The 56,292-nt window shown below is 70.7% G+C and carries 52 protein-coding genes and 2 pseudogenes (2 of these 54 cut by a window edge); 18 read left to right on the forward strand and 36 right to left on the reverse strand.

Features of this window, described 5'->3' with window-relative positions:
• Window positions 1-1,190: the 3' portion of a chromosome segregation ATPase gene (locus ACH35V_RS37055; RefSeq protein ID WP_395979545.1), read on the forward strand. 466 nt of this gene lie to the left of the window's left edge; only the last 1,190 of its 1,656 coding nucleotides appear in the window; the start codon falls outside the window, past its left edge; its stop codon occupies window positions 1,188-1,190.
• A 54-nt stretch (window positions 1,191-1,244) separates the two neighbouring features.
• On the opposite strand, the gene ACH35V_RS37060 is transcribed toward ACH35V_RS37055, so the two are convergent.
• The 11 genes from ACH35V_RS37060 to ACH35V_RS37110 form a co-directional block, all read right to left on the reverse strand.
• Window positions 1,245-1,460 carry a hypothetical protein gene (locus ACH35V_RS37060; protein WP_395979546.1) on the reverse strand — a complete coding sequence of 72 codons (216 nt, stop codon included), beginning with the start codon at window positions 1,458-1,460 and terminating at the stop codon, window positions 1,245-1,247.
• 141 nt (window positions 1,461-1,601) lie between these two features.
• Window positions 1,602-2,291 carry a hypothetical protein gene (locus ACH35V_RS37065; protein WP_395979547.1) on the reverse strand — a complete coding sequence of 230 codons (690 nt, stop codon included), beginning with the start codon at window positions 2,289-2,291 and terminating at the stop codon, window positions 1,602-1,604.
• A gap of 161 nt (window positions 2,292-2,452) precedes the next feature.
• Window positions 2,453-2,971, reverse strand: coding sequence for a hypothetical protein (locus ACH35V_RS37070; RefSeq protein ID WP_395979548.1), 519 nt, complete (start codon window positions 2,969-2,971; stop codon window positions 2,453-2,455).
• Window positions 2,972-3,098: 127 nt separating this feature from the next.
• Entirely contained in the window at window positions 3,099-4,460 is a 1,362-nt protein-coding gene (locus tag ACH35V_RS37075) for an AAA family ATPase (protein WP_395979549.1), read from the reverse strand.
• Window positions 4,457-5,929 (reverse strand): hypothetical protein, encoded by a 1,473-nt coding sequence (locus tag ACH35V_RS37080; protein ID WP_395979550.1) that lies wholly within the window; start codon window positions 5,927-5,929, stop codon window positions 4,457-4,459. Before ACH35V_RS37080 ends, ACH35V_RS37075 begins: the two co-directional genes overlap by 4 nt.
• Window positions 5,930-5,936: 7 nt before the next feature.
• Window positions 5,937-7,103: a hypothetical protein gene (locus ACH35V_RS37085; protein WP_395979551.1), complete on the reverse strand. Its 1,167-nt coding sequence runs from the start codon at window positions 7,101-7,103 to the stop codon at window positions 5,937-5,939.
• Window positions 7,100-7,984 carry a hypothetical protein gene (locus tag ACH35V_RS37090; protein WP_395979552.1) on the reverse strand — a complete coding sequence of 295 codons (885 nt, stop codon included), beginning with the start codon at window positions 7,982-7,984 and terminating at the stop codon, window positions 7,100-7,102. The genes ACH35V_RS37085 and ACH35V_RS37090 overlap by 4 nt, the downstream gene beginning before the upstream one ends.
• A gap of 122 nt (window positions 7,985-8,106) precedes the next feature.
• A complete protein-coding gene (locus tag ACH35V_RS37095; protein WP_395979553.1) occupies window positions 8,107-8,496 on the reverse strand; it encodes a VOC family protein in 390 nt (129 codons plus the stop codon).
• A gap of 73 nt (window positions 8,497-8,569) precedes the next feature.
• Entirely contained in the window at window positions 8,570-9,436 is an 867-nt protein-coding gene (locus ACH35V_RS37100; RefSeq protein ID WP_395979554.1) for an NAD(P)-dependent oxidoreductase, read from the reverse strand.
• 86 nt (window positions 9,437-9,522) lie between these two features.
• On the reverse strand, window positions 9,523-10,719 hold the full coding sequence (locus ACH35V_RS37105) for a phosphotransferase enzyme family protein (RefSeq protein ID WP_395979555.1): 1,197 nt from the start codon (window positions 10,717-10,719) through the stop codon (window positions 9,523-9,525).
• A gap of 177 nt (window positions 10,720-10,896) precedes the next feature.
• Window positions 10,897-11,298: a nitroreductase family deazaflavin-dependent oxidoreductase gene (locus ACH35V_RS37110; RefSeq protein WP_395979556.1), complete on the reverse strand. Its 402-nt coding sequence runs from the start codon at window positions 11,296-11,298 to the stop codon at window positions 10,897-10,899.
• 136 nt (window positions 11,299-11,434) lie between these two features.
• Between ACH35V_RS37110 and paaI the strand changes: the two genes are divergently transcribed.
• Entirely contained in the window at window positions 11,435-11,872 is a 438-nt protein-coding gene (gene paaI, locus ACH35V_RS37115; RefSeq protein ID WP_395979557.1) for a hydroxyphenylacetyl-CoA thioesterase PaaI, read from the forward strand.
• A 20-nt stretch (window positions 11,873-11,892) separates the two neighbouring features.
• Here paaI and ACH35V_RS37120 read toward each other — a convergent pair.
• Window positions 11,893-12,688 (reverse strand): annotated as a pseudogene (locus ACH35V_RS37120) (helix-turn-helix domain-containing protein).
• Between the two features lie 697 nt (window positions 12,689-13,385).
• Here ACH35V_RS37120 and ACH35V_RS37125 point away from each other — a divergent pair.
• Window positions 13,386-13,694 (forward strand): hypothetical protein, encoded by a 309-nt coding sequence (locus ACH35V_RS37125; protein ID WP_395979558.1) that lies wholly within the window; start codon window positions 13,386-13,388, stop codon window positions 13,692-13,694.
• Window positions 13,695-14,581: 887 nt separating this feature from the next.
• Here ACH35V_RS37125 and ACH35V_RS37130 read toward each other — a convergent pair.
• On the reverse strand, window positions 14,582-15,478 hold the full coding sequence (locus tag ACH35V_RS37130; protein ID WP_395979559.1) for a TIGR03620 family F420-dependent LLM class oxidoreductase: 897 nt from the start codon (window positions 15,476-15,478) through the stop codon (window positions 14,582-14,584).
• A gap of 91 nt (window positions 15,479-15,569) precedes the next feature.
• Here ACH35V_RS37130 and ACH35V_RS37135 point away from each other — a divergent pair, with 91 nt between their 5' ends.
• Window positions 15,570-16,271, forward strand: coding sequence for a TetR/AcrR family transcriptional regulator (locus tag ACH35V_RS37135; RefSeq protein ID WP_395979560.1), 702 nt, complete (start codon window positions 15,570-15,572; stop codon window positions 16,269-16,271).
• A 1-nt stretch (window position 16,272) separates the two neighbouring features.
• Here the strand turns inward: ACH35V_RS37135 and ACH35V_RS37140 are convergent, their stop codons facing one another.
• Window positions 16,273-16,962: an alpha/beta fold hydrolase gene (locus ACH35V_RS37140; protein WP_395979561.1), complete on the reverse strand. Its 690-nt coding sequence runs from the start codon at window positions 16,960-16,962 to the stop codon at window positions 16,273-16,275.
• Window positions 16,963-17,498: 536 nt separating this feature from the next.
• Window positions 17,499-18,152, reverse strand: a complete 654-nt coding sequence (locus ACH35V_RS37145) for a hypothetical protein (protein WP_395979562.1) — start codon at window positions 18,150-18,152, stop codon at window positions 17,499-17,501.
• Between the two features lie 421 nt (window positions 18,153-18,573).
• Between ACH35V_RS37145 and ACH35V_RS37150 the strand changes: the two genes are divergently transcribed.
• Window positions 18,574-19,110 (forward strand): glycosyltransferase, encoded by a 537-nt coding sequence (locus ACH35V_RS37150; RefSeq protein WP_395979563.1) that lies wholly within the window; start codon window positions 18,574-18,576, stop codon window positions 19,108-19,110.
• A gap of 490 nt (window positions 19,111-19,600) precedes the next feature.
• On the opposite strand, the gene ACH35V_RS37155 is transcribed toward ACH35V_RS37150, so the two are convergent.
• The 5 genes from ACH35V_RS37155 to ACH35V_RS37175 form a co-directional block, all read right to left on the reverse strand.
• Complete coding sequence (locus ACH35V_RS37155) at window positions 19,601-22,045, reverse strand: M28 family peptidase (RefSeq protein ID WP_395979564.1); 2,445 nt, start codon at window positions 22,043-22,045, stop codon at window positions 19,601-19,603.
• A 257-nt stretch (window positions 22,046-22,302) separates the two neighbouring features.
• Window positions 22,303-22,584 (reverse strand): hypothetical protein, encoded by a 282-nt coding sequence (locus tag ACH35V_RS37160; protein WP_395979565.1) that lies wholly within the window; start codon window positions 22,582-22,584, stop codon window positions 22,303-22,305.
• 238 nt (window positions 22,585-22,822) lie between these two features.
• The gene (locus ACH35V_RS37165; protein WP_395979566.1) at window positions 22,823-23,725 is read right to left on the reverse strand and encodes a hypothetical protein; all 903 of its coding nucleotides are present in this window, start codon (window positions 23,723-23,725) and stop codon (window positions 22,823-22,825) included.
• A gap of 129 nt (window positions 23,726-23,854) precedes the next feature.
• Window positions 23,855-25,078, reverse strand: coding sequence for a cytochrome P450 (locus ACH35V_RS37170; RefSeq protein WP_395979567.1), 1,224 nt, complete (start codon window positions 25,076-25,078; stop codon window positions 23,855-23,857).
• Window positions 25,079-25,234: 156 nt separating this feature from the next.
• Window positions 25,235-26,518: a citrate synthase gene (locus tag ACH35V_RS37175; RefSeq protein WP_131964662.1), complete on the reverse strand. Its 1,284-nt coding sequence runs from the start codon at window positions 26,516-26,518 to the stop codon at window positions 25,235-25,237.
• A 130-nt stretch (window positions 26,519-26,648) separates the two neighbouring features.
• Between ACH35V_RS37175 and ACH35V_RS37180 the strand changes: the two genes are divergently transcribed.
• Complete coding sequence (locus ACH35V_RS37180) at window positions 26,649-27,311, forward strand: hypothetical protein (protein ID WP_395979568.1); 663 nt, start codon at window positions 26,649-26,651, stop codon at window positions 27,309-27,311.
• Between the two features lie 4 nt (window positions 27,312-27,315).
• Here ACH35V_RS37180 and ACH35V_RS37185 read toward each other — a convergent pair whose 3' ends face one another.
• Both ACH35V_RS37185 and ACH35V_RS37190 read right to left on the reverse strand, forming a co-directional pair.
• Entirely contained in the window at window positions 27,316-28,218 is a 903-nt protein-coding gene (locus ACH35V_RS37185; protein WP_395979569.1) for a serine/threonine-protein kinase, read from the reverse strand.
• 70 nt (window positions 28,219-28,288) lie between these two features.
• Window positions 28,289-29,227, reverse strand: coding sequence for an aldo/keto reductase (locus ACH35V_RS37190; protein ID WP_395979570.1), 939 nt, complete (start codon window positions 29,225-29,227; stop codon window positions 28,289-28,291).
• Window positions 29,228-29,396: 169 nt separating this feature from the next.
• On the opposite strand from ACH35V_RS37190, the gene ACH35V_RS37195 reads away from it, so the two are divergent.
• A complete protein-coding gene (locus tag ACH35V_RS37195; protein ID WP_395979571.1) occupies window positions 29,397-30,182 on the forward strand; it encodes a hypothetical protein in 786 nt (261 codons plus the stop codon).
• A gap of 1,022 nt (window positions 30,183-31,204) precedes the next feature.
• Here ACH35V_RS37195 and ACH35V_RS37200 read toward each other — a convergent pair.
• From ACH35V_RS37200 to ACH35V_RS37210, 3 genes are all read right to left on the reverse strand, one after another.
• A complete protein-coding gene (locus ACH35V_RS37200) occupies window positions 31,205-32,407 on the reverse strand; it encodes a hypothetical protein (protein ID WP_395979572.1) in 1,203 nt (400 codons plus the stop codon).
• A gap of 1,729 nt (window positions 32,408-34,136) precedes the next feature.
• A complete protein-coding gene (locus ACH35V_RS37205) occupies window positions 34,137-35,096 on the reverse strand; it encodes a hypothetical protein (RefSeq protein WP_395979573.1) in 960 nt (319 codons plus the stop codon).
• A 433-nt stretch (window positions 35,097-35,529) separates the two neighbouring features.
• Window positions 35,530-36,078: a 2,4'-dihydroxyacetophenone dioxygenase family protein gene (locus tag ACH35V_RS37210; RefSeq protein WP_395979574.1), complete on the reverse strand. Its 549-nt coding sequence runs from the start codon at window positions 36,076-36,078 to the stop codon at window positions 35,530-35,532.
• A gap of 467 nt (window positions 36,079-36,545) precedes the next feature.
• Between ACH35V_RS37210 and ACH35V_RS37215 the strand changes: the two genes are divergently transcribed.
• Entirely contained in the window at window positions 36,546-36,758 is a 213-nt protein-coding gene (locus ACH35V_RS37215) for a helix-turn-helix domain-containing protein (protein ID WP_395979575.1), read from the forward strand.
• 76 nt (window positions 36,759-36,834) lie between these two features.
• On the opposite strand, the gene ACH35V_RS37220 is transcribed toward ACH35V_RS37215, so the two are convergent.
• The 3 genes from ACH35V_RS37220 to ACH35V_RS37230 all read right to left on the reverse strand — a co-directional run bounded on the left by ACH35V_RS37220 (window position 36,835) and on the right by ACH35V_RS37230 (window position 39,951).
• On the reverse strand, window positions 36,835-37,803 hold the full coding sequence (locus tag ACH35V_RS37220; RefSeq protein ID WP_395979576.1) for a DUF2786 domain-containing protein: 969 nt from the start codon (window positions 37,801-37,803) through the stop codon (window positions 36,835-36,837).
• Window positions 37,804-38,323: 520 nt separating this feature from the next.
• On the reverse strand, window positions 38,324-38,590 hold the full coding sequence (locus ACH35V_RS37225; RefSeq protein ID WP_131970568.1) for a hypothetical protein: 267 nt from the start codon (window positions 38,588-38,590) through the stop codon (window positions 38,324-38,326).
• Window positions 38,591-38,850: 260 nt separating this feature from the next.
• Window positions 38,851-39,951: a winged helix DNA-binding domain-containing protein gene (locus tag ACH35V_RS37230; RefSeq protein ID WP_395979577.1), complete on the reverse strand. Its 1,101-nt coding sequence runs from the start codon at window positions 39,949-39,951 to the stop codon at window positions 38,851-38,853.
• Window positions 39,952-39,960: 9 nt separating this feature from the next.
• Here ACH35V_RS37230 and ACH35V_RS37235 point away from each other — a divergent pair.
• The 4 genes and pseudogenes from ACH35V_RS37235 to ACH35V_RS37250 form a co-directional block, all read left to right on the forward strand.
• Window positions 39,961-40,215: pseudogene (locus ACH35V_RS37235) on the forward strand (siderophore-interacting protein); the annotation flags it as partial.
• 112 nt (window positions 40,216-40,327) lie between these two features.
• Window positions 40,328-40,615 (forward strand): siderophore-interacting protein, encoded by a 288-nt coding sequence (locus ACH35V_RS37240; protein WP_395979578.1) that lies wholly within the window; start codon window positions 40,328-40,330, stop codon window positions 40,613-40,615.
• Window positions 40,616-40,708: 93 nt separating this feature from the next.
• The gene (locus ACH35V_RS37245) at window positions 40,709-41,206 is read left to right on the forward strand and encodes a hypothetical protein (protein WP_395979579.1); all 498 of its coding nucleotides are present in this window, start codon (window positions 40,709-40,711) and stop codon (window positions 41,204-41,206) included.
• 824 nt (window positions 41,207-42,030) lie between these two features.
• Window positions 42,031-42,657, forward strand: coding sequence for a hypothetical protein (locus tag ACH35V_RS37250; RefSeq protein ID WP_395979580.1), 627 nt, complete (start codon window positions 42,031-42,033; stop codon window positions 42,655-42,657).
• A 117-nt stretch (window positions 42,658-42,774) separates the two neighbouring features.
• On the opposite strand, the gene ACH35V_RS37255 is transcribed toward ACH35V_RS37250, so the two are convergent.
• The 5 genes from ACH35V_RS37255 to ACH35V_RS37275 all read right to left on the reverse strand — a co-directional run bounded on the left by ACH35V_RS37255 (window position 42,775) and on the right by ACH35V_RS37275 (window position 48,742).
• Complete coding sequence (locus ACH35V_RS37255; RefSeq protein ID WP_131970560.1) at window positions 42,775-43,569, reverse strand: IclR family transcriptional regulator; 795 nt, start codon at window positions 43,567-43,569, stop codon at window positions 42,775-42,777.
• Between the two features lie 83 nt (window positions 43,570-43,652).
• Entirely contained in the window at window positions 43,653-45,296 is a 1,644-nt protein-coding gene (locus tag ACH35V_RS37260) for a thiamine pyrophosphate-binding protein (protein WP_395979581.1), read from the reverse strand.
• A 129-nt stretch (window positions 45,297-45,425) separates the two neighbouring features.
• Window positions 45,426-46,178: an SDR family NAD(P)-dependent oxidoreductase gene (locus ACH35V_RS37265; protein ID WP_395979582.1), complete on the reverse strand. Its 753-nt coding sequence runs from the start codon at window positions 46,176-46,178 to the stop codon at window positions 45,426-45,428.
• A 291-nt stretch (window positions 46,179-46,469) separates the two neighbouring features.
• Window positions 46,470-47,435: a TIGR03621 family F420-dependent LLM class oxidoreductase gene (locus ACH35V_RS37270; protein ID WP_395979583.1), complete on the reverse strand. Its 966-nt coding sequence runs from the start codon at window positions 47,433-47,435 to the stop codon at window positions 46,470-46,472.
• Between the two features lie 239 nt (window positions 47,436-47,674).
• The gene (locus ACH35V_RS37275) at window positions 47,675-48,742 is read right to left on the reverse strand and encodes a phosphotransferase family protein (protein ID WP_395979584.1); all 1,068 of its coding nucleotides are present in this window, start codon (window positions 48,740-48,742) and stop codon (window positions 47,675-47,677) included.
• A 165-nt stretch (window positions 48,743-48,907) separates the two neighbouring features.
• Between ACH35V_RS37275 and ACH35V_RS37280 the strand changes: the two genes are divergently transcribed.
• The 4 genes from ACH35V_RS37280 (at window position 48,908) to ACH35V_RS37295 (ending at window position 52,679) form a co-directional block, all read left to right on the forward strand.
• Window positions 48,908-49,270, forward strand: coding sequence for a VOC family protein (locus tag ACH35V_RS37280; RefSeq protein ID WP_395979585.1), 363 nt, complete (start codon window positions 48,908-48,910; stop codon window positions 49,268-49,270).
• A 53-nt stretch (window positions 49,271-49,323) separates the two neighbouring features.
• The gene (locus ACH35V_RS37285) at window positions 49,324-49,869 is read left to right on the forward strand and encodes a GNAT family N-acetyltransferase (protein WP_395979586.1); all 546 of its coding nucleotides are present in this window, start codon (window positions 49,324-49,326) and stop codon (window positions 49,867-49,869) included.
• 210 nt (window positions 49,870-50,079) lie between these two features.
• On the forward strand, window positions 50,080-51,525 hold the full coding sequence (locus ACH35V_RS37290) for a hypothetical protein (RefSeq protein WP_395979587.1): 1,446 nt from the start codon (window positions 50,080-50,082) through the stop codon (window positions 51,523-51,525).
• Window positions 51,522-52,679: an ARPP-2 domain-containing protein gene (locus tag ACH35V_RS37295; protein ID WP_395979588.1), complete on the forward strand. Its 1,158-nt coding sequence runs from the start codon at window positions 51,522-51,524 to the stop codon at window positions 52,677-52,679. The genes ACH35V_RS37290 and ACH35V_RS37295 overlap by 4 nt, the downstream gene beginning before the upstream one ends.
• Here the strand turns inward: ACH35V_RS37295 and ACH35V_RS37300 are convergent.
• Together ACH35V_RS37300 and ACH35V_RS37305 are read right to left on the reverse strand one after the other, a co-directional pair.
• Window positions 52,672-53,484: a PIG-L family deacetylase gene (locus ACH35V_RS37300; protein ID WP_395979589.1), complete on the reverse strand. Its 813-nt coding sequence runs from the start codon at window positions 53,482-53,484 to the stop codon at window positions 52,672-52,674. The genes ACH35V_RS37295 and ACH35V_RS37300 overlap by 8 nt on opposite strands.
• Before the next feature lie 54 nt (window positions 53,485-53,538).
• On the reverse strand, window positions 53,539-54,393 hold the full coding sequence (locus ACH35V_RS37305; RefSeq protein WP_395979590.1) for a class II glutamine amidotransferase: 855 nt from the start codon (window positions 54,391-54,393) through the stop codon (window positions 53,539-53,541).
• Window positions 54,394-54,506: 113 nt separating this feature from the next.
• On the opposite strand from ACH35V_RS37305, the gene ACH35V_RS37310 reads away from it, so the two are divergent.
• Window positions 54,507-55,007 (forward strand): HAD domain-containing protein, encoded by a 501-nt coding sequence (locus ACH35V_RS37310; protein ID WP_395979591.1) that lies wholly within the window; start codon window positions 54,507-54,509, stop codon window positions 55,005-55,007.
• A 129-nt stretch (window positions 55,008-55,136) separates the two neighbouring features.
• On the opposite strand, the gene ACH35V_RS37315 is transcribed toward ACH35V_RS37310, so the two are convergent.
• The gene (locus ACH35V_RS37315; protein ID WP_395979592.1) at window positions 55,137-55,778 is read right to left on the reverse strand and encodes an HNH endonuclease family protein; all 642 of its coding nucleotides are present in this window, start codon (window positions 55,776-55,778) and stop codon (window positions 55,137-55,139) included.
• Window positions 55,779-56,018: 240 nt separating this feature from the next.
• Between ACH35V_RS37315 and ACH35V_RS37320 the strand changes: the two genes are divergently transcribed.
• Window positions 56,019-56,292, forward strand: partial view of a methyltransferase gene (locus tag ACH35V_RS37320; protein WP_395979593.1) — the beginning only. 740 nt of this gene lie beyond the right edge of the window; the window shows 274 of its 1,014 coding nt (coding positions 1-274); the start codon lies at window positions 56,019-56,021; the stop codon falls past the right edge of the window.

The following is a 56,292-nucleotide window of genomic DNA, read 5'->3' on the forward strand; positions in this document are numbered from 1 at the left end:
AGCGGCTGGAGAAGGCCGCCGACGTGCTCGCCGACTCGCTGACGTCCGAGCTGAGCGTCGCCGGGGTGGAGCGGCGCGTCGCCGAGGTGCGGGCCGAGGCCGCCCGCGAGCTCGCCATCGCGCAGAGCGAGCGCGACGCGTCCCAGCGCAAGGCCGAGGAGGCGTGGCACGAGGCGTCGTCCGCCCGGCAGCGCGCCGAGTCCGCGGAGCAGGACGCCGCCCGCTTCCGCGAGGAGGCCAAGGTCGCGACCGCCAAGCGCGACGCCGCGCAGCAGGCGTGGGAGGAGGCGCACCAGGTCGCGCAGCAGTCGACGACCGCGAAGCTGGCCGCCGAGAGCGAGCGCGACCGCGTCGCCGCCCGCGAGACCGAGCTGCTCGCCGCGCTGGAGAGCACCCGCGCCGAGCTCGTCGGACTGCACTCCAAGCTCGCCGAGGCGGAGGGCGCCGTCGAGGCGCAGCGCGTCGAGGCCGCCGTCGCCAAGCAGGGCGCCGAGGACCTGCGCAACGCCATGCGCGACACCGAGGCGCAGCGGCAGCGCGCCATGCAGACCGCCAGCAAGGCCGAGGCCGAGCGCACCGCCGCGATGCGGGCGCAGTCCGAGGCGGAGGCGGAGACCGTCCGCGCGATCGCCCGCGCCGACGACGCCGTCAAGGACCGCGACGCCGCGCAGGCCCACGCCCAGGCCGTGACGGCCGAGCGCGAGGACCTCACCGCCAAGATCAACGATCAGGCCGTCCAGCTGCGGCAGCTGTCGCAGTCGGTCGCCGAGCAGCAGGCCGCGCTCACCGCCCTCGCCGAGGAGCGCGACGCCGCCCGCGCCGAGGCCGACCGCGCTCGCCGCCAGATCGACCAGTTCACCCACAACACGCTGTCGTCCAACGTCCCGCCTGGCGGCCGGATGCTCGGCGGCGGCACGCCGGCGCCGCCCGCGGGCCACGCCGGACCGCCGCCGCCCGCCGGCATGCCGCCCGGCCCGCCCCCGATCGGCGGCCCGGCCCCGGCCGGACCGCCCCCGCAGCAGCCGCAGCATGCCGCCCCGGCGCCGCTCGGCGCGCCCGTTCCGGACGGCCCGCACGGACCCGGCATCGGGAACCGCCCGCCGCACGGCGCCAACCCGCCCGGCCCGCCGAACCGCGGCCGGCCGGTGAACGGCGCCGACCGGGAGGACCCGCTCTTCACCGGCCCCTGACGCACCGGCGGCAGCGACCTTTCAGACGGCACGGGCCCGGCGCCGCCGCCGGGCTCAGCCGTACCTCGTCACCACATAGAGCGTCAGCACCACCACGATGGTGATGATCGCCACGTGGCCGCGCTCCCGTGCCACCGCCTGCCGCAGGCCGCTGACCCGCCTGCGGCCGTTCCGCAGGTCCGTCACGGCGCGGCGGGCGCGTTCCCAGTGGACGCCCGTGTAGATGGCCAGGGCGGCGACCCCGACCAAGAGCAAAGCGTCTCCGCTCATCAGGACCCGCCTCCGTTGTCGCGGCAGTCCAGATTGAACACCCGGGGCGGGCCGGCTGGCCATGTCCGGCGACACATTTCAAGATTTCAGGCGGAACCGCACATGGTTCACGGCCGACGGATCATCGGCCGCGAAGGCCGTTCACTGCCCGAACCGCTCGGGGTCGATCTCGATCCAGATCTGCTCGGCGCGGCCCAGCAGCCGCCCGTCCGCCCCGTACAGCGCCGTCGCCGCGTGCAGCTTGCGGCCCTCGCTGCTGCGCGCGAACCCCACCACGACGCACCGCTCGCCGGCGTCCGGGACGTCCATGACCTGCCCGGTCATCGTGCCGAGCACGGCCGGACGGCCCCCGACGGCGAACGACCATCCGCCGGGGCAGTCCAGCGCCGCCCACACCAGCTCCCGCTCGGGCACCCGCTCCGGCACCCAGGGCGTCGCGACCGTGCCGTCGGCCACGGGGCCCGGTTCGAGCCCGAGCCCGACCTCCGGCTCCTGGTCCGGCCCGCAGACGAAGCAGCGCGGGAACGGATGGTGCTCCGCCGCCCGGTACTTCTCCGCCCCGCCGAGCGCCTCCTCGAACGGGACGGGCGCGATGGGCGGCACCACGATCGCCCCGGCGAGCGCCTCGGCGACGAGGACGTCCCCGTCCCAGAGCCGCATGCTGTGCCCGCGCTCGTTCTCCTTCGTGACGGTCAGCTCGGTGTCGAGCGGCGGCGGCCGCCGCAGCGTCACCGTCACCGTGTCGACCGGCACCCGCCCGGCGAGCCGCCCCGCCACGTACCCGCCGTTCCCCGACTCGTCCGGCCCGCGAAAACGTCCATCGATGATCATCTGTCGGTTCCCCCGTGTTCGCCACCACACCCCAAAACGGCATCGATCATAATCCGGACCACCGACACCGTTCATCCCGACCCGCGCCCACGCAGGTCACCCACCCGGACGGGACGGTTCGTCGCCCGTGACGGGGGTTCCAGGGGGTCGTCCCCCTGGGCTTACACAGCTCGGGACGGTTGGGGGCGGCCTGGGCGGGTGGTGAAGAAGACGGAGAGGGAGCCCTGGAGGCGGGCGCGGACGGTCTCCTCGTCGACGGGGCCGTCCGCGGGGACGGGGGTGCGGTCGAGGGCGCGGTCGATGAGGACGTCGATGTTGCGGTCGGCGACGAGGACGGAGCACGTGTCGCACCCGTACCACGGGTAGAGCATGTTCAGGACGGCGACGGCGGTGTCGTCGTCCGACAGGTGCGTGGTGTCGAGCTCGACCTCGAACATGTCGGTGTCCTCGGGGTCGAGCGTGGGGTAGTAGAGCCAGCTCGGCCCGGGCGCGCCGCAGAAGTCGCAGGCCTGGTCGTGCTGGGCGGGTTCGCCGACGGCCAGCTCCAGCTCGTGGTCCCAGGGCTCCACGCGCCGGTTGTGGCGGTAGCCGACCCCGTCGAGCGACCCTTCGCGGTTGTGGGTGACGTCGTGCACCTCGCCGCCGCAACGGGCGCACATGAAGCCGATGTCCTCCTCCATGTCCCTCCCCCTGATCGCTGAGGCACCCCGGAACTCACAGTATCCGTCCGGGCGGTCGGCTCGTACCCGTCGGCGCGATCTTCGACACGAAGAAGATCTTCGTCCCGCGACGGCCGGGCCCGCGCGGCTAGTCTCCCGGAATGCGGTGCCGGGCCAGGTGCGCGAGGACGGACTGGTTGGCCTCCCAGCCGTCCGGGAACTTCACCGGCACGCCGAGGTGCACCGGCTCGGCGGAAGGGTGCGCGTCCAGCAGCTCGGGGATCCCCGCCCGCGCCACGACCACGCAGGCGTGCCGGTGCCGTGACGTCAGGACGCACAGCCGCCCCGACTCCAGGTGGAACGCGGTGGCGTCGCGGCGTCCCGACAGCGGGTGCAGGACGACCGTCGCGTCGTATTCGCGGCCCTGGAGCCGGTTCGCGGTGTCGACGGTGATGCCGTCGCCGTGCGGGCCGAGCGCGGCGCGGATCGCGGTGACCTGGTCGCGGTGGGCCGCGCCGACCGCGATGCGCGCGGCGTCCACCGGCCTCGATCCCAGCTCGGAGTGCGCGACGGGGCCGCGCTGCAGCAGCCGGACGGCCAGCGCCGCCGTCGCGCGGACGGCCTCCGCGTCGGTGCGGAGCGTGTGCCGCGCGGGCAGCTCGTAGAGCGACCAGCCGGTGGCGGCGGCCTCTTCGAGCGCCCGGTCATAGGTGGTGCCCATGCCGCGCGCCCCGAACTCCAGCCGCCGGTCGCCGGGGCCCGTCCCGGCGCGGAAGCCGGTGAAGGGGTAGAACGCGTCCGACACGACGGGCGCGGCCGACGCGGGCAGCCGCCACGACACCGGCAGCCGGTGGACGGGCAGGTCCGGGTTGTGCGCCAGCAGGACGGACACGGCGCTGCGCATCGGGTCCCAGGTCAGGCCCGCCCAGCGTTCGACCTCGACCGTGGAGAACGGGTCGAGCTGGCCCGGGTCGCCGACGAACAGGGCGCGCTCGAAGCGTCCGGCGATGCGCAGCAGCATGTCGGAGCGCATCTGATACGCCTCGTCCACGATCGCCCACGGCCAGGACCCCTCGGACAGCGTCGCCCATTTCGCGGCGGTGGCGATCACGACGGTGTGCTCGGCGAGGTCTCCGGCCTTCTGCGCGACCCGAACCGCCGGATGCGCCAGGACCCGCTCGGACGGCACGTACCCCGACGCCGAGAGGCGGCCCAGCGTGATGCCGGGGTGCTTGCCGGCGATCCGCTCGATGAGGTCGTCGACCTGCTCGTTCGTCTGCGCGACGATCATCAGCCGCTCGCCGGCCTCGGCCAGGTGCGCGGCGGCGCGGACCACGAGCGTCGACTTGCCCGCGCCGGGCGGGGAGTCGACCACCACGCCGCGATGTCCGCCACCCAGGTCGGCGAGGACGTCGCCGACGACCTGCGCCGCGGCCTCCGACGGGTTCAGCTCGTCCGCCGGCGCTGGTGCCGGAGCCGGTGCGAGGTGGCGGGTTGCGTGTTCGGTCACGACCAGTCCTCTTTGGCGTCCTCGTTGGTCGGCACGTACTCCTCGGGCGGTCCGCCGTGCGTCCACGGCGTGTCCTCGCGGTCGGGGAACTTCGCCGCGCCGAACGAGCCGTCCGTGAGGGAGGTGAAGCACACCCGGTCGCCGACCTGGGGGACGGCGCCCGGCTCGGGCGTGAGCTTGCGCCCCATCCCGCCCGTCAGTTCCAGCAGGATCGCGCCGTCGTCAATCTCCATGATCTTTCCCTTGAGGGCAGGACGTGCCGCGTTGCACACGGTCGTCCCGGCGTCGAGGCGCACCGGGTCCTGCGTGCTGACGCGCAGGTGCGGGCGGAGCTTGGGGCGCTTGCCCGTCTCGTCCAGGCGGGTCGGGTCGCATTCGGCGACGACGCCGCCGAACGCCTGGCCCGACAGCCGGTGCTCGGCCATGACCAGCGGATCGTCGAAGGCGCGCTGCGCGTCGTAGGCGTCCTGGGCGCGTTCGAGGTCGTGCAGCCGCCGCGCCGCCCGGACGGGAGGATCGCGGCGCGCCTGCGGATACGCCTCGCCGAACGTCTGGTGGTAGTAGGTGAAGGCGTCCCGGTCGCGCTCCCAGCGCTGTGGCACGCTCGCGCCTTCCGGCAGGGCGCGCAGGAGTTCGACGGCGCGCCACATCAGGTCCCAGGTCGGGGTGAGCTGGCCGGCCAGGGCCGTGCGCAGGCGTTCTTCGGCGGCGGAGCCGGGGCCCGCTCGGTCGTAGGCGGCGACCGCAGGGGCGAGGACCTCGTTGTCGAACGTGGGGTCGGTCGCGGGGCCCGCCGGGGGGCTGACCACCGGGTCTTCAGCGCGGGCCGCGGCGGACGGGCCGTCCAGGCCGTCCGGCGGGTCGATCCAGCCCATCAGGGCGGCGAGGTTGCCGTCCTCCAGAGAGCTCTGGCCCGTCGCCCAGTGCAGCCTCAGCATTTCCGTCATGGCGCCTAGCAGCGACGACCCGGGATGGTCGTGCCGGTCGGCGAACCACGTCAGCCATCGTCCGAGCACCGGGACCGCTGGGTCTACCGCGTACGGGCCCTCAGTGCTGCGAAACCGCGTCGAGCGTCCCATCAGCCGCAGGAACGCGACGCCGCCCCGGTTCGGGACGAGGAACTGCGGCGCGTTCCCGTACCGGATACGTTCCTCGCCGTCCTTGGCAGGCGGCAGCTCCTCCACCGCGCCGTGGCTCGTCTCGACGTGGTTCAGGACGAGCCTGGCGAAGCCGGCGGCGAACGCGAACCGCAGATCGCGGTTGCGCGGCTGCGGCACGACCAGCAGCGACGGGTCGTCCGGCCTGCTTCCGGCCATGACCGCCAGCGGCGCGGCGGCTTCCCCGGCGAGCTTCAGCGGGACGAGCACCAGCGGCGCGTCCGACACATGGCAGTGCCGCACCGTCGCGAGCGGCCGCGCGACCCCGGCGGCCGTCGCCTCCAGCCGGGCGAGCGAGGTCAGCGCGCTCATCGTCGGATCACGCGACCCCGTGCAGAGCGACGTGCGCGCCTTCGCGCACCGCACCGTGCGCGCCTTCGTGCGGTGCGCCGTGCGCGCCTTCGTGCAGGGCCTCGGCGCGCAGCCGGGCCGCCGCGCGGAGCTGCCCGGCCGTCTCCGCCAGGTCGTCGGACGGCGTCAGCGACCCGTCCGCCAGCCCGAGCGCCGTCCCGATCGTGTCGACCCCGCCGAGGTCGTCGCGGACGGACCGGCCGAGCGCCCCCGTCTCGCCGCACGCCCGCGCCTCGTCCCGGCAGAACAGCGCCATCTCGCAGCCCGCCATGCATTCGGGCGCGTACCGCGCGTCCACCGCCCGGACGGACGCGGCGAGCGCCTCCCCGGGCTCGAACGTCAGGTCGGCGGGCAGCTTCGCCAGGATCTCGTCGACGCGGGTGAGGCGCGCGAGCTGCCGTTCCAGGACGGCGAGCTGCGGCCGCACGTCCAGCGGCGTCGCGGTCGGACGGTTGGAGAAGTTCTCCGGGCAGACGAGGAACACGTCGTGCGAGACGTGTCCCGGATCGTGTCCCAGCTCGGTCACGAGGCGGCGCAGCGCCAGCACGTACACGGCCGACTGGCGCGCCGCCGCGGCGACCTGCTCCGCCTCGGCCTGCCCGTCCACGACGGCGAACGACTTGATCTCGATGACGTGCAGCCGGCCCGCGAGCTGGAACGCGATGACGTCCGGCTCCAGGTATGCGGGACGCCCGGCGATCTCCAGCCGCAGCAGCGGATGGTCGAACAGCGTGCCCTCGCCGGTCTCCAGCGCACGGGCGAGGAGCCGGCGGGTGCGCGAATGCCGCAGCTCGCGGCCCTCGTTCCCGGCGACCACCTCCAGGTCGTCGTAGGCGACCTCCGGGACGTCGAGGCCGAGCCGGTCGCGCAGCAGCGTGAGCAGCTCCGCGCAGCCGTCCGCCTTCACCTGCGCCTCGAACACGTTCCCGCGCGTGATCGCGAACTGCGACTGCCCGAACGGCGCGGGAAAGCCCAGCTCCCGCGCGACGGCGTCCTTGTCGACGCCGGCCGCGTCCATCACGCCGCGGCGGGCGCAGCCGGGGTTGGACGTCAGCGCGGCGATCGTGCGGGCGTCGTGGTTGCGCGGGGGCGTCCCGCCGCGCAGCCGGTCCAGGTCAGGCGCGGTATCGGTCATCGGTCCGTCTCTCCACTTATTGCGGGGCTGGCGGCGGAGCTTGGGCGTCGGCCGGGGCTCCGTCCGGAACCCCGCACGGCCCGGAGCCGGCTGCCGAAGAGCCGTTCCGCGTCGTCGAGCCGGTCCCGGGCGCGGCGCGCGGCGGACTCGCGCCGCCGCCGGTCGGGCTCCCGGTGCACGTCCAGCTCGGCCCGGGCGGCCTCGGCGAGCACGGCCGGATCGGCTGTACCGACCGTACCGGTCGCGGCACCGGGAATGTTGGACGCGAAACGCCACAGGAGCCTCTGCACTTCGGGGGACGGCGTCGTCCCGCGTCCGGCGGAGCGCTCGGCGTGCTCGGCGAGCCGGGCGGCGGCGGTCAGGAAGTCGGTGCGCGGGCTCAGCGGGCCGACGATCCGCTGCTCCAACGGCCACGTGCTCACAGTGAGCAGCCCGCGGGCGGGCGCGAGCAGGTCGGCGGTCAGCGCGGCGCACAGATAGTAGGGCCGCGCGTAGGGGGCGGTGCGGAACGAGCGCTCCTCGTCGCGCCGCAGGCTCGTCAACCGGGTGGACGAGATCTCGCCAGGGAAGAACACCGAGTACACCGCCCCGATCAGCTTCGGCGCGGCGGGCGCGCCGAGAAGGGTCAGCGCTTGGTGGACCTGCTCGCGGACTGGCAGGAGCCCACGCTCCGCGTCGCCGCGTCCGTCGGCTCCGGGGTCGTCGGTGGCGTCGCCGAGGACGGCGTCGTCCCAAGCCCGCTCCGCCTTCCGCAGCTCGGCGCGCAGCTCGCGGGCCTTCCGCCGGTCGCCCGCCGCCACGGCCCGCCGGACGGCGGCGCGCAGCTCGGTGATGCGCGCTTCCAGCTCGTCGGGGGTCGGAACGCCGGGGGGCCTGGACATGCGGCCGACAGTACAGCCGCCGCCCGACACTTCCAGCCTTTTCCAGCTTTCGTCCGCGGTCGCGGCGGTCGCGGCGGTCGTCGCGGTCGCCGTGGTCGCCGTGGTCGCCGTGGTCGCCGTGGTCAGGAGCGGGGGTCGCGGCGGAGGGGATGGGCGTCCGAGACCTCCACGATGACGATCTTGACGCCGTCGGGGTCCTCGATCCACATCTCGACCAGGCCCCACGGCTCCTCGCGCGGCTCCCGCGTGACGCGCGCCCCGGCCGCCGCGAGCCGCTCGTGCTCCGCCCGGACGTCCCGCACCTGGAGCCAGATCATGGGGGACGAGCCCGTCCCGCCCGCGCCGTGGCCCGACACCTCCAGGAACCCGGGACCGAGGAAGAACACGACGCCGGGCGAGTCGGCCGGGCCGAACTCGCGGTACACGGCGAGCCCGAGCACGTCACGGTAGAAGCGCTGGGCGCGGGCCGGATCGGCCGGTCGCAGCAGGATGCGGCTGCTCAGAACGTCCATGCCCCTCATCCTCGGCCCCTGCCGGCCGCCCGTCCGGCACCGCCACGCGCTCCGGCGGCTTCTGGTGCTCGGATCAGGCCGGGAAGCTCGCGCGGTACGTGGCGGCCATGTCCTCGTCGCCGTGCCCCTGCTCGATGACGCGCCGGAACCGCGCCCCGGACGCGTCGTTCACGTCCACCCGGATCCCGGCGGACTCGGCGGCCTCGTGGATCAGCCGGGTGTTCTTCTCCGCGTTCCGGACGGCGAAGCTCGGCTCGAAGTCGTCCGCGAGCATCGCCTTCATCTTCACCTGCAGATAGCCGCAGTCGAGCGGGCCGCCCGCGAGGACCTCGCCGAACAGGGACGGGTCGAGCCCGAGGCCCTCGGTCAGCGCGACCGACTCGGCGATGACGGACGTCAGCGAGATCGCGTAGCTCACGGCGGCGAGCTTGAGCCGGGTGCCCGCGCCGCTCGCGCCGTCCTCGTCCAGCCAGTGCGTCCTGGACCCGAGCGCGCCGAAGAGGGGGTCGAGGACGGTCCGCGCCGCCTCCGGCCCGGCCGCGAGGACGACCAGCTTCCCCTGTTCGGCGGGCTGCTTCGTCCCCTGGACGGGCGCGTCGGCGAACGTGAGCCCGTGCTCGGCGGCGAACCCCGCGAGGCGCGGCACGTTCGCGACGCCGACCGTGCCCATCTGCGCCCAGACCTGCCCGGCCCGGAGCTCCGGCACCGCCTGCGCCATCACCGACATCGCCGTCTCGCCATCGTCGAGCATCGTGATGATGACGTCGGCGCCGGAGACGGCCTCGGCGGGGGAGTCGGTCACGGTTGCGCCGTCGGCTGCCAGGGGTTCGGCGCGCGACCGGGTGCGGTTCCACGCCGCCACCCGATGGCCGTCCTTGAGCAGGTTCCGGGCCATCGCCGCGCCCATGATCCCGGTGCCGAGCATCGCGACTGCGGTCATCGTGCACTCCTTTTAGACTGTTTCGTTCCAGAATTTCTCTCACGCGACGCGTCCCTACCCAGGTCGCGCCGGAGTGTGGCCGCAGGCTAGCCGAACGCGGGGCTGTCGCCGGGCGCGTCCGCGTAGGCGGCGGCGTACGGGGCGGCGAACGCGTCCAGCGTCCGGTCGAGCTGCGCCGACCACCAGGACACGAGAGCGGCGGATCCGCGCCCGGCGGCGCCGTCCGCGCCGTCCTCGCCGTCCTCGCCCAGGTACCGGTGCCGCAGCGGCGCCACGTCGCAGAGCCGCTCCCACCACTCCCGGTGCACCGCCGACTGGATCTGCCCGGCGTCCAGCGGGAACGCCGAGCGGTGGCCGCGCACGAACGCCTGGACGCGGTCGAGGTCGAGCCCGCGCTCGTCGTCGCACGCGAACAGCCGCGCCGCCGCCCGCACGACCTCGCCCGCGACGGGACCGGTCGTCAGCGACCCCCAGCCGAGGACCGCCGTGACATTGCCCGACCCGCCGTACCGCAGATGCCCGGCGTGGAACGAGCCGTGCAGATGGCCGACCGTCGTGACCTCGATCTCCGGCGGCTGATGGTCGGCGAACTCGGCGAGCAGGTCGCGGCGCTCCCGCAGGCGGCGTCCGGTCAGCGCGTCGAAGTCGGTGCCGTCGCCGTCGCCGGGGACGTCCCGCAGCATCTCCTCGACCGCGGCGGCCGCGTCGGCGGCGCGCGGCGTCGGGATCAGCAGGCTCTGCTGGACGGGCGGCGTCAGCTGGTCGAGCGCGGCGTGCAGCCGTCCGAGCAGCTCGCCGAGGGCCTCGCACTGGCCGAACGTGAGCTCCAGCCCGCCGCGCCCGCGTCCGCCGACCCACGGCTGCAGGACGTAGCCGCGCCCGGCGGCGGTGACCAGCGTCCGGCCGCCGCGCGCCGGCATCGGCGCGAGGACCGGCAGGCCGGCCTCGTCCAGCGCGGCGGTCACGGAGTGCCGGAACCGCAGGCGGCGGCGGTCGGGCTCGGCGTACTCCTTGAGGAAGAACGCCCCGTCCGCCGTGTCGACCCGCCAGCACCGCCGCCCCGCCCCGACGCCGTCGCCGAGGCCCGCGCCATGCGCGCCCGCGCCATGCGCGCCCACATCATGCGTGCCCGCGCCATTGCGCGCGCCCGTGCCGTCGTGTGGCCTCGCGCCGCTGTGCGCGCCCGCGCCGTCGTGTGGGCTGGTGCTGCCGGGCGCGTCGATCTCCCAGCGCCTCAGCAGCCGTCGTGGCGGCTCGGTGTCAGCACTCTGTGACGTCGGCACCCCGGCACCTCGGCTGCGTCGGACGGACGATGGTCGAATGAATGTTCTACAACGACGCTACACGCCCGCCCCGCACCGCGAAAGTGAAACCACTCGGACTCGCCCGGTTCGCTCGGACTCGCCCGGTTCCGCTCGAACTCGTTCAGGCTCGCTCAGGTTCGCTCGAACTCGCTCGGCTCAGACGCGTTCGAGGACGACCACCGGAATGTCGCGGCTCGTCTTCGTCTGGTACACGTCGTAGTCGGGCCAGACGGCCGTCATCTTCGCCCATAGCGCGGGCTTCTCGTCCGGCGTCGCGGTCCGGGCCCGCGCGGTGAACCTGTCGCCCTTCACCTGGACCTTCACTTCGGGATCGGCCTGGATGTTCTTGTACCAGAGCGGATCGTCGTCGGCCCCGCCGTCGGACGCCACGATGACGTGGGCGTCCCCGTCGAGCTGGTAGATGAGCGGCGTCGTGCGGTCCTTCCCGCTGTGGCGCCCCGTCGTGGTGAGCAGCAGCGTGACGGTGCCCCTCCACTCGTGTCCTTCTTCGCCGTCCGTTTCCTGGTACCGCGCGACGTGCTCTTTCCCGTGCAGCATCGTTCTCCTAGGGGGTCGCGTTCGGCGGATCAAGTACGCGCCGTGCAGCCGGCACGACCTTTCTCCACAACGGCCGAACCCTAGATCGTCTTCCCGGACGGGACGCTCAGATTCCCGCCTCTCCTACCCTGTCCTCGTGGACGAGGCAGAGGTGGCGCGGCGATGCGCAGAGACGATGTACGCACGGGACAAGGTGGCGCAGGACCTCGCCATGCAGATCACCGAGATCGCACCCGGACGGGCGCGGCTGCGAATGACGGTCGGCGACACGATGGTGAACGGCCACGGAATCGCCCACGGCGGGTACGTCTTCCTGCTGGCCGACTCGGCGTTCGCCTACGCGTGCAACACCCATGACGCGGTGACGGTCGCGGCGTCCGCAGAAGTCGTGTTCGTCGCGCCCGCCCGGACCGGGGACGTCCTAGAAGCGACCGCAGTCGAACGCACCCGCTACGGGCGCAGCGGAATCTACGACGTCACAGTGCGCCGCGTCCCCGGCGGCGAAGTCGTCGCGGAGTTCCGGGGCGGGAGCCGCAGCCGCGACGAGCCCGTCCTCGACCCTCCCGCCACCTGACGGCTATCGCCGAGGACGTCTCAGAGGTCGTTCAGGATGGTGGTGAGGTAGTCGGCGGTCCGGTCTGGACGGGCGGCGGTGATGCAGAGGTTGTTCATGGCGCGCATGTACGTGTCGACGTCCGTCGGCTTGTCGAGGTAGAGCGCGCTGGTGAGCTGCTCCAGGTAGACCACGTCGGACAGGCCGGGCTCGGCGAACCGCAGGATCGTGAACGGGCCGCCCGCGGCGGCATGGCCGCCGGCGCCGAACGGCACGATCTGCAGCGTCACGTTGGGCAGCTCCGACATCTCGATCAGATGCTTGAGCTGCTGCCGCATCACCTCGCGTCCGCCCAGCGGACGGCGGACGACCGCCTCGTCCACGACCGCCCACAGCGTCGGCGCGCCCGGCGACGTGAATCGTTCCTGCCGGATCGAGCGGAGCTGCACGCGCCGCTCGACCTCGTCCTCGGCGGCGTCGGAGAAGCCCAGCCGGACGACGGCGCGGGCGTAGTCCTCGGTCTGCAGCAGGCCGGGGACGAACTGCAGCTCGTAGGCGCGCAGCAGCGAGGCCGCCTCCTCCAAGCCGAGGTACACCTCGAACCAGCTCGCCAGGACGTCGCCGTACCGGTGCCACCAGCCGGGGGTGTTGGCCTCCTTCGCCAGCTCCAGCAGCGGCGCGCGCTCGGCGGGGTCGGACACGCCGTACAGGGTCAGCAGATCGGAGACGTCGCTCCTTGAACCCGACCCGGCCGAGCTCCATCCGGCTGATCTTGGAATGCGAACCGCGGATCTCGTAGCCCGCCTGCTCGGTGGAGATTCCGCGCGCCTCGCGCATCCGGCGGAGCTGAGCGCCGAGCAGAATGCGCAGCACCGTGGGCCCGCCGCGGCGGGGATAATCGATCAGCCGTCCGGCCGGATCACCTTCGGACGGAGGTGTGGGGGCAGCTGAATCCTGGGCCAAGGGGTCACCAGCCAGTCGACGGTCTACTTCGGAGCACTCAACGGCACCGCCCTATGTTAGAGGATGGGACGGCCTTTTTGGGAAGTACGAATAGCACCTCGGAGGCGTAAGGTCGCCGCCCGGCCGTCCCGGTGCCGACCGGCGGATACGGCCTGTGACCAGTGCTGTCAGTGGCTGACCGGCTGCGGAACGTGGCGAACCCCGACGGCCCTGCGAACGGCTGATCATTTCTCGGCGTCCGGGTCGCCGATGGTGCACGAATTGGCCTGTGTTCTCCGGCGCCGCGGACGGCCAATCCGGAGACTCGGCCATTTCGTGTTCCACCGGTATGACGGCCGAATGAAGGATCTCCCGCATTCCGGTGAATATTCGGGGACCCGCCGTCATGCAGATCATGCCAGAACCCCGTGTGCACTGAGGCCGGCGCGGCGGGCGGGTGATGAAGCTCTCGTCCGGCGCGGGTGAGTTCTGGGACGGACGAGACGTTTCATTGTTCAGAGAGGCGATCATCATCGTCGCCACTCCGCACCGCAGTCGCCTCACCGCCGAGGCGACCGTAACAGGGGGAGTCATGAACGCAACTCGTGAGAGACCGGAGATACGCTTCCTGACCTCGGGCGACGTCACGGCGCACGAACGGGCGGCGGCGGAACGGGCCGTCCGGCGGGCGCTGGGCTCCGTGCACGGCGTCTCGTCCATTCAGGTCACGCTGAGTGTCGTGGCCGACCCGTCGCTGCCGCGCCCCGCGCTGGCCCAGGCGGTCGTCGACCTGGACGGCCGCCGCGTCCGCGCCCAGGCCGCCGCGCCGCGCATCGTCGAGGCCATAGACCTGCTCCGCGAACGCCTGGCGGTCCGAGCGTCCACCCTCCAGGCACGCTGAGCGCGCCCCGCCCCGCACTCCCTGACGGCGGCGCCCCACACTCCGGGCCCGCCGCCAGGGAACAGGCGTCCCGGCACGAAGACACGAACCCGGCCAGCACGAGCGAATCACCGGCCTCCGCCGCACCAGGCGACAACAGGTCGCCGTAGATCGAGCACGTCCACGCTGAGCCCAGCGACCCTGCCGGGCCACCGCGCCCACCATCACCGAGCGGGCCAGTGGACGGGGGCCCGTTCGGGGCGGTCCGGCCCGGGGCCGGTGCCGGGCGCCGATCGGGTCACCCTCCACCGCACCAAGCGGCAACAGATCGCCGTAGATCGAGCTCGCCCGGCCTGAGCCCAGCGAGCTGCCGGACCACCGCGCCGAGCATCACCGGTCGGGCCAGTGGACAGGGCCGGCTCGGGGCAGTCCGGCCGGGGCCGCTGCCGGGCGCCGATCGGTGGCGGGCCAGGCGGCATGCCGGCGGGCGGCGGCGGCCCCGAGCGGGCCGGTGGACGGGGCCCGGCGAACGGGGACCGGCGGCCAGAGGGGTGGGGGAGCGTGGGCTGAGTAGGACGGGACGGCGAGTCAGATGCTTGCCGCGGTCTGCGCGGCGGCCCCTCCTGCTGCCTTCGCCTGCCGAGGCCCGAGTCAGCCGCCCGCTCACCTGCTCGCCGTCGCCGAGGAGCGGGAATTAGAAGGCGAGCAGAAGGACGGCGGGGCTCGACCAGCGCGGGCCGGAGGAGACGGCGGCGAGGCGCTCGAACGAATCTGCCCGGCCGCCCGACGCCTCGCTGGCCCCAAGCACGGCATCACCTCACATCGCGTCACGTCCGGCAGGCCCGGCCGGTCGATCAGCCCAGGAGGTTCGTCGGCCGGGCGGGGGAGGTTCGTTGGTTGGTTGAGGGCTAGAGGAGGGTGCGGGCGAGGCGCTCGTACTCGTCGGCGGACGATGCCAGGTCCGGGGTGAACACCGTGACGCACACGTGGTCGGCGCCCGCGTCCAGATGGTCCTGGATTCTGCTCCGGATGGCGTCTTCGTCGCCCCAGGGGAAGCAGGCGTCGATGACCTCGTCCGACCCGCCGCCGGCGAGGGCCGCGTCGTCGTAACCGAGGTTCCTGAGCGAGCGGACGTACGGCGAACCGGGAAGCTCCAGCATCTGCGTCCCCCTCGCGATGCCGCGCGCCTTCTCCGGGTCCGTCTCCGGGATCGCGGTCTGCATGACGACGAGCAGTTTGTCCGGGCCGAGCCGCTCGCGGGCCAGCCTGGTGTGCTCGACGGGCATGGCCGCCGGGAGCGCGCCGTCCGCCTTCTCCCGCGCCACGTCCTGCATCTTCGGTCCCAATGCCGCGACCAGCCGGGGGAACGGCACCTCGGGCGTCGGCGCGGCCTCAACCGCCGCGTCCATGTCGTCCAGATACTGGCGCATCCGGTTCAGCGGGCTCGTCCACTTCTGCCCGCTCTGCTCGACGATCACGCCCATGCTGACGCCGACGCCGAGCGCGAGGCGTCCCGGGTAGGCGTCGGCCAGCACGGACGCGGCGCCCTGCATGGCGGCCGGATGCCGCGCCCAAAGGTTCGCGACCGCCGACCCGAGCACCACGTCCCGGGTCGCGGCGAGCATCACGCTCAGCTGCGTGAACACCTCGCGGCCGCCGATGCCCTCGTTCACCCAGATCGACCCGTAGCCCGCGTCCTCGATGCGCCGCGCCGCCCGCCGCCATTCCTCGGCGGGCGCGATGGGCGTCATGAGCCCCACGCCGATCCGTCCCAGCCGCTTCCTCGCCTCGTCCACCGTCGTCATCGGCTCTCCCTATAATCGGAACGTACAACCCGCTTCTAGCGACGTTAGCGGAACGTACGCCCCGCTTGTCAATCCGTGGGAGGGGAACATCGTGAGCGGCCAGCCGCAGCGCGCCGACGCCCGCCGGAATCGCGACCGCATCCTCCAGGCGGCGTTCGAGGCGTTCGCCGCGGACGGCAGCCTCGTCCCGCTCGACGAGATCGCCCGCCGGGCCGGCGTCGGCGCCGGGACGGTCTACCGAAACTTCGCCACCAAAGAGGCCCTGTTCAAGGCCGTCGTCACCGACCGCATCGAGCGAATCATCGCCGAGGCGCACGCCCTCATCGACGCGGACGACGACCCGGCGGAGGCCCTCTACGGCTTCCTCACCTGGGTCGTCGAGCGCGCGATGTTCAACCACGCCCTGTGCGACGCCCTCGCGATGGAGATGGGCGCGTTCGACGAGTCCGGCCAGGACGCGGAGTTCACCACGGCCCTTGACGCTCTGCTCCGGCGAGCCCAGTCCGCTGGCGCCGTCCGTCCGGACGTGAGCGTGCAGGACGTCCGGACTCTCCTGGTCGGCGCCATGCTCATGGAGCGCCTCCGCCGCCGCGACGGCCCCCCGGGACGAATGGCGTCCCTGGCCTGCGACGCGCTGCGCCCCGCAACGAAACGTAACGAAATAGCGGCCCGTAACGAAACGCATTGCGAGCTTTGCGCGACTTCATTCACGCCCGCCGCCACGGGCCGTCCCGCCCGCTTCTGCAGCGCCGCCTGCCGCCAGAAGGCCCACCGCAGGGCGAAAACCACCTGACCTACAGGCGGGTGCGGTATTCCTCAAGGCGTTCGGCGAGTTCTTGCGGTCTGCTGAGCGCCACCGTGTGTCCGCCGGGTATGTCGTCCACCGGAATGCCCAGCCGTTCGCTCACGACGCGGCGCTGGAATTCGAGCGGGAAGAGCCGGTCGTCCCGTCCTTGCAGAAAGACGGTCGGAGTGCTCGGCCAACCCTGAAGCGGCCACGGTTCCGCGAACGGTGTCGTCGACTGCGCTAGCTCGCCCTGGGCGAACGCCTCCGCCGTCACATCCGGTGGGACGTCGTGGAAGAAGATCTCCTTGACATCGAACTCCGCGGACAGAGTGCGCCCCTCCCGCGCCGCGTAGTCGGCCATGGCCTTCGACTGCCCGGTGTTGTCCCACCAGGCACCGCCCGTTTCACCGGGGGACGGCACCATCGCGTTGAGCAGGACCAGCAAGTCCACAGGGACCCGTTCGCAGACGAGCGGGGCAGTGAAGCCGCCCATCGACTGCGCCACCAGGACCACGTCCGTCCGACCGCCGATCGCCTCCACCACGATGTCGGCGTACTCGCGGAGCCCGGCTGAATCATCCCCGGCCGGAAGATCGACGGCGAGGACGTCGTGGCCCCGAGCCTGCAACTCCGGGACGAGCCGATGCCAGTACCACGCCTGCCCGCCTGCGCCTGGGATGAGCGTGTAGGTCGCCATGGGTCTCCGTCCCGTGGGGTGGTCCTTGATGGGAGGACGCTACCGATCGCCCCCGACATTTCCAGAGCGTCCACTCCCAATCTAGGAGCAACCTCCAAGGCGGCCGGACGCAGGACAGACGACGATGCGGCCCCGCGCGGACGCTCGACGTGGTGGAAGAACGACGAGCGGTGCTGGTCGCCCGCGAACTGCGCTTCGGGCTGACAGCGCGCCGCGTCACCTTTCCCTCGAACATCTGTTCGGGCTAGGGTGACGTCTCGTGCTCATCGATGAACCAGTCTCCGCAGAGACGACGCCCACGGGCCGACCGTCCCAGATCACCGGCCCACGCGGCTGCTACCGGGTGCGTCGCGTCCTTGAGGAGTGGCAGGCGCCCGGAGAGGCGAGGTACTACCGCCTCCAGGTCGCCACCCCGGACGGTCCAGCGGTCGCCGAAGTGACCGCAGCCGCGACCTCCCAATGGACACTCCGCCGAGTCTGGGCCTGACCCGCGCAGCCTCCAGGAAACAGCTACCGCGCCTCCGCGCGAGCCAAAATCACCTAGGCAGCCGTAGCACAATGCGATTCACGAAACCCCCACGAATCACCGCCTTGGCCGAACGCTGTTCCTCCAACTCCTCCGGCGAGATTCCGTGAACCGCCGCAAGTGCATGGACGACTTCCAGCAGATCAGAAAGCTCACCGGGATCTCCACTAGCGACGTACTCGCCGGCCTCCTCGTAAAGCTTCGCGCGCAACAGTGCCGCATGCTCATCAGGACCTGCGACGCGGGTCTCCGGTCTCCGCCCGTCCTTCCGGATGATCTCGGGTATGCGATCCCGGACCAGCTTCTCAGCGTGTCCGGTGCCCTCCTTGCCGTGATGCGTCGTAGCGCCTTGGCGCCGGTCCAACGACTGCACCCACTTCACCGCGACCGCCGCCGTCTGGACGAGCTCCGTCCGGAGAGCACGAGGATCCGACTCGGCAAGCGCCTCGAAGAACTCCTCCGCCAGGATGTGACGCCACGTCAACTCTCCGCGCGTCCATGCGGCGGCGCATTCGCGTTTGGCCTCCTCCGCGCTTTCGGTGAACTCCGGCCCGCTCCCGTCCGGGAACTCCTGGACGCCCCACATCCGATCCTGGGCCTCACGTTCAGCCGCAACATCCGCCAGCACCTTCGCCAACGCCCCCGGCACCGAATCGTTCGCCATTCCAGGGATCTCGCTCGAATTCCATGAAGCAGTCACAGAGCGTGCTCCGCAATTGGTTGGAGACAGGTCGAACCGCGGCTAAAAACCCTCCGCGCCTGAAACAGCCGCCCGCCAGACCGCCCCCTCCCGGAACGACCCCACCGAACGACCGCGAGGTCATTGTGCTGCACCCCCGCACGGACGAGCACCTCACTGCTTCGACTTCCTCCCCTCCCTGAGAGCTGTCCGATGGCGTGACCGAAACCCGAGCCTGGTGCCGCGGCGCCACGCCCTCAAACTCCGCGCCTCTCACCGACCGGTCTTAGCTAGTTGTCGCGGCGCTCCCGATCCAACAACCCACACTCCACCCCCTTCGTTCGCACGCCTCCGTCCGTGACCAGGGCTCTGGCTCTGCACCTGGTCTAGGCGGCCCCGACGGCAGGTGCGGGAGTGCCCGGTCCGCCCATCAATCACCCTGAGCACCTGCGGCGATGCCAGCCCGCCAGCCCGAACCGCTCCTCTTCTGCTGCACCCGTTCTGCTGCACCCGCACACCTCTGGGCGCGGCCGAGCTCGGCGTCGGGGACGCCGTGACACTGACTGGCGCCGTCCCTCCGACCGACGCGCTGCGGCGGATGCGGGAACATGACGTGCTCGTCCACCCGTCCCGGGGGGAGACCTTCGGGGTGGCGGTCGTCGAGGCGGTGGCCGCGGGCCTGCCGGTCCTGGTGACCCGCTGCGGCGGGCCGCAGGTCACCCTCGCTGGGGTGGAGGACGCCGCGGGCGAGATGATCGACGTGGACGACGATCCCGAGACGATCGCGGCCGGGTACCGCCGCCTGCACGTGACTGGCACTCCACTCGCGCGTGGCCCTTGCTGCCCGGGCGGCCGGTGCGACGATCTCCGGTCCTCTCATCAGCCACGCCGATCAGCTCATTCGGGCGTCTGGTCCCGGCGCGCCCCAGACCTTCGCCCGTAGCTGGAGAAACACGGGTACGTGCAACGCGGTCGCTGTGAAGTCGGCTGCGTCGTCGTCCCGCTGGTTCGGGTAGCGCTTTCGGACGGGTAGCGGTGGCCGCCGGTCCGGCCGGGGCCGGTGCCCCCGGCGCCGATCGGGGGGCAGGCGGCATGCCGGCGGGTGGCGGCGGTCCCGAGCGGGCCGGCGGACGGGGCCCGGCGGGTGGGGGAGCGTGGGCTGGATGGGCAGCGTTTTGGGATGGGCAGCGTACATCTCGCGGGGTTGTTGCCGCCGTTCGCTGACCGCGCGGGGGGACAGGCGGGTAGCGCGGTGAGGATCTGTGGGTGTGAGGGGCCTGACGACAGCCGCTCTGGGCTGTCGCTCAGGCGAGCGTGTCCGGTCCAGCCTCCCTACCCCCTGTGGAGAAAGGCCGGACCGGGCACGCTCTAGCTGTGCTGACGGCCGGTGCTCCAGCCGTCGCGGGACCGGGTGTCGCCGGTCCCAGGGGTGGTCACGATCGCTTGCCGTTGCCGGACGCCGGCTGGGCGCCTACGGCGACTTTCCATAGGGCGTAGGCGATCGCGTCGGAGCATCGGTCGAGTGCGGTCGTGTTGATGTTGGCGGGGTAACTGTCGCAGGACTGGTGGTAGCACCGGTCGAACGCCTGGTTCGCGGTGCCGCCCCACTTCTGCGCCTGGGCGGCGGACTTGCGCGCCGGAGCGCCGGTGAACAGGAACGTCGTGGCGATCCCGGCGCTGCGGAACGACCCGTCGTCACTGCAGCACTCGGCGACCTCTTCCGTCGGCACGTTGATCGAGTCGAAGTACTCCTTCAGGTTCTTCGCCAGCGGCGAGTTGATGTCGTCGATGAAGTAGCCCGGGTTCGGCGAGCCGACCATGTCGAAGTTGAAATAGCCCTTGATCTTCGTCCGGTCGGTCGCCGACAGGCGGCTCACGTAGTACTGCGAGCCGCGCAGGCCCTGCTCCTCGTCGGTCCACCAGGCGAACCGGACGTGGTTGAGCATGCTGGGCTTGGACTGGGCGAGCTGTAGCGCGACCTCCAGCTGGGCCGCGGACCCGGTGCCGTTGTCGTTGATGCCTGGACCCGCCGCGACGCTGTCGAGGTGGGCGCCGAACATGTAGACGTTGTTGTCGTTTCCGCCGGGCCAGTCGGCGACCAGGTTGGGCCCGGCTCCGCCGCTGCATCCGGACGCGCAGGCCTGGCGGGCCACGGTGAACCCGGCGGCCTTCAGCTTCTGCTCGATGTAGGACACCGACGCGGTGTAGCCGGGGCCCGTGGAGCGGCGGTTGCCGCCGTTGCTGCTGGCGATGGTCTGGAACTGCTGCAGGTGCGCCTTGACACTCTCGACGTTGATGTCAGGCGGCGCCGCCGCTTTTGGGTGACCGCCCCCAACCGTGTAGGCGGTGGCGTCGGTCGCACCCGGGGTGCAGGTGGGCTCACCGGACTGCGCGCCGAGCTGGACGGCGTCCCAGGCCGCCTTGACCTTGTTGAACGACTCGCAGGTGGCGTCGAGGTTCTTCGCCGCGGTCAGCGTCAGCGTCCGGTACCGGCCGTAGCTGGTGCCGGAGGTCTTGAGCATCATCGCGTTGTAGAAGATCTTCGCGGCGTTCATGACGCCGATTCCCGTGACCTGGCCGCCTTGGCAGACCGGGCTGTTCGGCTTGCCGCCACCCGGCTGGGAGCCCTCGGCGAGCAGGTAGAACCAGTGGTTGCCCGGCCCCGCCGCCTTGTGCACCTCCATCTGCGGCACGGACGACGAGTAGCAGTTCGGGTCGTTGTTGACCTGCGACGGGTTGTACATGTTGCGGATCGGGCCCCGCCCGACCAGGTCGACGAGCTCACCGACGGTGTAGTCGGGGGTGTCGGAAGGGTTGTTGAGGGCGTGCTCGACGACCGCGCCCCACACGTCTCCGACGAATTCCTGGGTGCCGCCGCCGGACATGCCGCCGGGGGTGAAGTTGTCCAGCCCGTGACCGAACTCGTGGGCCACGACGTCGGTCGAGGTGATCCACTGGTTGCGCTGGTTGTGGCCGAACTGGGCGTCGGTGCCGTTCCAGTAGGCGTTGACGGCGTTGAGGCCGACCCTCGCCGGGGCCCACTGGTTGTTCCGCAGGCCGGTGCGCCCGAAGGACTTCAGCAGGTCCCAGAAGCCGGCGGACGAGTACATGACGTCCACGCAGCCGGATTCCTTGTCGGTCTTGGACGCGCTGCCCCAGACGTCGTCCGGGCCGGTGAAGACCCGGTTGCCGCTGTAGTCCGCGCAGGACATGCCGGCCCGGTTCGGGTCGCGCATCGAATAGGTGCTGCCGGACTGGGTCGTGCCGATGGTCAGGTTCGGGCCGCCCCAGATGCCGGTGCCCGTACCCGCCTGGATGGTCTCCTGCGCGTCGAACCGCTTGCCGGTCAGCGCGTCGATGTAGACCTTCTTCCGGCTCGGCTGCTCGCCGTCCTGCCCGGACACGACCGTCTCCCACGCCAACCTGGGCTTGGCCAGGGCGTGCACGACCAGGCGCGGCTTGAGCTCGGCCTTGTCCGGCTTGGTCAGCGCGGTGCGGGAGCGTCCCGCGGCGGCGCTCTCGCTCACCTTCGGGGTGGTTCCGACCGCGACCTGCTGGTTCTGCGCCACCGAGAGGGTGCGGACGCGGCCCTTCCCGTCGGTGGCGATCACGAAGTCGCCGCCGACCACGGGAAGCCCGTGGTAGGTGCGCTCATAGGCGACGTAGTACTGGTCCCACGGTGTGCCGACCACCTGGGTCCGGATGTACTTCTCGTCCTTTCCCGTGTACAGGTCGGCGGCGTTCCCGGCGATCAGCCGGTCCGCCGACGCCATCGCGGCCGCCTTCGGATCGGCGCCGGAGCCTCGACTGCCTTCGGTGGACGTCATGGCGGGAGCCGCCATGCCCGTCACCGCGAGCGCGGCGACCACCGTGGTCACCAGGAGATGATTTCTGCGTTTCACAGCCGCATGCCTCCATCAGAGCGGGGGTGAGGCCGCCCCGCGGGGGCGGGGCGGCGGCCGACGCGACGACGGACCGGGGGAGTGGCGGCGCGCACACGGTTTGGGGAGCTGTGCGGCGCGCGTGGCCGGCCGTCGCGTCCTGCAAAGACGAGATTGACACCTCATGAACGCGTGCGGACCATCACATTTGGCCATAAATTCGCGCTATGTAGGCTGAACTGCGCCGTTTCCACTTACTTGGCCAAATTGGTGTGGCGCGCAGCCTCATGCGTGCCATTGCCGATCTGGACGTCTCCTATCCCGCACCGAGTTGCAACGCTCAATATCGAATACATGTTCGATGGCTGCTCTTCTGGTGCGTGCCGTTGAGGGGTGATCTCTGTGATGAGTTCGAGGGCACCGGGCGCGGCCTTCGACAGCGTCACGCCCTGACCTCGCTGTTTGACGCTTTCGCCCGCGCCCGCAGGGTCCTTTCCGACGTGGGCGACCTGTTTGCCACCGCTGGCACTGGTCACGGCAGGGAACGATCTCCGGGCCAGAACGAAGCCCGCCCAGCCGACATCGCGGGTGCTCAAGACCGAGGCAGAGGGACGGCGTCATGAGCACGGGACCGTCCCGCAGCGCGTGTCCGAGGGGGACTGGTTCCTTCGGATGTGGCGGTATGCGGAGCAGGTGCGCGGTCTCGGCCGGCAGAGGTGGGTCTCGACTTCTGGCTCGTGCTCGGAGCGCACGGCGCCCCGGTACTGGCAGATGTCAGGTGGGGACGGAGTGGTCGGGTTCGCAGCTGAGGAGTTCGTGCAGCACGGGCGGGAGTTCGTCCCAGAGCCATTCGTTGAGCGTGCCGGGGAAGTCCGCCGGCGGTCGGATGGCCAGGCGGCCGGGGGCCGCCTCCGCCAGGCGGATCGAGATGGGCCCGTCGTCCCATATCGAGTCGTGGTTCCCCCAGTACGTCGCGAAGTCGACGCTCGTGAGCATCAGCTCGGCGGGCAGGGTGTGCTCGCCCGGGTGCCTGCCCAGGGGCAGCAGCCGCTGCGCGGTCGTGCGGAGGACGTTGAGCGCGCCCAGGTCATGCGGGCAGGCGACGCCGGTGATCTCCAGTTCGGGCAGCCCGAACCGGTACAGGCCGCGGGTGGCGAGGTCGACGCAGGCGCAGCCGTCGATGTCGTCCTCCTTGGCCGTGCAGAGGCCGGAGTTCCGGTAGGGCGGCAGCGAGGCGCCGAGCCAGTTGTCGGCGAGGACGAACTCGTCGAAGCGTCCGAACGGCGTGACGGGCAGGACCTCGTCGGCGGCGACGTCCACGGGGACGCCGCAGAGCGACTCGGCGACGGCCATGGCGGCGGCGCGCGCGAGATGCGGCCCCGACGGGAGGTCGCTGACCGGCAGGACGGACGTGACGCCGACGTGTCGTGTGGCCTGCCGGACCCGGTCGGCGTCATCCTCGTCGGCGCCCGTCACGCCGCTCAGGTCCCAAGGCGAGTCGGCGGCGCGGTGGCAGGTCACCATGAGTCGGGGACTGCCGAGGCGGATCGACACCGCGGCGGCGAACGGGCCGGGGAGCCGTTGCCGGATCGCCGCCGGAAGGTCGGCGGGGTCCCTGTCGGTTGCGACGACGAAGCCGGCGGTCGTCTCATCGGGAACGGTGATCGTGACGGACATGGCGCTCTCCTCGGGCCTTGAACCGGCTGGTGCAGTCCAGCTTCGAGGAGATTCACGAGCGGAAGAAGTGAAATCGCGTCCTGTGGATAACGCCTCTGGGAACTATCGGAAATGTCGGAATAAAGGTGGTCAGAAAGCGCAGGGGAGGGCCTTGATCCCGTTGATGAAGCTGCTGCGTTGCCGGACCGGCGCATCCGTGGCGTGAAGGTTCGGGAGACGCGTGTACAGCTCGCGCAGCAGGACGGTGACCTCGCGGCGGGCGAGGTGGGCTCCGAGGCAGAAATGCGGTCCGGGGGAGCCGAATCCCACATGCGGGTTGGGGGAGCGCGTGATGTCGAACAGGTGGGGATCCTTGAACACGTTCTCGTCCCGGTTGGCCGAGTTGTAGTAGAGGATCACGCGGTCACCGGAACGGTAGACGTGGCCCTGCAGCTCGTAGTCGCGGGACAGGGTGCGGCGCATCCACGTCACCGGCGAGGCGTAGCGGACGATCTCCTCCACGGCGCTTGGCAGCCGTCCGTCCAGGTCTGCGACGAGGACGTCCTTCTGGGCGGCGTGCTCGGTGAGCAGGGCGACGGCGTGCGACAGCGCGTTGCGGGTCGTCTCGTTGCCGGCGATGACGAGCAGCGAGAAGAAGCGTCCGAGGTCACGGTCGTCGAGGGCCTCGCCGTCCACGTTCGCGCTCGTCAGCGCGGTGACCAGGTCGTCTGCGGGCTTCTCCCGGCGCAGGCGGCCGAGGTCGGCCATGAGCCCGTGCAGGTAGGAGAACTTCTCCGCGAGGACCGTTGGACGGTCCTTGCCGTCCGCGCTGACGTGGTCCGGATCACCGACGGCCAGGATGACGTTGGTGGCGTCGATGACGTCGTCGTACGCCGAGTCCGGGATTCCCATCATCGAGCAGATGATTTGCAGGGGCATCGGCATGGCGACGTGCTCGACGAAGTCGCACGGCCCCCGCTCGGCCAGTTCGTCCACGATGCGACGCGCAAGGGCCGCGACGTCTCCCGTGACCCTTTCGACAAGCCGTGGCGTGAAGGAGCGGGAGACGATTCGCCGGAGCCTGGCGTGTCGCGGATCGTCCATGCTGATCATGGAGCCGATGTACTCGGTGAGCTGCGGCGGCGGATCGACGAGGCTGACGGCGGTGGGCGCGGAACTGAACACCTCGGGTTTGCGGCTCGCCTCGGCCACCTGCTCGTACCGGGTCAGTGCGTAGAAACCAGGTTCGTCGGGGAGGGGACAGAACACCGGCCTGTCCTCCGCCCGGAGTTCGGTGAAGAAGTCGTCCCGCTCGGCTTGGGATTTCGCCCAGAAATCAAGGCTCGACAGGTTCTGCTCGACAAGGGAGGGCATCCGTGGGAGCCGCCTTCCGTTGGGAGTAGCCGTCTTCAGGCTAACCCCGGACACCGCAGAACGCAGTCCAGAGCGGACGGGTAAGCGAACCCGCCCGCTCTGCACGAGACGACGCTGAACGGCTCCAGTCGGAGCGGCTGCGTGGGGCAGACCCAGTCAGCGGGCGGACGGCTCCACGTAGTGACGCTCTCCCGGCCCCACGTACACCTGGCGTGGACGACCGATCTTGGTGGACGGGTCGTTCATCATCTCGCGCCACTGCGCGATCCAGCCGGGCAGCCGTCCGAGTGCGAACAGCACGGTGAACGCGTTGGTCGGGAAGCCCATCGCCTTGTAGATGACGCCGGTGTAGAAATCCACGTTCGGGTAGAGCTTGCGCTCGACGAAGTAGTCGTCGCTCAGCGCGACCTCCTCCAGACGCATGGCGAGGTCCAGCAGCGGGTCGGATTTGCCGAGGGCGTCCAGGACCTTGCCCGTCGCCTTCTTCACGACAGCCGCGCGCGGGTCGTAGTTGCGGTAGACGCGGTGCCCGAAACCCATCAACTTGACGCCGGGCTCCTTGCGCTTGACGCGCTCTACGAACGAGTCGATGTCGTCGCCGCTCTCGTGGATGCGCTCCAGCATCTCCAGGACGGCCTGATTGGCGCCGCCGTGCAGAGGGCCGAACAGCGCGTCGACGCCTGCGGACACCGACGAGAAAAGGTTCGCCTGGCTCGACCCGACCAGCCGCACGGTGGACGTCGAACAGTTCTGCTCGTGGTCGGCATGCAGCACGAACAGCATGTCCAGGACGCGCACGATCTCAGGATCGATCTCGTACGGCTGCGTTGGGAGCCCGAACGTCATGCGCAGGAAGTTCTCGATGTAACCCAGTGAGTTGTCCGGGTACAGAAGCGGCTGGCCGTTGGACGTCTTGTACGCGTAAGCCGCGATGGTGGGGAGCTTGGCGATGAGCCGGACACTGGACTGGTCGACCTGCTCCGGGTCGAACGGATCCAAGCTGTCCTGGTAGAACGTCGACAGTGCGCTGACCGCGGACGACAGCACCGCCATGGGATGCGCCCTACGCGGGAACGCCGAAAAGAATGCGCGGAACTTCTCGTCCAGCAGCGTGTGGTTACGGACCTGGTCGGTGAATTCGCTCAGCTGGTCGGGAGTGGGCAACTCGCCGTAGATGAGCAGGTAGGCGACCTCAAGGAAGGACGACTTCTCCGCCAGCTCCTCGATGGGGTAGCCCCGATAGCGCAGGATGCCCGCCTCACCGTCGATGTAGGTGATCGCCGACGTGGTGGACGCGGTGTTGGTGAAGCCGGGGTCGAGGGTGACGTGACCGGTCTCCTTGAGAAGGCTGCCCACGACCAGTCCCGAGGGGCCCTCAGTCGACTCGGTCACCTCCAGAGGCATCCGGCCGCCCGCGTGGCCCAGCTCGAAATCCGACATGCGCGCTCACTCCCAACTGCGTCCCACACCTGCGTAGACGTTCCGTTCATCATCGTATCCACGTGATCACCGGCGCTTTTCAGTGGCCGCCTCGTTGACGGCGGGCACGCGCGGGTGCTCCGGTGGAACCATGACCCGCCACAGCACCACCGAGCTCGCCGCCCGCGCCCGCCGGGAGATCGCGGACGCGACGACCCAGAACCGCTTCGTCGAGCTGCTGGAATCAGGCGAGATGCCCAGGGAACGCCTGGTCTGGCTGGCCGGAGAGGAGTACCGGATCGTCAGCAGCGACCGGCGCAGTTTCGCGCTGCTGGCAGCGCGGTTCCCCGACAGGCCGTCCGGCGAGCTGTTCCTCGGGCTCGCGCAAGGCGAGGGCCAGGCGCTGACGCTCCTCGGCGACTTCGCAGCCGCGCTCGGCGAAAGTGACGAGAATCTCAGCGCATACGAGCCGAAGCCGTTCGCGCAGGTCTATCCGGCCTACCTCGCGCAGCGGGCGGCGTTCGGAACCGCAAGCGAGGTCGCCCTCGCCATGCTGGCCAACCTGGAGGAGTGGGGCTCCTACTGTTCCCGTACCGCGAAAGCCCTCCGCACCCAGTACGGCTTCAGGGAGGCGGACGTCGGATTCTTCACGTTCTTCGCCGAGTCGCCGCCCGGCTTCGAGGAACAGGCCTTGGAGGTCATCGCGTCCGGTCTCGCCTCTGGCGACGACCCGGAGGAGGCACTCCGTGCAGCCCGCCTCCTGCACGCGTACGAGACGGCCTTCTGGGACGCGCTAGCGGAGGGTCTTTCCTGAGCCCTTACGGGTGCGGTTCCCGGAGAGTCGGTAGCTCGGCTGTGATTTCGACGAGCGTCCGTTCCTGCACGCCGATCAACTGCTCTACGTCTACGGGCGGCCACTCTTCGCCGTAGTGAGCGTCCAGCAGCGTGGACAGGGCGACGAGGACATGCTCCGGTGAAGGACGTTCTCCAGGATCCTTCACCAGGCAGCGCGTCACCAGCCCGCGCATGGGGTCGGGCAACCGAGCGAGGTCTGGTTCACCATGGACGATTCGGGCGCGTACCTTGTGGCCCGTCCCGAACGGCGCCGCACCAGTAACGGCGTACACAAGGGTCGAGCCAAGGGAGAACACATCGCTCTCAGGTGCGACGGGATCGCCGAGTGCCTGCTCAGGTGACATGTACGCCGGCGTCCCCAGAATCTCCGTTTTTGACAGGGGCAATGCGTCAAGTGGGCGTGCGATACCGAAGTCGATGACCCTCGGGCCGTCCGAGGCCAGCAGGACGTTCGACGGCTTCAAATCCCTGTGGACGATCCCCGCCCGATGGATCGCGATCAGAGCCTCGGCCAGCCCCGCGCCCAGCCGGCAGGCGGCCTGTTCGCGGAGCGGCCCCTTCTCCTGGACGACGGTGGAGAGACTCACTCCCGGGATGTACTGCGTCGCCAGCCACGGCTGGTCCGCGTCCGGATCGGCGTCGACGACAGGCGCCGTGTAGAAGCCGCTGACCGACTGCGCGGAGGTCACTTCACGGCGGAATCTCGTCCTCCACCTGGGATCGTCCAGGAGTTCCGGCCGGATGACCTTCACCGCGACCAGCCGTCTGCTCGGCGACGCCCCGAGGAACACCTCGCCCATCCCGCCGGAGCCGAGCCGCGCGACCACGCGGTAAGGGCCGATCTTTTCCGGAAGCTCTGACTGCATGGGTATCCGATCGTGCTGGGGCGGGCTCAATCGTCCCATGCACTCGCCGCTCGTCCGGCCGAATGGCCCTTCACGTCCAGGGGAGGGCGCTCCGTTCAGCCCAGTAGATTTCCGGTGGGACGCTCAGGCGGGCCAGCACTTCGAGGTCGTTCTCATCAAGCGACACTTCTGCCGCGGCCAGGTTGGCGTCCAACTGGGCGGGACTGACCGCGCCGATAAGGACGGTGTCCGCCCACGGCCGACTAAGAGCAGCGGCAAGCGCCAAAGCATCCGGCTGGACGAGGTTCCTGGCCGCCACGGTCCGCAAACCCGCGGGCGGCTGTGTGGCGAGTCTCCCGTTGGCAAGGACTTCCTTGAGCAGTACGTGCAAGCCCGCATCGTGCGCTTCCCGTAGGGCTTCCCCAGCAGAGGTCTCTAGGACGTTCCACGTTGACTGAACGGTGCTGAAGAGACGCTGCCCAGACACTTCCAGCGCTACCGCGCTGCGGATCGTGTCGGCCTGCCCCGGCCCCGATGTCGAGAAGCCGACGCGGAGACCGTCCGCGGCCGCTTCCGCAAGAGCCGCCTGTAGATGCACGTCCTGGAACAAGGGGCTCTCTTCCGTGAGCGAATGCACTTGGTAGGCCGACAGGTATCCGCCTAGAAGGGCGCGAGTCTCTTCGCACTGGGCCCGGTAACGGTCGAGACTGTGCTCCTTCACCTCGTGCACCGGCGCGTCAGTCTTCCATTCGCCGACGTAGGTGTATCCCCACTTACTCGAGACCGTCATGTCTTCCAGGGTTCGTGCGGTGAGCCAACCACCGAGGAACTCCTCAGCCCTGCCATACGACCGCGCCGCGTCCACCCATCGGATGCCGACGCTGTAGGCCGCGTCGAGAACGTCCCAGGTCGCTGTGCGCATCTGCTCCACGCTCCGGCCAGGCGGCAACTCGTCCGCCCGGCCGACGTTGATGTACGCCGGACGCCCGAGCGCCGCCAACCCGATCCCGAACCGATGTACCGCGTTCATCCTCACAGCCTGGCATGCCGCGCTCCACCCCAAGCCACGAAATTCGCCGACAACACGTGACAAATCACCCCGCCAAGTTATCCACAGGATCACGTTCTACTGCACTGGGCGGAACCTGTCGGCGAGGCTGTGCACGTCAAGGTCCCGCTGTCGTAAGAAAGGCAAGACGATGCCCGCACAGATCACTCGTGGCCAATTCGGGGGTCACCGGTTCGCCGTTCACCTCGGGCTCACCCGGTGGCAGATGCGCCTCGGCGTGGAGCACGGAATCCTGCCGGAACCCGATTTCGACGGCGACCGATGGTCCGCGGACCTCGCCGAGGAGTGTCGGGGACTCGGCGAGCAGGTCATCGCCAGATTCGGCGACGATCCACCGATCGGATCCGCCCGTGCGGCCGCCAGGCTGGCCGCGCGACTGGGACTCGACGTCGAGCGGCGGGACATCGAGGTGCTGGTCGCCCAGGGAGATCTCACCGTCATCAGCAACTTCCGCGGATACCCGGTCTACCTCCTGCACGACCTGGACCGGCTCGACCCCACCGCCGTGCGCTCGGTGGTCTCCGCCCGGAAGGGCCCGCTCACCGACACCGTCGACGCCGGCGGAGCCGCCGTGATCCTCGCCTGGCCGCGGAAGACGTTCGACCGCATCGCCGCCGAACGCCACCTCACGACAGACCAGCTCGGACGCTACGCCCTCGCCGACGTCCGCGCTCTCGGCGCGGACGAGATCCTGGTACGGCGGGTCGCCGATGAGAAACGCGAAACGGCCATGAAAAGGACGCGACGGTCCGAGACGAGGATGGAGGACGTCGTCCGCGGCTGGATGCTTCGCTGCACCGCCTACCTGGACCGAGACGCCGACCAGCCGCCGGACATCGGCTCCCTCAGCCGCGCGATGCGAGGCCTCACGTCCGTCAGGGCAGAGCTCACAAGACAGGAACGAACACCGTCCTAGACGAGCGCGCACCCTCCTCTCGCCCCGCGCCCAGCAAGCCGCCGCTCAGCACGACCGACGTCCAACGACCAATCTTGACCCCCACGCCCTGCCAGAGGGCACGAGCATCTAGAGGTGGACCCCGACTTCAAGCGTGCCTCTCATACAACCGTCTCGGCCGGAGACGCGCTCAACACCACCGATCCAACGAATCGCATCCCGCGATACTCACTGCGCCACTTGACTCAGAGACGCCCACCGCATTCACGCTCGATCCTGCGATCTCGGCTAAAGCTGGAACGCCAGGAATGGAGGACGAAGGTCGGCCATCCCGTCACTCCCCAGCCGCGTAGTCGTCGGCGCCGCACCAGATCACGAGACCTGATTGCCCCGTCACAGGGGGTGGGGGCCGCTCCCCACGGGATGCGCGGCTGGACCGGTATCGGCCCAGCCGAGGCGAGGCCGGCTGCGACTGAACGCTCCTAGCTGCGCTAGACGTCTCCAAGGTCGACTGCACGCCCCGGGTCGGCTGGGCTATCCCTAAATCGGCCGAGCCCGCCTCTGGATCGGCCGGGCCCGCCTTCGGATCGGCGGGGCCCGCCTTCGGATCGGCCGGGCTCGCCTTTGGGTCGGCTGGGATCGCCTTCGGATCGGCTGGGCATCGCCTGGGTTTGCTGGACGATCCTTGGGATGGCTGGGCGCTTGGTGGGTCGGGCGGGACTGCGTTGAGCCGGACGTTTTGCAGGTCGGCTAGCGGCAGGGTCGATTGGACATTCTGGTAGGTCGGCTGGTTATAGGTCGGGTCGGCTGTTCCGCAGGTCGACTTGATACAGGTCGGGTCGGTCACCGCGCTCCGCCAGCGGTCTCAGCAGCGCCGCCACGGCGTCGAGCAGTTCCCTGGGATTCATGATCACGCCCCCTCTGGCGCCGGTGGAGCCGTGCGGTCACTCCTGCGGGCGCCCCGCGTGGACGTTTCTCCAAGTCGATCGGGCGTTCTGTTGTGAGGCGGTGGGGTGGAGTTTGGGTGCGGCGGGTTGCGATGGTCAGGGGCGGCGTTGGGTGGAGCGGCGTTTGGAGGCGGACTTCTGGTCCTGTTGTTGGCGGGCCAGGGCTGCGAGGAGGCGGTCGCGGGCCTCAGTGCGGGATATCGCGGGTAGCCGCTCGGGGAGTGCGGAGGTCAATGTCGAAGGGGCATCGACCAGACCTTCGTCATCGATCGAGGCCCGATCTCCCGTCCAGGTGCCGAGGAGGACCGCGGAGACGCCGCCGGGGTGCCGACCGATGAGGGCTTTGATCCTCTCCGACTCCTCCGCGCAGTCGGCCACCAAGAGGAGACGTCGTCCCTGTTCGGTGCCCGTGTTCTTGCGGATTGCGAGTTCGGTCTCCAGATAGGCCAGGGCGGCGTCGAGGTTGCCGGGAATGAAGAGGCCGGCGGTGTCGTCGTCGAGGAGTTCGTCCTCGCCGAGACCGAAGAGGACGGTGGCGTCCGGCCGGGGGACGACTACGAGCGAGCTCTCGCTGTGCTCGTCGAGGGCGGTCAGGGCCAGTACCCGCGCAGTGGAGACGGCTCCCGGGCCTGTCAGTCCCGTGGCGGGAGCGGCGAACGGGTCGACGACGGGGTGATAGGTGAGCCGAGCGGGCGGCGCCGCTGTGGTCGTGGCCGTGGAGAACGCGGGCAGTCCGGCGGCGGCGTAGATGCGGTGCCGGAACGGATAGCAGATCGCCGCTGCAGCAGGCAGGAGGAGGCCGAGGAGCAGGACCGGCTGCAGCGAGGACGGGCGCGACTCGAGATCCTGTGCCTGGCTGCGGGTGCGCGTCGGTGTTGGGGCTGAGACGTGCGGAGTCGTGGTCTTCGACTGCGTCGGTCTGGAGGGAGAGGTGCTCGGAGCGTCCGGCGCAGTGGGCTGCCGGGGGGCGGGCTCTTTGTGCTGTCCTGACGACGGCGGCCATCGTCTGGCCTTGAAATTCCAGTCGAATCGGTCGCCTCTGCGGGCGAATTCCCGACCGCGTCCTGATCGTCTGCGAGACCTCTCGTACATCGCCAGCCATGCCTCCTTGCACTTGTGGGCGGTGTGCCGGTCACCGACGATCACGGCGTGACGGCAGATCGGCGGTATCGACCCGCGCGGCTCGGGCGAGGCGGGGGTGACCGCGTCCGCTGGGGTGGCCACGCCAATGGAGATGGCGCCGGCCAAGGCCGTATAACCCAAGATCCCGCCGGTGCAGCGAATCAAGTCGCTGATCATTACGGCAGGTATGGGTTGTGTGAGGAAACGGTTCATCTTCGCCCCGGGGGATCGCGTCGGTCACCGTGAGAATGCCGATCGTAGTCACTCCGGCTACGGAGCGTTGAGCAATGCGCGCAGTCGAATGGAAGATCATTCGGAGTCGACTCTGTCATCCCCGGATCGATATGACTGCCATATCCTAATTGCCCGAAATTTTGTACCCGTGCTCATCGCATGGCTCACACGGCTAGAGAAGAAAGCAATCCGAGCAGTTGGCCTGACTACAGAGGATTTACCGGAGAAGCGACTTGGCGATGTCCCGTGACCAAGGGTGCGAGGACCCCCCAGGCGCCGACCTGCCACAGAGGCCCTGCCGTGCACGGCCGGGTAGCGGCGCGGTGCCGTAAGTCTCACTCGAAGCTACCGACCACGACGTCCGCTCGTCGGCTGCGGCAACGCCGGTCGAGGGCACGGGTAGTCACGATTAAGGCGGTGCCGGTTGTGCGGCCACGTTGGGGCGGTGCCGGCTAGGGGCCCAGAATGGGGCGTTCGGGCCGGTTGCCCGGCGGAAGGTGTCCATCTGCTTGGCGCCAGTCTGGACGAAGTTGGTGCAGGGACGGTGGCTGGCAGGGTGCCGGTGTTCGGGCTGACGTGATCGGGTGAGGGGTCGGGGCGAGCGTGTTGGTCGGGTGAGGTCGGGTTGGGTGTGCTGATGGTTGTGCTGATCGGGTCGGTCGGCCTTCCGCGTGGGGGTTCCTCTCGTTGGTGGCTGTCTGGTCGAGATTGATGTGGGACGGTCGGTTGATGGGGCCCCGGTGCTGAGGTTGACATGGTCGGGGGAGCGGTCGGGGAAAATGTGATGGTTGGGTGTGTTGTTGTGGGGCCGGTCGACCGCCGCGTGGGCGTTCGTCTTGTTGGCGGTGGGCTGGGCGTGGTTGGTCGCTGGTGGGACGCGGGTGTCGAGGTTGATGTCGTCGGGTGATGGGTTGGGAAAGCGGCGGTTGCGTGAGGCTGGGAGTGGGCTTCGCCCGCGCCGCCCTGTCCGGCCGGCACCACGACTCGCCCTCAGACCGACGCGACGTACCGTCCCGCCTACGGGCCGCCGACGACACGCGGGGCGTTGTCCCTACCTTGCTCCTCCCGGCTGGCGGTTGGGTCAGGCGGGGCTAGGTGTGCCGGTGGTTGTGTTGTCTGGGTCGGGCGACCCCGTGTGGGGGCTCGTCTCCTTGGTGGCGGTCTGGGCGAAGGTGATGCGGGACGGTGTTGGCGGGGCGCCGGTGTCGAGGTTGTCGTGGTCGGGAGTTCTCTGGACGGGTCGTCGTGTTCGGAACTTGTGTGCTTGTGCGTTCATGGTCGGCGGGCGAGGGGCAGGTGACGGTTCGATGCGACGAAAGCGAAGTTGGTGCTCGGTCGGACAGGCGCAGGTGGACGCCACCCGTCCGGCTGCGTCCATGGGTGAGATCTCCTCAGACCTTGGCGATGCGCGGCGGTGTATGTGTGCGTGGTGGCCAAGACGTGCGAGTTGATGGGTGGCGGCTCTGGGCTCGTTGGGGACTTGGCGTTCACCTGTGCGAACGTCGTCGGTCGGCCTCTGGGCGGGTTGTTGTGCGGTGCCTCTGGGTGTCCAGCTTGCTGCCCGGCTGTGGGGAGGGCCCCGAGGGTCTGTGTGGGTGTGGGGTGAGGGGGCTTGTTCGGGTGGTTCCGGCTGCGCTTAGGCGTGTTGGGCTTCGCTTGGGGCGCGAAGGGGTTAGGCGGCAGATGGGAAGGGGTCTGCGGGGGACTCTAGGAGGTCGTACATGCCCAGGGGCAGGGTGTCGCTCCATAGCCAGTCGTTGATCGTGCCGTCGAAGTCTGCGGGTGGGGCAACGGTTAGAAGGCGTGGAGTCAGGAGGGAGAGGTGCACTCCGAACGGGGCCGGGGGTGTGATGTGGACGCGGCGTGTGGTGCCCCAGAAGTCGTTGAAGTCGCTCTGGGCGAGGTGCAGGTCGGCGGCGATCGTCCGGGTTCGGGCGGCTGGGCCGGTGGCCAGCCAGGACCAGTGGTCGGTGAGGAGGCGCCGGGCGGTGGTGCGCAGGACGTTGAGGGCCGCCAGGTCGTGCGGGCAGGCGACGTCGCTGATCTGGACCTCGGGAAGGCCGAAGCGGCGCAGGCCCCGGGTGCGCAGGCGGACGCAGGCGCAGCCGTTCACGCCCTCGGGGTCCAGTTCGGGCTCTGCGGCGGTGCAGTGGCCGTTGGCGCGATACGGCGGCAGGACGTCGCCGAGCCAGTGGTCGGAGAGCACGAAGCGCGTCCTCTCCATGGTGGACGGCGACAGGATGTGGCCGGTGACGAGGTCGGCCGTGATCCCGCCGATGGCCTCGGCGATGGCGTACGCGGCCGAACGGGCGACCTGGACGCCGCGGGGCTGGTCGGTGACGGGCGCGAAGGCGGTGACGACGGCGAACTCGGCTGCGTCGTTGAAGGCGAGCGCGGCCTGCCGGTCCTCGGGTCGGGCCGCCTTGACGCGTCCCGGGTCCCAGCGCAGGCATGTGAGGTCTTCCCGGGTGACCTGCAGCTGGGGCGAGCCGAGCCGTCCGGCGATGTGGGCATGGAAGGGGGCGGGCTTGCTTCGGCGGAGCAGATCGACGAGGTCCTGCGGGACGCTCTCTGCGGCGACGGCGAACCGGGAGGTCGTGGTGGACGGAACCGGGAACGTGATCGTGGCCATCAGGCCGCTCCTTCCTTGCCGCGACATGGTGTGCCCAGCATGCGGCGGCGTCCCGGCCGGGAGCAGTAGAACCTCGTTCTGGGGATAACTTCCGTCGAGAGCCCCGACGGTGCTGGATGCGCATCCCGAGTGTCCGGGATGGCGCGCGGGTGGGACGCGGCCTGGTCGGCGGGGGCGTGGTGACTTGTGGTGCGGCCCTGCCTGGGCTCTTCGGAGGACGGTAATGCGGATCCGCGGAGCCAGCTTTGCGGTGTCGTCTTCGCTGGTGGCTTTGGGGATGTGGATTCGTGCGTCGCGCCAGGGCCCGCGGCCAGAGGGTGCGGCTTGTGTTTCGTTTGGTCGGCGAGTGGGGCTGGGCGCGGCGGGAGGTCTTGCGAGGCGGCTCGACCTCCTCCTCCTCCGACGGAGGAGGAGGAGGTCGAGGCCTCGGACGTCAGCGGAAGAGGGGGTCGATGAAGTCGGCCCCCAGGCCGACCTTTTCGAAGTGCTCGCGGCACATCGCGATGTAGTCGTGGACGTCGAAGTAGCCGTCCGGCTCGCCGTTCTCGTCCAGCCAGATGAGCGGGCCCTTCACGATGAACAGCGTCTTCATCGGCTCCTCGTGCTCGTAGGCGACGAGCGTGTGGCCCTCGCCCGGCGCCTCGTAGATGAAGTCGCCGGCGGTGGCGGTCCAGGGACGCTCCAGGTAGCCCCACTTGCCGGAGATCGTGTAGGCGAACACCTCGTGCGGGTGGTAGTGCCGGTTCACCAGGCCTGCGCTGGTGGCGCGCAGGATGTCCGACCAGGTGTTGTCCTTGACGTTGATCCACAGCGGACGGGAGCCGACGGTCTCGGTGAACGGCACGTAGTAGCGGTCGTCGTCGGTGGCGACCTTCGACAGGTACACCTCCGGCAGCGCGTCCGGCTTCTGCGAGTTCTCGAGCGGTTTCAGGTCCTTCCAGAACTCTGTCGTCGCGTCGTCGGGCATGGCGTCCTCCAGCATGCGCGGGGTCCGATGGCTTGTAGTGAATCGTGCCAGAACCGGCCGTGTCTTCCCGGTCTGCCTGGGATTCTGCCCATCTCTGCCGCGAAGGGGTGCGCGGGGCTTCAGTTCGGGGGCGACGCTCGGTTGCCGGTTGCCGGTTGCCGGTTGGGGGCCTGGGGAGCGCTCTGGCTTGCGGCAAGTTGCGGCAGTGGGCCGGCGGCGGTTTGGGGGGCATGTGCTGGGGCGCGGTGTCGAGTGGTGCGGTGGGTGTTTTAGGGGGACGGCCGGGCTGTTGCGGTCCTGGAGGCCGTACGTCAGGCGGCGACACGCCGTTCACCACGAAAAAGACCAGCTTCGGCCGAATTCGCGGTGATTCGCGCGGCATCGACGCTCAAATCAGGGGAATGTGTACGTTGGGGAGATCAACACTGCTGTGAGCTGCGGGGACTGCCCCCGCCGCACAGCCTTGGGAAGAGGAGGTCCCCGTGGCCCGAACAATGTCCAGGGGCACCCGCGTCACCGGTGCCGAACGCACGCGGCTCGCCGCGGAGCTGGCCCCGCGGTACACCGCCGGTGAGAGCATCCGTGACCTGGCGGCCGAGACCGGCCGGTCGTACGGGTTCATCTACAACGTCCTGAAGGAGGCGGGCGTGCCGCTGCGGGGCCGTGGCGGCAACACCAGGCGCAAGAGGGCCTGACCGCTCCCTAGATCGAGACAGGAAGAACGAGCACATGATCGGATGTCCCCCTCGCCCCCCGGGGGGACGCCGTGCGCTAGGAACGGCGGAACGCCCCGGTGACCTCGAGGCGGCCGTTCAAGCTGGCGAGGTCCGCGGCCGCCCGCCCGGCCACCCAGCCTTCGTAGTTGGACACCGAGCCCGCCCGTCCTTTGGCGAGGTTCGGGAACATCGTGTCGACCGCGTGGTCGACGGCCCGGTCGCGCGCGGCCAGCACGGGAAGCAGATCCTTCCCGCCGGCGCCCGCGGCCGCCCGTCCCGCCGCGTCCCGCAGCCGCTCCCCGACACGGGCGGCGTAGGCGTTCAGGAAGGCGTGGCGGAACGAACGCGTCCGTGACCGTCCCCGCGCATCCCGCCTGGGACCCGCATGGACCATGGCTCCCGTCGCCTGGACGAGCAGGGACGTGAACAGCATCTCCACCGCCGCCAGATCGGCCGGGAACCCGAGGACCGTGGAGAATCCGAGTTCCCGATGCCACACCGCCCGGCAGCGGTTGGCCTCGGCCACCACCGTCAGCAGCACCGCCTTGGGTGCCTCGTAGGGATTGTCCACCGGGATGCGCCGTCCGGCCGGACCGGCCGTGTCGCCCGTCTCCGCGGCCAGCAGCGCGTGGTCGATGCTGTGACGCGCCATCAGCTCCTGGGCGCGCGCGCTGAGCGCCTCAGCCTCCTCGGGGAACTCGGTGGACTCGGCCTTGGCCAAGAGCGCCCTGACCCTGCTGAGCGTTCGCTGGTCGACCTCGCGTGGGGTGCCTGTGGAGCGTTCTGGCGTTTCGGTGGTGTTGTGCGTGCCTGGGGGAGGGCCCATGCTCGGCAGCCTTGGCAGGTACTCCAGGAGATGGACGAGTTCGACCGCACACGCGACGTAGAGCGCACGTTCGACGCCTTCGCGCTTGCACCAGGCGTCCGGATGCTCGTTGTCGTCCTCCCACCACACTTCGGCTCCGAGGACGGCGAGTTGCTCGCGCCATCGGTCGTCCACGGTCGCGGCGGAGTAGGCCCTCATTTCGGCTGCGATCGCGTCCGTTGCTAGACGTGCGTGCCTGGGCGTCCGGCGGCGGGACGTGAATCTGACCACATCGGCTGGTTGCCAGTTCCGGCCCCAGGCCGCGGTGACTCTCTGCTGCATCTGGGTGGCGAGACACCGGTCGGTGGCCAGCCTCCATGCATCCCCGCTGACTGTGCTGGGGGGTGTGGAGAGGTCGGCTACTCGGCGGTTGAAGGCGGTGGCGTCGCCTTGCGTGAGCGCGCGGATGGCCTGGGCTGTCAGGGCGTTCGCGGCTTCCGTGAGTGAGGTCCTTGACGAGGTTCCGGGCGCGTCTCCGGTCGTCTCGTCGGGGTGTGAACGGCGCCACGCCTTTCGCACGGCCACTCCCGTCCTCCGCGTCACATGGGCACCACGCATCCTGCCATCCGGCGGCGACAGAATCGCGGTACACGGCGGGGGGCGGTGCTCGCATGCGAGGGCGCCCGCATGCGAAAGCCCCCGGCGTTGCGTCCAGGGGCTTGGAGGGCGGTTCGCAGTCCTACTCCTCGGCGTCTCCGCGCATCTCCTCGATCACGACGCTCTGGTAGGCGCGGGACGTGTCCGGGACGTAGCTGAGCCGCGCCAGCGCCTTGCCTTCACGGTTCCTGATCTCGAAGTGGTAGCCCTCCCTGACCTCGCCGATGTGCGCCACGGCCTGGTCGTGCCGGAGCCGGCACATCGTGTCGACCTTCTCCAGCGCCACCTTCAGGCTCCCCGCGTCGCTGATGAGCCGGGCCGGCTCGCTCGTCTCCCAGATCTCGAACATTGGTCGTGTCCTGTCGGCGGGTCGGTAGGAACGTGCGGGCATTCCAGACTTCGGAGACAGCTTGAACCCAATTTGTGGATCTTTCAATCAGTGCAGGTATCGGATTGATCACTATTCGGAGTTGTCCACGCTCACAGCGTCATGTCCGCATGTGGCGGCGTATGGACGCTTCCCCTGGGCGCGCCGGATCGATAAGGTCCGCCGCGCACGTCCGAACGCCACTTCAAATGGCAGGGGCGGACGATTGTCAGAGGCGTGCATCAGGCGTCGTCCGCCACGGACACGACAGTCTCCTTTGCGTCCGGTTCGATGAACTGTAGGAGCGACTCTCCCTCGGCGGTCAGTTCGTCGAGGGCGGCCTGGGGGAGGGGCTCGAAGGGGCGCAACCGCAGCGTGGCGACCTTGCGCTTGTACTCCGTCTCCCAGATGCCGCGCGCGAAGCCGTCCCAGAGAAAGACCGCCCGGACGCGGAGGTTCTTCGTGGTGAGGGACGGCCGGTGCGCGTCGGCGATTATTCGTCTGCGGTCGGCGTGCGCTAGGACGAGGCTGTCGAACTCTGGCAGGAATCGCGCGGGGGCTGGAACGTCCTCACCGGGCCGTGGGGCGTCGGGTAGATCGAACAGTTCCCGGCCCTTGTCGTCGGCGAATACGCGGAGGCCTGGACGCAGCCGATCCAATGCTTCGCCGCTCGCGGACAGCCCGGACCATGTTTGCGCATCAGCGGCCGATGCGGGCCCATAGGCGGCCAGATAGCGGAGCATCAGTTCGTCTATCGCCGGTTCTGCCGCGGGGGCGGCGCCCAGCCAGCCAGGGGCCAGAGTGAACCGCGACGTACGGGGGAAGCCCCACCTGTCTTGGGTGGGGACCATGACCAACGGCACACAGAGCCGGACGGCATAGCCGAGAGCCCGATCGTTGACGTCCGGGAACTCTTCCTGGAGCAGCGCACGCACTTCGTTGAACGTGCGGGGCTCCGCTTCGAGGAGTGAGCGCGCCGCCGGGACGACCTTCTGCAGATCCAAGCCTTCGGCACGGTCGCCCAGGACACGGAGAGCGCCGTCCAGCATCGGCTGCATCGCCGTGCGGAACGCCGTGTAGTCGTCGCCCGTCATCAGGTGCAGCGTGGCGCGCATCATCGTGGCGCGGACGAGCGACCGGTCGTGCAGGGCGGCGTGCAGGTCGGACGCCTGGAAGCCGGTCAGGCGCGTCCACAGCCCCAGGAACGGCGGCTTGGGTTCCTGCGCCTGCATCCCGCACAGCCGCCGCACTGCCTCGGTGACCGTGATCGGCTCCCGCGCCAGCAGGAACTGCCGGGCGAGCGTGGCGCGGTTGAGAGCGCGGATGCTCAGGGTGTCTGTCACACGTCCAGGATGCCCGTCCCGCCGCTGATCCCTGGCACCGGCGCCACTAGAGATATATCGTGTCTTTGCCATGAACGAGACATATCGCGAGGCCGGACGTGGGTGAGCGGAGCCGTCCGCCATGCGCTGCGCACCTACTCGGTGTGGGACTACGACGCGGACGGCGGCGTCATGGAGCTGTGCGTCATGGACCACGGCGCGGACGCGCCCGGCGTGCGCTGGCTGCGGGACGCCCGGCCGGGCCAGGAGGTCGTCTTCGGCAAGCCGGAAGGGACGTTCGGGCTGCGTCCGGCCGCCTACCATCTGTTCGCGGGCGAGGAGACGGCCTCGGTGGCGTTCGGCGCCATGCTCCGGGGCGGCGGGGCCGGACGAGCCGGTGCACGGCGTGATCGAGATCGCCCGGCCGGAGGACCGGCTGCCGCTGCCGCGGGGCGACGAGCTGACCTGGCGCCATCGCGGCGACGCCTCCGCCGCGGGCTCGGAGACGCTCGTGGACGCCGTGCGCGGCCTGGAGCTGCCGGCGGAGCCGGGGGTCGCCTACGTGGCCGGAGAGGCGCGCACCGTGCAGGCCGTCCGCGCCCACCTGGTGGGCGACCGCGGCTGGCCGCGCGGATCCGTGCTGGTCAAAGCGTTCTGGACGCCGGGCAAGCGCGGGATGGAGTGATCGGGAACGAGCGAGGGACGCCCGGGTTACGGGGGGAACTTTTCCAAAATGCACGTGCATCAGCTCTTGCACCTGCACGCCATCCCTAGCAGGATGAGCGCGGACCTCCCGCACGTGAACTCCCCGGAGATCGCGATGAACGCACACTTGAGCGACAGTGACCGACAGGCGCTGCGACTTGCCCAGGATCTCCGCGAGGAGATGCGGGCGGCGCTGCCGCAGGTGCCTACCGCACCATCGGTCTCCCCGTTCGTCGACCAGTCCGGGACGCCCAGCGTCCTGCTCCGGTTGGACGCCGACGCCGCACGCGCGCTGATGGCCCTGCTGGCCGAACGCCGCCTGGGGCCGGGCGCCGCGCCGTCCGGGGAGCCGCCCTGGGCCGAGGGCGCCCATATGCCGCCGTCCGCCTCGCCGCCCGCGACGCAGGGCGTCCCGGCGGCGCAGGGGCCCGTGGTGGCCGCGGTGTCCCCGTTCGGGGAGCCCGCCTACGCGGAGTCACCGTTCGTCCCGCCGCAGACGGACGCTTCCATGTTCATCAACGGGACGGGTCCGACGCCGCTCGTGCCCTCGCCGGGCTACCCGACGCGCTGACCCCGTGCTCCGCCCCGCCTGCGCACGGCTCGCACCTGTCTCACCCGCGCTCCGCCCCACCTGAGCTCGCCTGCGCCTCGCCTGCGCGATGTCACAGCCGCCCCCGCACCGTCCTGGTCGCGGGGGTTTTCGGCGTTTGGTCGGCAACCAACCCGGCGTCCTGCCGCCGCGCCCGCCACCGGCCGCCAGAGCTCCTCTCCGGACGGCCCGGACCCCTGCGCGTTCATGATCCAGCGGTCCCGTCACCCCGCCGGTTCGCGGCTTTGACCCGCCCCGCGGACGCCTTGTCCATGAGATGTTAAAGATCCTTTTCTCTGCGGGCGGCCCATGTCGACTGGACCGGAAGCCCTATGGGAAAGGCGTTCCCGCTTACTTCCCCGGAAAAAGATCTACCTTCTCAAAGGTAAAGAAATCGCCCGTTTGGCGAAAGCACGGTAATGCCGTATATAGTCAACCCCAGGTCAGGGTCATGAACCGTTGACCTGGCCAATCGCATAGCCGTCGCTTCCCGCCCGCCAGGCGGGATCCACCGCGCCGAACTGCGGCCGTACCATGCACCGGCCGCGCACCGTGTGGAGCCAATGAGCCCCCGGTCGGCGTTTCTCCCGCTTCATCCAAGCCCGTGATTCACGCACGTCCAAGGACGGATGTGCGCCCTTGATCGCGGGCGCGGTCCGCCATGTCTGTGGATCGTTCCAAGCGGGTCTTCCTCGCGGCGGCATCTCCCGAGTCCTGAGTCTCGGAGCCGTTTTCCCATGCCCGGATCCCCGGCCTAGGCCGCCCGGCGCGGAACGGCAGCCCTGTACCCCGAACGAAGGAAATTCATGCAGCAGCGAGCGATCAATGTCATCCTGACCGGCGTCACCGGCACCGCCCTCGCGGGCATGCTCGTGGCAGGCGTGGCCGCCGCAAGCGATGACTCCGCTCCCAGCGAGCAGTACATGTCGCAGGAGGCCGCGAACACCGGCCAGCACAAGGACGCCCAGAAGGGCTCGGACAAGGGCTCCGGCAAGGGCGACTCCGCCTCCGACCGCAAGCGCGAGAAGAAGGACTCCCGGGTCCTGCTCAGCGGCACGACGACCGCGTCCTACTTCTGGGACGACGGGTCCGGCGTGAACGGCGACACCGGCGCCCCCGCCGGCGGGAAGCCGATGCAGAAGGGCCTGTTCGCCAGCCCGAGCTGGCCCATGCACACCAAGGTCAAGGTCAGCTACAACGGCCGCAGCGTCACCGGCTTCGTCGGCGACCGGGGGCCGGGCAGGCCGTCGCACAAGGGCGTCATGCTCGACCTCGACACCTACACCTTCCGGTACCTGCTGGACGGCGAGAAGCCGAAGAGCAAGTACAACGCCGGTGGCGGCGAGGGTCACCTGAAGGGCATCAAGTGGGAGGTCATCAAGTGGGGCCCCGGCGCCGGCAAGAAGGGCAAGCCGCGGCCTTTCGGCTCATGACGTGAGGCCGCCCACGAGCCGTGGGTGAAATGGCTCACGAAGCGCGCGCGGTCTCGTCCAGACCCGGCACAGGGCTGCCGGTGCATGGAAAATCGGGGATTCCCCGGTATCGAAAGATCACCGGGGGATCCCCGTTTTCAGGTCACCGGCGCTCTCCCGGGCCAGTTCCCTCGACAGCGCGAGCGCGGCGGTCCGGACGGCCGGGGCCAGCCGGTCCAGATCGAGCCGGCACACGTTCCCGGTGATGGAGATCGCCGCGATCACGCGCCGCCGGTGGTCGAGGACCGGCGCCGCCACCGCGGACACCCCGGCCTCGGACTCCTCCCTGTTGACCGCGTACCCGCGGTCGGCCGTGCGGGCCAGCTCCCGCTGCAGCAGCCCCGGCATGATGATCGTGTGCGGCGTGTAGCGGACGAGGCCCGCGTCCAGGACGCTCTGCAGCCGCTCGGGCGGCCCGAGGGCGAGGAACAGCTTCCCCGTCGCCGTGCAGTACGCGGGCAGCCGCCCGCCCACCCGCGACACGATGGGCATGGAACGGCGGCCGCTGACCTTTTCCAGGAACAGCGTGTCCGTCCCGTCCAGGACGGCGAGATGGATGTTCTCGTGCGTCGCCTCGTACAGGTCCTCCAGGTAGGGGAGCGCTGCCTCGCGGAGCCCGCGCGGACGCGGCGCCCGCTGGCCCAGCACGAACAGCCGCATGCTCAGCCGGTAGCCGGACTCCGTCCGCTCGACGCCGCCCCACCGCACCAGCTCGCTCAGCAGCCGGTGCGCGGTCGGCTTCGGCAGCCCGGTGCGGGCGGACAGCTCGGTCAGGTTCAGCTCCGTGTCGGCGGAGCCGAACGCGTCCAGCAGGCTGAGGCCGCGCGCCAGCACCGACCTCGGCGGCGCCTCGCCCGTGCTCTGGAGGTCCATACCCCGATGGTCACCGCGATCGTGCCTGTCGGCAAGCGCGGGGAACCGGGCGGGGTAGCGGGCGGAGGGCCTGGTCAGCGGCATCAGGCGTCGTCCCGGTGCCCGGTGATCGGGGCCTCGATCAGCAGCGGGGCGTCGAGCGCCTTGACGCCGGCGACGGCGTCGCGCAGCTCGGCCGCCGAGCCGGCCCGGACCGCGTCGATGCCGAACAGGCGGGCGGCGCTCTGCCAGTCGAGCGCGGGCGGTGCGAGGTCCATGCCGACGTATTCTCCGTGTTTCGCCGACGCTCCGCCACTTTGATCGAGCGTGTTCTTCAGAGTCCGGTATTCGCCGTTGTTCATCACGACGAACGCGACGGGCACCTCGTAGCGGGCCGCGCTCCACAGGCCCTGGAGGCCGAACATCGCGCAGCCGTCCCCGAGCACCGAGACGACCGGGCGCTCCGGGTCGCCCATCCGGGTGCCGATCGCCGCGCCGATGCCCCAGCCGAGCCCGCCGCCGACCGTGTGCACGTAGGAACCGGGCAGGTCCTGGCGGAGCACCTCGCGCAGCTTCAGCCCGACGGTGATCGCCTCCTCGACGACCACCGTCCCGTGGGGGAGCCCGGACGCGACGGCGTGGGCGGCGGCGCGCGGGTCCATCGGAGACGGCCCGTACGCGGCCCGCGCGGCCGCTTCTGCTTTGCCGCGGGCCTCCGCGTGCTGGGCGCCGAGCCGCTCGATCCGCTCCCGCACGTCCGGGACGAGCCCGTCCAGGTGCCCGGCGAGGGCCCACAGCGTCTCGGGCAGGTCACCCGTCAGGCCGTGCCGGACGGCGAAGTTCCGGCCGATCTCCGACGGGTCCTCGTCCACCTGGACGATCGCCAGCCCGTCCGGGACGGCGGGCCCCGGCGTGTAGTGGTGCGGCATGAATGCGTGGCATCCGGCGATGAACGCCACGTCGTAGGCGGCGAGCTTCTCCCTGATGACGGCGTTGTGCGGCGGCAGCATCCCCGCGTACAGCGGATGGCCGGTGGGGAAGTCGATCCCGTCGTTCATCGGCTGGTGGTAGACGGCCGCGCCGAGCCGCTCGGCCACCGCGACCAGGTCGGCGACGGCGCCCGCCCGCCCGACCCCGTCGCCGGCGATCACCACGGGACGTTCCGCGCCCGCCAGCAGCGCCGCCGCGTCCCCGGCCGCCGCCGGACCGGGGCCCGTGATCGGCGAGCGCGCGGGGACGGCGACGTCGGCGACCTCCTCCAGCAGGTCCATGGGGACCGACACCAGCACCGGGCCGGCGGGCGGACGCGCCGCGAGCGCGAACGCGCGGCGCAGCACGATCGGCAGGTCGTAGGCGTGCTGGACCTCCACCGCGTGCTTCGTCGTCGGCGCGGCGAGCCCCACCAGGTCGCCCGACAGCATCGGGTCCTGGACGAGATGCCGCCGGTCCTGCTGCCCGGCCACGATCACCATCGGGGACCGGGACCGCATCGCGTTCAGCATCCCGATCAGCCCGTTCGCGACGCCGGCCGCGACGTGCAGGCTGACCATCGCCGTCTTGCGCGAGGCGCGGGCGTACCCGTCCGCCATCGCGACCACGGACCCCTCCTGCAGTCCCAGGACGTACTGCAGATCGGGCGCCTCCACCAGCGCGTCCATCAGGGGCAGCTCGGTCGTGCCGGGATTGCCGAAGATCCGGCTCACGCCCTCGTCGCGGGCGATCTCCAGCAGCGCCTCGATCGGCCTCATGTCCTGCCTTTCGGTGCCCCGGTCGGGGGCGGTCGGGTGCGGGTCGGGCGGCGTCCCACCGAGCGGCTGCCGGGCTGCGGCTGCCGGCTGCGTGTGCCGGGCGGCGGCTGCCGAGCGGGGGGCGCGGGGTCAGTGCATGGCGGAGCCGCCGTCGACGTTGATCGTCTGGCCGGTGAGGAAGCCGCTGCCCTCGTCGCACACGTACAGCAGCGTGGACACCAGGTCGCCCGGCTCCTCGACGTGCGGGACGACCTGCTTGTCGCGCACCCGCTCGAAGCCGCCGTCCGCGCCGGTCGTGCGCGCCGCCGTGTCGGTGCGGGTGAGGCCGGGGGAGATCGCGTTCACCGTGATCCCGTACGCGCCGACCGCGCTGGCCAGCGCCCGCGTGAACCCGACGAGTCCGGACTTGGACGTGGTGTAGGCGACCAGGTCGGGCGGCCCGAGGAACACCACCGCCGAGACGATGTTCACGATCCGTCCCCACCCGGCGGCCTTCAGGTGCGGCAGCGCGGCCTGGGACACCAGGAACGGTCCATCCAGATTGACCCGCATGATGCGGCGCCAGTCGTCCAGCGTCGTCTTCTCGAACTCCAGCGGCGGGTAGATCCCGGCGTTGTTGACCACGATCTCCAGGCCGCCGAACCGGGCGGCGGTCTCCTCCACGGCGGCCTCCACCTCGACCGGGTCCGTCACGTCCGCGCGGACGGGGTGGAAGGCGTCGCCGATCAGGTCCGCGGTGCCGGACATGTCGGCGAGGTCGAGGCCCGCGACCCGGTGCCCCCGGCCGGCGAGGGCGATGGCGAACTCCCGCCCGAGCCCGCCGGCCGCGCCGGTGACGAGTGCGACCCGCTGGGATGCGTCGTTGGACGGCGTTTCGCTCATGGGTGGCAGAGTGCGCCAACCTGGCTCGAACGGACAAGACACCGTTTTCACTCACCGGAACGCGGGGCTTGTGACGGCGGGTGGCCGGTCACATGCTCAGCGCACCGCGATGCTCGGGCGGCTCGGGTGGCGCGCCCGGCGCGCGGCGCAGACGGCCGTCGCCCCGCGCCGCCCCGGCGGGGCGCCGGTCGCGCTCCGGCCCCTCCACCGGATCGGAGCCTCCTCATGGACGCCGAGTCCCGGGTCCCGAGTCCTGGGGCCGCCCGCCCGCTCAGCCGTTGGCCCGGCCGCTCAGCCGGTGAGGAGCGGGATCACGGGCGCGAACTCCTCCATCGCCGCGTCCGGGACCTGGTAGTAGGTGAAGCCGTAGCGGTCCCGGCGGGCGAGCATCTGCTCGGCGACGTGCTCGGGCGGGCCGACGAACTGGGACGGCATGTCGAGGACGAGCTCGGCCGACGACGCGCCCCAGCCCCGCATGACGGCGATCTTCGCGGCGAGGGCGCGCGGGTCAGGGCCGAAGGTGGGCGTGACCATCATGCTCAGCTCGACGTCCCGTGCGTCGCGTCCGGCCAGTCCGTCCGCGGCTTCCGCCGCCTCGCGGACCCAGGCGACCTTGCGGGCGATGGTCTCCGGGAGCCGCTCGGTGATCTCGTCGGAGATCGTCCCGTCCGGGAGGGCGCGGGGCAGGATGCCGACCGTGTCGGCGTACCGGCCGGCGATGCCGAGCATGCGCCTGCTGCCCGCGCCGACGACGAGCGGCGGGCGCCGTCCGGGCGGCGGGAACACGGTCAGGCCCTCGACGCGGTAGTGCTCGCCGGCGAACGTGGTCTTGTGGCCGGCGAGCAGGCTCCGCAGGATCCGCAGCGACTCCTCCAGCCGTCCGACCCGCGCGCCGGCCTGGTCGAACGGCATCCCGGCTGCCTCGTACTCCTCGCGCAGCCAGCCCGCGCCGACGCCCAGCTCGAACCGTCCGCCCGACAGGTGGTCGAGGGTCGCGGCCTCCTTGGCGAGCATCACCGGGTGCCGGTAGTCGTTCGCGAGGACCATCGTGCCCAGCCGCAGCGTGCTCGTGACGGACGCGGCCGACGCCAGCGCCACCATCGGCGCGAGCTGATCGCCGAACGGCTCGGCCACGAAGTGGTCGCGCAGGACCAGCACGTCATAGCCGAGGTCCTCGGCGCGCCGCGCCGTGCCGGCCAGCGCGGCGCCGGAGCGGATCGACTCGCCGACGACGCCGAAGCGGAAGTTCCTGTCCATGCGGGGAGCATGCCCCGCGGGGCCGTCCTTGTGCTGGCAGGAATCCGACATGGGCCTCGCGCCCTGCTTCGGCGGTGACCGGCGGAACGGGGCGAGTGGCTCGATTCGCCGTCCGTGCGGCGTAAGGGCGTCACCGACTGCCCCGTTCTCGCCGGTTACTTACCAGGCTGCGTCGCGAAGCGTGGTTTCGCAACCCGCATCCCGCCAAGCCGAGCCGGGCCTGGCCTGGCCGCTCGGGGCTAGGAGTCGATGAACTGCTGGGCGCGGCGGAACAGTCCGAGGGTGATCGAGTGCAGCAGATCGCCCGTCTCCCTGGGCGCCTTCTCGGCGTGCGCGCGGGCGTTCGTGCCTTCCAGGACGATGCCGAGCTTGAAGCACGCGAGCACCGCGTACCAGGTGATGGACGTCAGATCGCGTCCGGCGACGGCGTCCGGGCGCTCCGCGTAGGCGGAGACCAGCTCGTCCGCCGAGGGCAGGCCGCCCGCCTCGCCCAGGGGACCAGCCAGGGACGCGCTGTCGTCGGACGGGTCGGGCCAGGTGGCCAGCAGCCAGCCGAGGTCGAGCAGCGGGTCGCCGATCGTGCACATCTCCCAGTCGACGATCGCGGCGACCTCGGGCCCGTCGAAGGAGTACATCAGGTTGGCCAGGTGGTAGTCGCCGTGCAGGATCCCCGGCCGCCACCGGACGGGACGGCGCTCCTCCAGCCAGCGGGCGACGCCGTCCACGCCGGGGATGTCGGGGCCGGGGTATCCGTCCAGCTTGCTGTAGGAGTCGAGTTCGGACAGCCAGCGGCTCACCTGCCGCTCCAGGAACCCCGCCGGCCTGCCGAAGTCGCGCAGCCCGGCGGCCTCGTGGTCGACCGCGCCCAGGGCCGACAGGGCACGGGCCGCGTTCAACCCCATCTCGTGCCGGACGGACGCGTCTCCCGCGTGCGGTTCCGGCAGCGTGACCGTGGGATTGAAGCCCTCCACCGGGGTCATGAGATAGAACACCGCGCCGCCCATGACGGACTCGTCCGGGCAGGCGGCGATGAGGCGCGGCGCGGGGACGTCCGTGCCGTCGAGCGCCGCCAGGACGCGGGCCTCCCGGCGCAGCACGTCGTTCGTCCGGGCCCGCAGATGGCTCGGGCCGCGCCGGAGCACGTAGTCGCGGCCCGCCCGGCGGAACCGGATCAGCGTGTTCTGCGTGCCCCCGGCCAGCGGCCGGACGTCCTCGAACGGGCCGCCTCCCGGCAGGCCCTCGGCGTCCATCCAGCCCGCCAGGACGTCGAAGTCCACGAGCGCGCGGTCGATCTGCTCTGGCTGCACGGTGCGGGTCCCTTTCCGACACACGGATTCCGACAGACGGACGACGACGACCGGAGAGTAACAGCCGATCATGGTGGGGCCCGGGAGCCGAGGTCACATTCGTCCAAGACGGCCGGCTCCATACCGCGCAGACTGGGCATAGAGGCAACGACCAGGGAGGACGCCATGACCTTGGAGATTCGCAGGACCTTCTACCCGCTGATCAACTGCGCCGATCCCGCCGCGTCCATGAAGTGGCTGGAGAAGGCGTTCGGCTTCGAGACGGTGAACGAGCACCGGGACGACAGCGGGAAGGTCGTCCACGCCGAGATGAGGTACGACACCGGCCTGTTCATGTTCGGCAACGGCGAACCCGGCAAGACGGCCGTCTACGTCGCCGTCGACGACCCGGACGCCCACCACGACCGCGCCAAGGCCGCCGGCGCCGAGATCTTCCGCGAGCTCAGCGACCAGGACTACGGCTCCCGCGACTACGCGGCCCGCGATATCGACGGCAACGAGTGGTATTTCGGCACTTATCGCCCCTGATCGCGGCAGGCGTTTACCCGACCGCGGCGCGCGCGTTTGAGAGAATTGCAGGCGTGGATCCGGAGGTGCGGCTGCGCGACGTCGAGCCCGGGGACGTCGACGCCTACGTCAGGATGCGCTGCGACCCGGTCATGATGGCCGAGCTCGGCGGCCCGCTGCCCCGCGAGGGCATCGAGGAGAAGGTGCGCCGCGACGTCGAGGACGCGGCGTCCGGCACGGCCCTGATCAAGATGATCGTCCCGGGCAGGGGCAGCCCGGGCGCGGTCGCCGGGACGGTGACGCTCTGGCACCACCACGTGGACGGGGCGGTGTTCTCCGAGATCGGCTGGATGGTCATGCCGGAGTTCCAGGGGCGGGGCGTGGGCAAGCGCGCCGTCCGGATGCTGCTCGAAAGGGCGCGCCAGGAGGACCGCTGGGGGCTCGTCCACGCTTTCCCGGCGACGACGAACGCGCCGTCCAACGGCATCTGCCGCTCGCTCGGCTTCACGTTCCTCGACGAGCAGGACGTCGTCTTCGCCGGGCGGATCGTCCGGGCGAACCACTGGATCATCGACCCGAGAACCGACCTGGCCCCGCCGAATTCGCCGAGCGTCCGGTAGAAGGCCGTCCCGGAGCACGGGCAGGCGGCCGTTGCGCGGCCGTCGCGCGGATATTCGGAGGCCGGGCGGGACGCGCCGGTGTTACGGTGCGGGTGCCGGCCGCGGGACTTCGGTGTGACTTCCGGAACCCGCATTTGAAGCGATGATTCGCTGCTCGCGCCCTCCTTCCCCGGCCGGCGCCCTCGTCCCCCCGATCAGGCTGGGAAACGCATGACCGAGACGTTCGCGGAGCTGATCGCGTGCGAGGACGTGCTGATGTTCGCCAACGCGGCGATCACCTCGACCGGGCAGCGGGAGTTCCACCACCATTCCGGTGACCAGCGGCTCAGCCTGGAATTCCTGCACGAGTACATGCTGGCGAACTACCGGGAGATGTACGCGGCCGTCCTCGCGCTGGACATCAACGACCACAATGCGGCGCTCATCATCGTGAACCTGCTCGTGCGGGCGGGTGACGTCGGGGTCGACCAGCGCAAGGCGGAAGGACGCCTGATCGCGCGGCGGCTGGAATCGATGCCGCAGCAGCGGGTTTACCGGGTTTTCCGTGAACTGAGGCGGCGCGGGGTGAACAACCGGCGGACGCGCGCCATCGTTCGCGACTGGATGGCCGCGCGGCGTGACCCGGCGTTCGACTCCGTCAAGTACCGGAGCCTCGTGAAGGTCGCGGCGCGCCATGCGCATCTCCGGCTTCGCGGGGAGCAGCGGAACTTCCTCTTCGCGCCGTTCTCGGTGAAGGCGTTCAAGACGCCGATATTCGAGCAGTGGCGGCGGGCGCACTATACGCAGGCCGCCATTTACGAACTGCCTTACACGGTGGCTGAGGGATTCGCGGCCCTGCACAAGATTCCGCGGGAGACGTTCCTTGAGCGCATCGAGCCCCGGATGACGCGGCTGGAGCGGCTGCGCCTGCAGACGAGCGCCGCCAAGGTGGAGGGCGTCCGCGCGGATCTGCGGGATCTGTGGGGGATGCCGCTGACCCGGCTCGCCTCCTACGTGCTGTCGCTGACGCTGGACGAGCGGGCCGCGCGGCGCGCCGAGCTGACGGAGGCGCTGCGCACGGCGGCCCGGCGCGTGGCCGGCGCGGCGCGCGGCTCGTGGGGGCGGGTCACGGCCGTGCTGGACGACAGCTACTCCGCGCTGGGCTCCGGGCAGAAACGGCGGCGCCCGCTGGCGGTCGCGCTCGCCTCGCACTACCTGCTGGAGGCGCTGGCCAAGGAGTACACGCCGCTGTGGACGTCCGGGCGCACCGACGAGCTGCTGACGTACCCGTCCGGGCCCACGCCGCTCGGGACGCGGATCATCGACGCGCTGGAGACCGGGCCCGAGCGGCTCCTCATCGTGTCGGACGGCTGGGACAACGCGCCGCCCGGTCTCGCGGCGGACGTCCTGCGGATCTGGCGGACGCGCCTCGACCCCGGGCACCGGCTCGCGCCCGGTCAGCGGGTGATGATCGTCCACCTGAACCCGGTGTACGACGCCGACGACTTCGACGTCCGGCGGCTCGCGCCGACCGTGCCGACCGCCGGCATCAGGGACGCCGAAGACCTGCCGACGCTGGTCGAGCTGGCCCGGTTCGCCGAGGGACGCGTCGGACTGCCGAAGCTGCGGGCCCACCTGGACGACCGGACCGCCCGCTTCCTGGGAGATCGCGCATGATGCTCGGGTTGGAGACGATGCTCGGACTGGAGACCAGGCCGGCGCAGGTGTGGGGCTCGGTGCGGCTCGTCCCGCTCGTCCGGGACGAGCCCGTCCCGTACCTGCGGATGCACCGGAGGATCTACCAGGAGCCGGTGTCGGTCGTGGAGTCCGGCGACGGCCGCGCGTACGTGTCGTTCGTCCCGCACGCGTTCGTCGCGACGTGGAGCGACGGCGACCAGACGCCCGCCGCCTCCTACGGGACGCGCCTCCTGGAGCGCGACACCAGGGCCGCGCCGCCGCGCATGCCCGTGCGGTTCACGCGTCGGATGGCGCGGAAGGTGGGCCGGGACCGCCTCCGCTTCCTGCCGCTGCACCTGGCCGTGGAGGGCTACCTCGCGCTGCACTTCGGCGGCCCGGAGATCGTCTGGGAGGAGTGGTCGCGGCGGGCGGTCGCGCGCGGGCTGTCGCCGCGGTGCGAGGAGACGTACCTCGGGCTCCATGTGCGCGGGCTCGAGGACGCGCTGAGGATCTTCGAGATCCATCCGGGGCAGTGCGGCGTGCTGGTCTACGTCGGCGACGCGCTGGCGAGCGCGTTCGCCGTCCCGCACCCGGACGACTACCGGGCCCTGCATCCGACGCTGGTCGAGGACCTCTTCGGCGAGCTGATCTACATGCACGGGCTGCTGGGAATGCCCGCGGGCGACCTGTCGGCCCCGCTGGACGACACCGAGATCAAGTCCCTGGACGATCTCCGGACCGCGGCCGAACTGCGCCAGGCCGAATGGGCCGAATTCCACGACGAGGCCATGGCGGGTCAGCTCTTCGACCAGGGCGGCTCCCGCCAGGTCGTGCAGTACCTGCACGGTTTCGAGCTGGCGCGTTTCCTGCCGTCGTTCGGGCTGCGCCGCGAGAACCACATCGGCGAGACCATCACCGGCGAGGACGGCCGGATCGCGTACCTGAAGACGTTCCGCCTATCGGAGGCGCAGGTCAGGCGCGGATACCTGCTCAAGCGGCTGGCCGAGCACGACTGGCGGCTGGGCGCCACGGCCGCCGCGCTCGGCGCCGACAAGGCGGGCCTGGCGCTGCGGCTGGAGCGGGCGGGGTTCGGCTATCTCCTGCGCCAGGACGTCCTCGACCACTACAGGGCCCAGGCCAAAAAGGTCACCTGAGCCCGGCGAACAGGTCCTCCTCCTTGTCCGGGCCCTGGACGCGGGAGTAGTGCCGGACGAACGCCTCGAACGAGAACACCATCCGCTGCATCTCCTCCGGCAGCCGCAGCAGGAAGATGTTCTCGCCCTGGCTCGCGTGCGCCTCCAGTGCCTTGACCTTGGCCTTCACGTGCGCGGACACGTCCAGCGTGCTGGTGATCAGCTCGTCGGGGGTGCCGAAGTCCTCCGGCGGCTCGAAGTCGATCTCCACGCCCGCCTCCTTGACCGCGTCGAACATGCGGCGGATGCCGGAGCGCGGGATGGCGGTGTAGTAGAGCTTGTCGGGTATGCCGGTCTTCTCGGCGGCGGCGAGCGCGATGCGGTGCGCCTGGACGTGGTCGGGGTGGCCGTAGCCGCCGTCCTCGTCGTAGGTGACGACGACCTGCGGACGGTATCGCTCCATCAGCTCCGCCAGCCGCCCGGCGGACTCGTCCAGCGGGATGTTCGCGAACGCCTCGGGATCATCGTTGGTCGACCAGCCGACCATGCCCGAGTCGCGGTAGCCGAGCAGCTCCAGGTGGCCGATGTCGAGCAGCCCGGCGGACTCGCGGAGCTCGGCGAGGCGCCGCTCCGCGACCTCGGCGGCGTTGTGCCCCGGCTCGCCCGGTTTGACGCCGCCGGAGTCGTCGCCCTGCTCGCCGTTGGTGCAGGTCACCAGCACCGTGCGGACGCCCTCCGCGGCGCAGCGCGCGAGCAGGCCGCCGGTGCCCAGCACCTCGTCGTCGGGGTGGGCGTGGACGGCCATCAGCGTGAGTTCGTGCTTCATCCGGGACCCCTCCAGTCTCGGCCGTCCACTCTACGTCCCGGACGCCCGAGTTGATCAGGTTTGGGAGGTGGACTCCGCGGCCGACAGGTCGTCCACCGACAGCGGGTGCGCAGGCTCGTCGAACGGGTGGATGGAGGACGTGTCCGGGCCGTCGACCACGAGCAGCTCGCCGGGCGCGAGGAGCCGCCAGTCCGGGTCGTCGTCCAGGCGCTCGCTGGCGAGGACGCAGGAGGCGGACGGCTCCCGGTGCGCGGCGACCCTCAGCCGTCCCGGCTCGCGGCCCGCGTCCAGCCGCCGCCCCTCCCCGGGCTCGCGCAGCTCGTGCCGCAGCGCCCACAGCCGGTGCGTGCCGGGGTAGCGCAGCGCCCACATCCGCCGCGACTCCGCCAGCAGGATGTTCAGCGCGAAGACGGGCAGCTCGGCGCCGATGCGCCGGACGGCCGCGATCAGCCCGGACGTGGTGTCGCCGTGCCGCCTGATCTCCGCCGTGATGTAGGCGAACACCAGCTCGGAGTCGGTCTCCCCGCGGATCTGCGCGCGGTCCACGTCGGTGAGCCACGTGCCGAGGACGTCGAGGCCCTTCACCACGCCGTTGTGGGCGAACAGCCGGTCGTCCATGACGAACGGGTGGGAGTTGTGGACGTCGGGCACCCCGGTGGACGCGTACCGGACATGCGAGACGAACGTGTGCGACACGACCGTCCGCGCCTCGGAGTTGAAGTCGGCGTCCTCGTAGGCGGCGATCGGCGCGCGGTCGCGGACGGGCTCCTCGCCGAGCGAGAACCAGCCGAGCCCCGTCCCGTCGGGCATCCGGCGGGACTGGGACCGCAGGCTGTCCGCGGCGTCGAGCAGCCAGAACGTGGCGTGGACCCGCGGCCCGCCGGTGGTCATCCCGAACAGTCGGCACATGACCGCACGATGCCCGCACAGCCGCGACCTATTACTCGGCCGGGCCCCCGGTGAGCGGGCGCGAAGGAAAATGACCTTCGACGGGCGGCCCCCGATGTCGTACGGTCACGGGTATGGGGTCGCCGGTGGTTCTTCTCGACGTGGACGGGGTTCTCAACCCATTTGAGAGGCCGCACCGCGGCTACAAACGGCAGCGGTGCTCGCCGAACGGGATGACCTTCAAGCTGTGGCTCAATCCCGCGCACGGCCCGTCCCTGCTCGATCTGGCGGAGTCCACCGGCGCGGAGCTGGCCTGGGCGAGCTACTGGTGCGACAACGCCAACGTGTGGATCTCGCCGCGGGTCGGGCTGCCTGAGCTGCCGTTCGTCCCGATCCCGCAGTTCCCGGGCGTCGACGAGGCGGGGACGCTCGGCGCGTGGAAGGCCCGGCACGTCGCCTCCTGGACGGAGGGCCGCCCGTTCGTCTGGTTCGAGGACGAGCCCGACGCCACCGAGTGCATCGCCGGGGAGCCGGACGTCGCCGAGCACCTGCTGGTGGAGATCGACCCGCTGACCGGCCTCACCGACGACCACCTCGCGACCGCCGCGACCTGGCTCCGCGCCCTCACCCGCTAGCGCGCGTCCTCACCCGCTAGCGCGCTCTCACCTGCTAGCGCGCCCCACCGCCCGATCTTCACGCGGACCGGCGGGGCCCGGGGCCGTGGAGGACGCCGCGGGCCCCGCCGGAGCCGGAGACCGGACGGGTCAGCAGGTGCCGAGCAGGCGGCCGAGCGCCGTCTTCTCCGCCGAGTCGACCGTCAGGCCGTACCGGTGCTTCACGTCGATCCACGACCTGGCGTACATGCAGTGGAACGAGGCGCGCGGCGGCGTCCACTCGGCCGGGTCCTTGTCGCCCTTGGCCTGGTTGACGTTGTCGGTGACCGCCCAAAGCTGCGAGCTGGTCAGGTCGTTGGCGAACGCCTGGCGGCGCGACGTCGTCCAGGACGAGGCGCCCGACCGCCACGCCTCCGCGAGCGCGACCATGTGGTCGATGTCGACGTCGGACGCCTGCTTCCAGGTGCCGCCGTCGTAGGGGCTGGTCCACGTGCCGGACGTCGGAGAGCAGTTCGACCCCGTCTTGACGTTGCTGCCGTCGCGCTTGAGGACGACTTCGCGGGTGTTGCAGCTGCTGCCCTGGTCGCTCCAGTGCGGGAACTTGTCGCGGTCGTAGCCGGAGTCGGAGCCTTCGGCGCGCACGGTGAGCGCGGCGAGATTCCGCTTCGCCGTCTCGGCGCCGGGTGGCGGCGGCGGGGCGGCATTGGCGGGATTGGCGGCGGTGATGGCGGTGGTCGCGGTGGCGAGCATGACCATCGCGGTGGCGGTGGTGGCGATCCCCGTGCGTCTCACGGAAGGCTCCTTCTTCGCTTTTTGGGAGCAGGAGCCGTCAGTCTCGAACAGTTCGATAAACCCGATGTGACCGTTCGGTTAGCGGACGACACGATCAGGTAACGGCGTTGGCGAGGGTCGGCAGGGACGGGAAGATCACCGGCGCGGTGGTGCCATTCGTCCAAGACCGCGCGTCCCGCGGTCCGTAGCGTCGTGGCAGGTCACCAAGTCGAAGCACGCCACGAGAAGGGGGAGCCGACCATGTCGAGATCGCCGCTGCTGGACCTGGCCTTCGGATACATGCCGGCGCAGATGCTCCACGCCGCCGCCGAACTGGGGATCGCCGACGCCCTCGCGGGCGGCCCGAGGACGAGCACGGAGCTGGCGGGGGAGACCGGCGCCCACGCGCCGTCCCTCCACCGGCTGCTGCGCGGCCTTGCCGGGCTGGGCGTCGTCGAGCAGAAGGAGCGCGACGTGTTCGCGCTCACCGCCGAGGGGCAGCGGCTCCGCGCCGACGCCCCCGACTCGATCCGCT

It is taken from the genome of Actinomadura sp. 1N219, assembly GCF_044326405.1.
Classification (GTDB): domain Bacteria; phylum Actinomycetota; class Actinomycetes; order Streptosporangiales; family Streptosporangiaceae; genus Spirillospora.

Coding starts and splice junctions, on each gene's coding strand:
- ACH35V_RS37060 (WP_395979546.1), bottom strand. CDS start 1,460: ATGAGCGGAGACGCTTTGCTCTTGGTCGGGGTCGCCGCCCTGGCCATC.
- ACH35V_RS37065 (WP_395979547.1), bottom strand. CDS start 2,291: ATGATCATCGATGGACGTTTTCGCGGGCCGGACGAGTCGGGGAACGGC.
- ACH35V_RS37070 (WP_395979548.1), bottom strand. CDS start 2,971: ATGGAGGAGGACATCGGCTTCATGTGCGCCCGTTGCGGCGGCGAGGTG.
- ACH35V_RS37080 (WP_395979550.1), bottom strand. CDS start 5,929: ATGAGCGCGCTGACCTCGCTCGCCCGGCTGGAGGCGACGGCCGCCGGG.
- ACH35V_RS37085 (WP_395979551.1), bottom strand. CDS start 7,103: ATGACCGATACCGCGCCTGACCTGGACCGGCTGCGCGGCGGGACGCCC.
- ACH35V_RS37090 (WP_395979552.1), bottom strand. CDS start 7,984: ATGTCCAGGCCCCCCGGCGTTCCGACCCCCGACGAGCTGGAAGCGCGC.
- ACH35V_RS37095 (WP_395979553.1), bottom strand. CDS start 8,496: ATGGACGTTCTGAGCAGCCGCATCCTGCTGCGACCGGCCGATCCGGCC.
- ACH35V_RS37100 (WP_395979554.1), bottom strand. CDS start 9,436: ATGACCGCAGTCGCGATGCTCGGCACCGGGATCATGGGCGCGGCGATG.
- ACH35V_RS37110 (WP_395979556.1), bottom strand. CDS start 11,298: ATGCTGCACGGGAAAGAGCACGTCGCGCGGTACCAGGAAACGGACGGC.
- ACH35V_RS37125 (WP_395979558.1), top strand. CDS start 13,386: ATGAACGCAACTCGTGAGAGACCGGAGATACGCTTCCTGACCTCGGGC.
- ACH35V_RS37130 (WP_395979559.1), bottom strand. CDS start 15,478: ATGACGACGGTGGACGAGGCGAGGAAGCGGCTGGGACGGATCGGCGTG.
- ACH35V_RS37140 (WP_395979561.1), bottom strand. CDS start 16,962: ATGGCGACCTACACGCTCATCCCAGGCGCAGGCGGGCAGGCGTGGTAC.
- ACH35V_RS37145 (WP_395979562.1), bottom strand. CDS start 18,152: ATGGCGAACGATTCGGTGCCGGGGGCGTTGGCGAAGGTGCTGGCGGAT.
- ACH35V_RS37165 (WP_395979566.1), bottom strand. CDS start 23,725: ATGTCCGTCACGATCACCGTTCCCGATGAGACGACCGCCGGCTTCGTC.
- ACH35V_RS37170 (WP_395979567.1), bottom strand. CDS start 25,078: ATGCCCTCCCTTGTCGAGCAGAACCTGTCGAGCCTTGATTTCTGGGCG.
- ACH35V_RS37175 (WP_131964662.1), bottom strand. CDS start 26,518: ATGTCGGATTTCGAGCTGGGCCACGCGGGCGGCCGGATGCCTCTGGAG.
- ACH35V_RS37180 (WP_395979568.1), top strand. CDS start 26,649: ATGACCCGCCACAGCACCACCGAGCTCGCCGCCCGCGCCCGCCGGGAG.
- ACH35V_RS37185 (WP_395979569.1), bottom strand. CDS start 28,218: ATGCAGTCAGAGCTTCCGGAAAAGATCGGCCCTTACCGCGTGGTCGCG.
- ACH35V_RS37190 (WP_395979570.1), bottom strand. CDS start 29,227: ATGAACGCGGTACATCGGTTCGGGATCGGGTTGGCGGCGCTCGGGCGT.
- ACH35V_RS37195 (WP_395979571.1), top strand. CDS start 29,397: ATGCCCGCACAGATCACTCGTGGCCAATTCGGGGGTCACCGGTTCGCC.
- ACH35V_RS37200 (WP_395979572.1), bottom strand. CDS start 32,407: ATGATCAGCGACTTGATTCGCTGCACCGGCGGGATCTTGGGTTATACG.
- ACH35V_RS37205 (WP_395979573.1), bottom strand. CDS start 35,096: ATGGCCACGATCACGTTCCCGGTTCCGTCCACCACGACCTCCCGGTTC.
- ACH35V_RS37210 (WP_395979574.1), bottom strand. CDS start 36,078: ATGCTGGAGGACGCCATGCCCGACGACGCGACGACAGAGTTCTGGAAG.
- ACH35V_RS37220 (WP_395979576.1), bottom strand. CDS start 37,803: ATGAGGGCCTACTCCGCCGCGACCGTGGACGACCGATGGCGCGAGCAA.
- ACH35V_RS37225 (WP_131970568.1), bottom strand. CDS start 38,590: ATGTTCGAGATCTGGGAGACGAGCGAGCCGGCCCGGCTCATCAGCGAC.
- ACH35V_RS37245 (WP_395979579.1), top strand. CDS start 40,709: ATGAGCGCGGACCTCCCGCACGTGAACTCCCCGGAGATCGCGATGAAC.
- ACH35V_RS37250 (WP_395979580.1), top strand. CDS start 42,031: ATGCAGCAGCGAGCGATCAATGTCATCCTGACCGGCGTCACCGGCACC.
- ACH35V_RS37255 (WP_131970560.1), bottom strand. CDS start 43,569: ATGGACCTCCAGAGCACGGGCGAGGCGCCGCCGAGGTCGGTGCTGGCG.
- ACH35V_RS37260 (WP_395979581.1), bottom strand. CDS start 45,296: ATGAGGCCGATCGAGGCGCTGCTGGAGATCGCCCGCGACGAGGGCGTG.
- ACH35V_RS37265 (WP_395979582.1), bottom strand. CDS start 46,178: ATGAGCGAAACGCCGTCCAACGACGCATCCCAGCGGGTCGCACTCGTC.
- ACH35V_RS37270 (WP_395979583.1), bottom strand. CDS start 47,435: ATGGACAGGAACTTCCGCTTCGGCGTCGTCGGCGAGTCGATCCGCTCC.
- ACH35V_RS37280 (WP_395979585.1), top strand. CDS start 48,908: ATGACCTTGGAGATTCGCAGGACCTTCTACCCGCTGATCAACTGCGCC.
- ACH35V_RS37290 (WP_395979587.1), top strand. CDS start 50,080: ATGACCGAGACGTTCGCGGAGCTGATCGCGTGCGAGGACGTGCTGATG.
- ACH35V_RS37295 (WP_395979588.1), top strand. CDS start 51,522: ATGATGCTCGGGTTGGAGACGATGCTCGGACTGGAGACCAGGCCGGCG.
- ACH35V_RS37300 (WP_395979589.1), bottom strand. CDS start 53,484: ATGAAGCACGAACTCACGCTGATGGCCGTCCACGCCCACCCCGACGAC.
- ACH35V_RS37305 (WP_395979590.1), bottom strand. CDS start 54,393: ATGTGCCGACTGTTCGGGATGACCACCGGCGGGCCGCGGGTCCACGCC.
- ACH35V_RS37310 (WP_395979591.1), top strand. CDS start 54,507: ATGGGGTCGCCGGTGGTTCTTCTCGACGTGGACGGGGTTCTCAACCCA.